The sequence below is a fragment of the Chitinophaga qingshengii genome, assembly GCF_014529935.1.
GTDB classification, from domain to species: Bacteria; Bacteroidota; Bacteroidia; order Chitinophagales; family Chitinophagaceae; genus Chitinophaga; species Chitinophaga qingshengii.
In genome coordinates this window covers 57,672-115,342 of record NZ_JACVFC010000006.1, presented here as the reverse complement: position 1 = coordinate 115,342, position 57,671 = coordinate 57,672, and the positions used below count along the sequence as shown (strand labels likewise).

Below are 57,671 nucleotides of genomic sequence, written 5' to 3'. Positions count from 1 at the left end.
CGCCTTCGAACAATATTTTTTCCGAATCTACAATATATTTCCGAAGAGTTTGCATGATGGCAATCTCTTTTTTCTCACCTTTTTCGATCAGGGCGTCTACTTCCACTTTAAAGTCGGTCAGGGTTTTAGCCACGATACTGTTGAGTACGGTCATGGCAGAAGCACAGTTAGCGGTAGAACCTACAGCGCGGAACTCGAACTTGTTACCGGTGAACGCAAACGGAGAGGTACGGTTACGGTCGGTATTGTCCAGCATCAGCTCAGGAATATGACGGTGGAGGTCCAGTTTGAGGATAGCCTCGTCTTGTTCGTCAAATTTGTTGCTTACGCGGGATTTTACTTCCTGTAATACATCGTAGAGATATTTACCGGAGAAAACGGAGATGATAGCCGGAGGCGCTTCGTTGGCACCCAGACGGAAGTCGTTGCTGGCAGATGCGATCGCAGCTCTCAGCAGGTCGGCGTAGTCGTGTACCGCTTTGATGGTATTCACAAAGAAAGTGAGGAACATCAGGTTGGTCTTCGGCGTTTTACCGGGAGCCAGCAGGTTAACGCCGGTGTCGGTAGCCATGCTCCAGTTGTTGTGTTTACCGGAACCGTTGATGCCGGCGAATGGTTTTTCGTGCAGCAACACTTTCAGTTTGTGGCGTTTGGCCACTTTATTCATGATGTCCATCAGCAGGGAGTTGTGGTCCACCGCGATGTTCACTTCTTCAAAGATAGGAGCGCACTCGAACTGGGAAGGAGCCACCTCATTGTGACGGGTTCTTAAAGGAATACCCAGTTTGTAGGATTCTTCCTCGAAGTCGCGCATGTAAGCATAGATACGCTCAGGAATGGAACCGAAGTAGTGGTCTTCCAGCTGCTGACCTTTGGAAGGTGCGTGACCTACCACGGTACGGCCAGTCATGAGCAGGTCAGGACGGGCATTTGCCAGGTTTTCATCTACCAGGAAGTATTCCTGTTCCCAACCGAGGGTAGGGGTTACTTTGGTAATATTTTTATCGAAGTAGTTACATACGTCTACAGCGGCTTTATCGATCGCTGCCAGTGCTTTCAGCAGCGGCGCTTTGTAATCCAGTGATTCGCCGGTGTAGGAAACGAAGATAGTCGGGATACAGAGGGTTTTACCGTAACCCTGTTCCAGGATAAAGGCAGGAGAGGAAGGGTCCCAGGCGGTGTAACCGCGGGCTTCAAAGGTCGCTCTCAAACCACCATTAGGGAAGCTGGAGGCATCCGGCTCCTGTTGAACCAGCGCGTCGCCGTCGAAAGTTTCCAGCGCAGATCCGTCACCTTTCAGGGTGAAGAAGGAGTCGTGCTTTTCGGCGGTGGTGCCGGTTAATGGCTGAAACCAGTGAGTGTAGTGGGTAACACCTTTTTTCATGGCCCAGGCTTTCATGCCGGAAGCGATTTGCTCCGCCATTTTGCGCTCCAGCTTAGTGCCGTTCTTAATGGAGTTCATCAGGCTTTTATAAGCCTCGTCACTCAGGTATTCCCTTACAATTCTTCCGGTAAAAACATTGCTGCCGAATACTTCAGTGATTTTACCGTTGTGCTCGGGGAGAGTAGTGTCTACGCCAGCTAATCCTTCCAGCGCGGTGAAACGTAACGATTGCATGCTGTAATAATTTTACACAAAAAAACACAAGACTCGTTGTAAATGCAAATAAATTGTTCAGTTTAACTAAAAAATTACATTTCTGGGTTTGTAAAGGCTATTTTTTTAACAAATCAATAAAAAAAAGAGGTTGCTAAGGTATAAAACTGATAAATTAAAAAATTCATAATATGAAATAAACGGACCCGGCCGGAATTGATATGTTCCCATCAGCTCCATATACCTCGTTTTTAAGCCCTTTATCCCCCGCATTCTTGGCATTTGTCCTAAAATCTTGTAGGTTTGCATCTTCTTTTTAATTACTCGTTTTTTTATACTTAAACTACATGCAAACCACCGTAGAAATTGCTGAACAGCTGGGCCTTACTGCTGACGAGTTTGAACGAATTGTGTCTATCTTAGGGCGTACTCCCAACTTTACCGAATTGAGTATGTACTCCGTAATGTGGAGTGAGCATTGCTCTTACAAAAACTCAATCGTTTGGCTGAAATCCTTACCACGTGAAGGGGAACGCCTCCTCGTTAAAGCTGGTGAGGAAAACGCCGGTCTGGTAGATATCGGTGATGGATACGCAGTTGTATTTAAAATAGAATCCCATAACCACCCTTCCGCCATTGAGCCCTTCCAGGGCGCAGCTACCGGCGTAGGTGGCATCCACCGCGATATTTTCACTATGGGCGCCCGCCCTATTGCGGCACTGAACTCTCTGCGCTTCGGTAATATCAATGATAAAAAAACACAGCACCTGGTAAAAGGTATCGTTCACGGTATCGGTCACTATGGTAACTGCTTCGGTGTTCCTACCGTAGGCGGTGAAACTTATTTTGAAGACTGCTACGGTACCAATCCGCTGGTAAACGCCATGAGCGTGGGTATCGTAAAGGTGGGCCAGACTGTTTCCGCTACTTCCCACGGTGAAGGCAACCCTGTTTTCATCGTAGGTTCCGCTACCGGTAAAGACGGTATCGGCGGCGCTTCTTTCGCTTCTGCCAACATCACGGAAGACAGCGCGGAAGATCTGCCTGCTGTACAGGTGGGAGACCCCTTCCAGGAAAAGAAACTGCTGGAAGCCTGCCTCGAAATCATTAAAACCAATGCCATCATCGGTATGCAGGATATGGGCGCTGCCGGTATCACCTGCTCTACTGCTGAAATGAGCGCTAAAGGCGAACATGGCATGAACATCTGGCTCGATAAAGTACCTACCCGCCAGGAAAATATGAAAGGCTGGGAAATGCTGCTGAGCGAAAGCCAGGAACGTATGCTCATCGTAGTGAAAAAAGGCCAGGAAAAACCTATCCTCGATATCTTCGAAAAATGGGACCTGCACTGCGTTCAGATCGGTGAAGTAACTAAAGATACCAACCTGAAGTTCTATATGAACGGTGAACTGGAAGCGGACGTACCTGCTGAAAGCCTCGTGCTGGGCGGCGGCGCTCCTCAATATCACCGCGCTTATACTGAACCTGCCTACTTCCAGAAAATTAAAGCGTTCGATATCCAGAACGTCAACGATACAGAACATCCCCGCTTCGTGGCGGAAAGGCTCATCGCACTGCCCAATATCGCTTCCAAACGCTGGATCTATAACCAGTACGACAGCATGGTGGGTACTGCCAACACCTCTACCAACGCACCAAGCGACGCGCCTATCGTACTGGTAAAAGGTACCAAAAAAGCACTGGCGATGACTACCGACTGTAACAGCCGCTATGTATTTGCCGACCCGCATAAAGGTGGCCAGATCGCAGTAGCTGAAGCTGCCCGTAACATCGTTTGCTCCGGCGGCGAACCACTGGCGATCACCAACTGCCTCAACTTCGGTAACCCTTACGATCCGGAAGTTTATTACCAGTTCGTACATGCTGTACAAGGTATGGGCGAAGCCTGCCGCAAGTTCAATACCCCTGTAACCGGCGGTAACGTGAGCTTCTATAACCAGTCTCCTGATGGCGCAGTATATCCTACGCCAACCATCGGTATGGTGGGACTGCTGGATAACCTGAATCAGCGTATTACGCTCGACTTCAAACAAGCGGGTGACCTGGTTTACCTGATTGGCCGTAGCCGTAATGATATCAACAGCTCCGAATACCTGCACAAAATCATCGGTATCGAATACAGCCCTGCTCCGCACTTCAACCTGGAAGAAGAACTCCAGCTGCAGCAGGCCATCACCAAACTGAACAAAGCCGGCCTGATCCAGTCCGCACACGATGTCAGCGAAGGTGGCCTGTTCATTACCATGATCGAAAGCGCTATGCCAAGAGGTCTGGGCTTTGAACTGCACCTGAACGATAAATTCCGTAAAGACGCCTACCTGTTCGGTGAAAGCCAAAGCCGTGTAGTGGTAACCATTAAACCGGAAGACAAAGAGAAGTTCGAAGCACTGATGCATGGCCTGGTAGACGCAACCGATGTTTCCGTACGTCACGAGAAACTGGGCGTTGTAACCGGCGATCATGTAAAAGTTGGCGGTGAAGACTGGGGTAAAGTACACGACTGGAAGCTGATCTATGATACTTCCGTAGAAGAACACCTGAAATAATCTGACAACAGATAAAATCTATAAAAAGGGAAAGGCGCGAATTTCGCGCCTTTCCCTTTTTTATTTGGAAGAAATATGCGTTAGAAGTTATACCGGAAGCCAAGGTTAAACCTGGCGCCGCTGCCTTTGATATAGGAATCTGTTCTCACTCTTGCCTGCGACATTACCGGGTAATAATCAGCATTCAACAGGTTATCGACACCCAGGCGGATAGAAGTGGCGGTATTGAAGCGGTAGGCAGTATACAGGTTCACCAGCGAGAAATCGCCCACCGGTCCGTTACCCAGGTCGTACTCTTTGGTAGCAGGATTGGGATCAAAGCGTTTACGTACCCCGGAGTAGATGTAATACACGCCCAGGTCCCATTGTTTAAGCGGGGAGTAATTTACATTGACCGTCATTTTATCCGGCGTGATGCGGGTAGTCGGCAACCAGGTTTTTCCGCCATTCACATCCTTTTTACCTTCCACATGTGTGTAAGCTGCACTGGCAGCCAGATTAGGCAGGAACTGATAACCGGCGGTGAGTTCAAAACCCTGCACTCTTTCCGGCGCTCTTTCCGGTACAGCCACGCCGTTGACGTCTTTGAGACTGGTACCCAGGCTGGAGGTGCTGATGAAGTAGGAACCGGCGGCATTAAACTTACCGATGTTGCTATTGAAACCCGCCTCATAGTTGTTGGTAATGATGGCTTTGGTTTCGATGGTATTGATGCTGGTAGCGCCGTTGCCGACAGCTTTGGCCAATCGCAGGGTACGGCCCAGGTCATACAGGGAGAAGCTCTGGGAATAGCTGACAAAAGGGTTGAAGGCAGGGAAACGGGTATAACGCAGCCCTGCATTAAATACCAGCGCTTCGTAAGGCAGGTTGCCGCCTTTGACGAATACCCCGCCGGCATAGTTACCGAATTTGATGGTAGTATAATCAGGGATATCCAGCCGGATGTTTTCGTAACGCAGACCGGCTTTTACCAGGAAGTCTCTGAAAAGGTATGTTTTCAGTTGTGCATAAGGCGCCAGGTTTTTCATATTCATCTCGGGAACAAAAGGACGGCCATCTGTCAGTGGCTGTGCGGTTTTGTCGTTCAGGATATCGATGCCCCAGGTAACATCGCCGTGGAGATTAGGATGAAAATTAAACAGCGTATTGAAATTCACGCGGGCGCCCATTTTTTTGGAGGCGATGGCGGAGTTGCCCGGCGGCGCGTAAAAGTCGGAATATTCAAATACCGTGTAGAAGTCCTGGTAGTAAAGATTTACATTGAGTGAAGTGTTCCGGAAGATATTGCTGCTGGTGAAATTCACATAGGCGTTGTGGTTATAGGGCGTACCTTGTTTATCTCCCGGACTGCTGCCTACTATGCCTATGATAGGCCTTTGTCCGAATTTGCCGCCGGAGTCAACGTAGGTGCTGTTCTGCATAGTACGGTAGTAGTTATACATCACTTCCAGGCGGTTGTGCTGATTGAAGTTATAGCCCAGTTTGGCAAACAGGTTTACGTTGTCGTTCTGGCTGAGTGATTGGAAAGGGGCAATAACCTGGCCTTTAGCATCTTTGTTGACGCCGGTTTGTTCGTAGGTACCGCTCACCACATAATCAAACTGGTTTAGCCGGCCGCTGAACTGTTGCGTGACACGTGCGCCGAGGCTGTTGGCGGTATTGGTCAGGGAGCCACCGGTGCTGATATCGGTACTCCCGCTAAAACGTTTATTGGGATTGGCTTTGATGGTGATAAAGTTGATAATGCCGCCATCGGCGCCGTTGCCATAGATTGCGGTAGATCCTTTGATGACTTCCACTCTTTCAATGACGGAAACATCGATGCTGCGCATGTCTTTGTCGCCGTTACGCAGCGGGGTGGATTGCGGAATACCGTCGATCATGATGAGCATACCGCGGCCGCGCAGGGTTTGGCCTTTATTGGTAGAAGTATTGGTGCCCAGTGTAAGACCGGGTACGTTCATACTCAGGAGTTGATTGATATCGGTGGTGATAGCGCTTTGTTCCCGTAGTTGTTTACCGTTGATAATGGTGATGGAAGAAGGGACGGTACCCAGCGTTTCCTTGTTACGGCTGGCGGTTACAACAATCTCGTTCAGTCCAACGTCCGACGGTTGTATGGTGAGTGCCAGCGTAGTTATGCTATCGGCAATAATAACCGGTTGTTCCAGGGTGGTGTAACCGATACCGGTAGCGATGAGTGTATAGCTGCCGGGTTTTATGTTATTGATACTGAAAGAGCCGTCGGAGCCGGAGAGCGCATGTTTTTGCGTGCCGGCCAGGTAGATACGGAGCATGGGTACCGCTGTTTTTGCCGTATCGCGAATGGTGCCGGTTAGTTTTTGTGCCGTTGTTTGTAGTGTAACCAGTAGTGTGATAGCACACAGTACCAGGTATTGTTTCATTTTCAAAGCTGATGTTTTTTAATAATGTATTTCCGGCGGTACCATATCAGGAAACCGGATATGGAAAGGATGCCGGGAGTAAGGCCCAGGAGGGTATATAGTATTTTAAGCGGAATACCGCCATAGTTGCCATAATGCAGGGGCGCCATGGCAGCATTGAATTTATCGCCCCAGGGGGCATCGGTGAAATTGACCGTTTTTTTCACCTGACCCTTCAGATCGAATTGTACAGAAGAGCTGTAGCGGCCCCAGATAGCCGGTTCGTGGGCATGGCCCAGCACGCGTATGGGATCGCCGGATTTTTTCGGCGGGCGGATACCCATCACTTCAAAGCCCGGGATTTGGGCGGCTGATTTTACCAGCAATGATTCATAGTCAATGCGAATGGGCGCGCCTGCTTCCGGAAAGGGGCCGGTTGTTTTCCGGTTATCCAGCACTTTCAATTGCATCATGAATCCGGTGAAGGCGATGAGCGTGTTGAACAATAAGGCCCATACCCCGATAATGCGGTGCAGGTTGCGCCAGCGGCGGGTACGGCTTTGCCATTCCAGTTTTAGCCGGAACGTGAGCACTTTCGCAATAGCTTTCCGGTATACCCATATACCGGTGAGTAGTGACAGGAATAGCAATACACTGGTGATTAGCATGATCCTGGCGCCTGTTTTCCCGCTTAACAGGGAAAAATGCAGGTATATCAGGAAACCGGAAAAATTGCCGGTGTTGGTATGTTGGTGAATGACTTCTCCGGTATAAGGGTTCAGGAAGATATACAGTTTATAGTCCGGTGCGTATTCTGCCCTGACGATGGTTGGTTCTTCCGGTGTTTGCGGCAGGCGGGAAAAGAAGAGGTAGGGGGTGCCGCCCCGCAGGGATTTACTGGCAGCTTGCAGCAGATCAAACAGCGGTTTGCGTTCGGTACCGGGCGTGATATGCCAGGTTTCGTGGTGCAGGGCTTCGTCTATTTCTTCGCTGAAAACCAGCAGGCTACCGGTGATGCTGGCAAACAGCAGCATGATGCCTACAACGAGGCCGGCTATACGGTGAACCGCAAAAATCTTCTTGTGCCAGTACTGTTTCAAGTTTTTTGTTAATTTTTTAACCTGCTTTGCCGGGTGACCGTTTACCGGGCGGGCACGAAAGTGCTATGTCCCGGCGGTTGATGGTGGTCAGTTATATGTTGTACCAGCTATTGAGCAGTGGTGGCTGCAAAGGTAGTGCTGTATTGCGGGAAGCATTTACGCAATCCGGAAAATTATTGCGCAAGAGACGAAAAAGCGGAAGATTCGGCGATTAGCTGATTTATTGTTGCAGTACAATACTTTAACAAGCTATTAACAAAATCCCACATTGGTGTTACATGATACTGGAAAAACTGCTCTACATTTGAATTGTAACAATGATACAGCGCTAAATCTAAAAAAGATTATTATATAAGATACTTGGAATCACTTGGTTATTCCAAATTCTATGAAGACCATATATTCTACCATGTCCTGATGAAAATTTAGTGAAATTTTACACCTAGTGAAAGAACGATTTGAGTAGGGCTGAGGAAACTCAGCCCTTTTGTTATTTTAGATGATCCTGTTTTTGAAGTAGTTTTGTTAACGAACTCATCAATATCTGTTTTTAACCCGGAAAATGGAGTCCCTATGCAATTTTATGTTCGCTTTACGGTTGTGAAAAGGTATGTACCCCTGGTGGTAAGGGCGTTGTGGCTTTTATTCGCAGTTGGTTTGATTGTTTCTATAACTGCTTTACTTATTGACAGTGTCAGGTTTCTCGGTATCTATGCCGGCGGCTGTTTTATGCTGGCTGCTGTGGTGCAGAATTTTTTCGATCGGTATAAGGAAATAGGAGCGTGTGCGTTGACTGATCAGGAGATTATTGTTGCTTCAGGCGCGGATACAACCAGGTATCAGCTTTCAACGATAACAGATCTCAAACTGTATTTTCGGGGGTATATGTGGATGGAGTTGGAACCAGTTCGCGTGCGTTCGGGGATGAAAGTGCCGGACTATAGTGACGGGGACAAGAGTGAGCTTGTATTCCGATACGAAGGGGAAGAAATCAGGATAGGGCTGATGTTTTATGAGCAACACCTTAGTGCGATGAATACACTTTTTGCGATATGGGAAGAGCAGGGTATATCATATGAGTTGTATGGGAGAAAGAGGATTGATGGAAAGCGGTTTAGCGTATAATCAACGTGATAATAAAAAAGCCTTCCTGCTAGCAGGAAGGCTTTTTATATAAAAAGCTGATAAATAGCTTATACCATTGGAATTTCTGCCACCTGGTAAACTTTCTCGTCGAGCTTGGCTTTGGTTTCGCTGAAAGCTTTCAGGGTCAGTTCGATATCTTCATCTGTGTGAGCAGCAGTTGGAATGAGGCGGTAGATGATCTGGCCTTTCGGGATAACGGGGTATACCACGATAGAGCAGAAGATGTTGTAGTTTTCGCGGAGGTCCAGGCACATAGCGGTGGCTTCCGGAATATCGCCCTGCAGGTAGATAGGCGTAACAGGGGAGTTGGTTTTACCGATGTTAAAACCGCGGGCTTTCAGGCCATTCTGCAGTTTATTCACATTTTCCCACAGTTTCGCTTTCATTTCCGGGTGTTTGCGCATCAGTTCCACTCTTTTCAGGTGGCCGATTACGATAGGCAGCGGAATAGATTTCGCGAAGATCTGGGAGCGCATATTATAACGCAGGTAGTTGATGATGGCTTTTTCGCCGCTGATGAAAGCGCCGATAGAAGCGCCGGATTTAGCGAAAGTATTGAACAGCAGATCGATTTTATCCTGAACACCTTGTTCTTCGCCGGTACCGGCGCCGGTTTTACCCATGGTACCGAAGCCGTGGGCGTCGTCTACCAGCAGGCGGAATTCAAATTTATCTTTCAGTGCAGCAATTTCTTTCAGTTTACCCTGATCGCCGGCCATACCGAATACGCCTTCCGTCACCACGAGGATACCGCCACCTTGTGCGTTAGCCAGTTCTGTTGCGCGTCTCAGTTGTTTTTCACAATCTTCGATATCGTTGTGTTTGAACACATAACGTTTACCGGGGTGGAGGCGTAAGCCGTCCAGGATACTGGCATGGCATTCCGCATCGTATACAATCACGTCCCTGCGGCCGCATATAGCGTCGATGGCGCTCATAATGCCCTGGTAGCCGTAGTTCAGCAAGGTGGTATCTTCTTTACCCATGTAGTCGGACAGTTCTCGCTCGAGCTGTTCGTGATAGTTGGTGTTACCGCTCATCATGCGGGCGCCCATCGGCGCGGCCAGGCCAAAGTCGGCAGCTGCCTTTGCATCGGTAGCCCGTACTTCCGGCAGATTGGCCAGCCCCAGGTAGTTGTTGAGGCTCCAAACTATCTTTTCATTGCCCCGGAATTTCATGCGGGGGCCTATTTCACCTTCCAGTTTAGGAAATGCGAAATAGCCATGGGCTCTGTCTGAATGCTCCCCAATGGGGCCCATGTGTTTCAGCAGTTTCTCGAAAATATCCATACGCTATATTATGTAATAGTTAAATGCTTTTATAAAAAGAGGACACAAAGGTATTAAAATATTGTGTTCCCTAAACTTCGATTACATTTGCCGGCGTCATTTTAATGCTTCTTTTGCTTAACGGGCTCTACCTGCAAAAATATATTTATCTTATAAAAAGTAATAATATCTAATGAAAAGGATTTACCTGCTTGGCTTTGCCCTGTTTATCGCCGCTTCAGGCCTTCAGGCACAAAAGGCCACTTCACCAAAACCATTCAATCATCTGGCGACAGCCAAAAACAGCAAAACAACTGCCAAACCGAAGCTGATCGTAGGTATGGTAGTAGACCAGATGCGCTGGGACTACCTGTACCGCTACAGCAACAGGTATGCTGCCGGAGGCTTTAAAAGACTGTTGCGGGAAGGATTTTCCTGCGAAAATACGCTGATCAACTATACACCCACCATCACCGCCTGTGGCCATACCTGCGTGTATACCGGCTCCGTACCGGCCGTACACGGCATTATCGGCAACACCTGGTACAGTCCTGAGATAGGACGTACCATGTACTGCGCGGAAGATACCACCATGAGCACCGTGGGCAGCAGCTCCGGCGCCGGTAAAATGAGTCCGCGTAATATGCTGGTGACCACCATCGGCGATGAACTGCGCCTGTCCAACCACTTCCAGAGTAAAGTAGTGGGCGTAGCCATCAAAGACCGCGGCGCCATCCTGCCTGCCGGCCATAGCGCCAACGCCGCTTATTGGTACGACGGCAGCACCGGTAACTGGGTAACCAGCTCTTACTATATGAACGAACTGCCAGCCTGGGCACAGCAGTTCAATAACGAAAAATGGCCGCAGCAGTATCTCGCGAAACCGTGGACCACTCTGTATCCGGCCGCGACTTATACCCTCAGTACGGCAGATGAAAAAGCCTATGAAGGAAAGTATAAAAACAGCACTACCGGTACTTCTTTCCCGCATGACCTGAGTGGTATTGCCAACAGCGCTATTTCCGCCTCTCCCTTCGGTAATACCATGACCCTGGAATTTGCCAAAAAGGCCATGGAAGCCTATAATATGGGTAAAGGCGCCGTAACCGACTTCCTCGCCATCAGCCTTTCTTCCACCGACTACGTAGGACACCAGTTTGGACCTAACTCCATCGAAGCAGAAGATACTTACCTGCGCCTGGACCATGACCTGGCTACTTTCTTCCAATACCTCGACGCTCACATCGGCAAAGGGCAGTACCTGTTTTTCATTACTGCGGATCATGGCGTTGCCCACGTGCCGGGCTTCCTGGAAGAAAACAAACTACCGGGCGGCACCTGGAGCGACCAGGCAGCCATGAAAGACCTGAATGATAAAATTGCTGCGAAATTTGGCGTAAAAGACGCCATCAAAGCGGTGGATAACTATCAGTTCTGGATGAACCATGATGCCATTGAAGCTTCCGGCAAAAACTACAACGATATTGAGCGGTTCATGATCACTACGCTGCAGAAATCTCCGGCTATTGCCAAAGTATTCCCGATCCGCGACCTGATGGTGACCGTATTACCGGAACCCATCCGCACTATGATGACCAACGGTTATAACACCAAAAGAAGCGGCGACATCCAGGTAGTGCTGGCTCCTGCCTACATCGATGGTGGCAAAACCGGTACTACACACGGTTTATGGTACCCTTACGACGCGCATATCCCGCTGGTATGGATGGGTTGGGGTGTACAGCCAGGTAAAACCAACCGTACTGTCGGTATGACCGATATTGCCCCTACACTCGCCGCCCTGCTGCAAATCCAGATGCCTAGCGGCAACGTTGGACAAGTGATCCAGGAGATTACTCATTAAAAGTTTATTCCTTATATTGCTTTGGAAAGTACGGATGGTCCTTTTGGCCATCCGTACTGCATAATTCTTTATGGTTATGGAGTTCAACTTGTTGCAATATGAGGTGGCGTCCCGGATCGCCACGATCACCCTGAACCGGCCCGATAAGCGGAATGCGCTGAATGGTCAGCTGGTAGCGGAGCTTAGGCAGGCATTTGTCCGGGCGAACGCAGATACAGCCGTGAAAGTGATTGTTTTGAAAGGCAATGGCGAGGCTTTCTGCGCGGGGGCTGACCTGGAATACCTGCAGCAGTTGCAGCAAAACACCTATGATGAAAACCTGGCTGATTCGCGGGAGCTGATGCTGCTTTTCCGGGAAATTTATCAGCTTGATAAAGTAGTGATAGCCCAGGTAGAAGGTCATGCAGTAGCCGGCGGTTGCGGTCTGGTAACGGTTTGCGACCTGAGTTATGCTGTACCTGAAGCGATGATGGGCTACACCGAAGTGAAAATTGGCTTTATTCCCGCGTTGGTAGCCGTTTTCCTGGTAAGGAAGATAGGAGAGGGAAGAGCCAGGGAGTTATTACTGACCGGCCGGTTGGTGACCGCTGAAAAAGCCGCCCATGATGGCCTGATTACCGCCGTTGTCTCTGCCGCGGAAATTCGCGGGCATGTGGCTAAAGTGGCTGCCAGTCTGTGTAACGACGCTTCCGCCAACTCCCTTAAAGTAACCAAAAAATTGATTGGCACAGTGTTGGACTTACCTATACAAGACGGGCTGGAGCATGCGGCGCAACTGAATGCTGCCACCCGGGGACATGAAGACTGTAAACGCGGGATAGCTGCGTTTCTGCAAAAAGAAAAGCTTGTATGGTAACCTGTACCAGCGATCAACCACTCACCAACACACCACGACTATGTCATACCGGTTGTTTTTAACATATTTTCTGCTGTGGATAACCAGCCCTATACTGGCACAACGCGTCGTTTCCGACGCCAAGATTGTTTATAAGATTGACCTGCCGCCTGAGGAAGCACAAAAAGATGCCATGCAGGAAGGAAGTACGCTGACCCAATATATGCGGGGGCAGTTGAGCAGGATAGATATGGATTTCAACATTGTTAAATATACTTACCTGATTAACAGCAAGGATGAGAGCATGACTACGCTGATAGACCAGCATGGTAACCGTTACCTGATCCGCGCCAGTAAAGAGCAATACGAAAAGGAGCTGAAGCAGTTTGAGAACGTACAGTTCAAAGATCAGGCTGAAACCCGGAAAATAGCTGGTTATAACTGTAAAAAAGCCCTGGGGGTTATGCCGGACGGGGCTACTTTCGAAGTGTATTATACGCCCGACCTGGTGCCCGAAAACAGGCAATATAACCGCCGTTTTGTGAATCTGAAGGGTATGCCCCTTGAATTCGAAATAGTGACGAAAACAGGCTCTAAAATGCGTGTAGTGGCTACCAAGGTAGAGTTGTTCCCCATCCCCGCCTCTTATTTTGACGTACCGAAGACAGGGTATAAGGTGGTGAGCCCGGAGGAAATGAAGCGGATGTAGCGCTAGCCGCCAACCCAAGGTAGCCCTGGCTCTTGGGCTACGACGTTTGTCTCTCGTAAACAATAGGAATCTTGCAAAAAAAGTATGGTGTTTCAAGTCCCCTGGTCTAAGATGGATACAATCCGTTAATAATTGAATTTTGAGTGCGAAGGGGCCTGAATAACATCGTAGCTTAGGGCTTCATGGCTTCAGCCCCGGGGAGAAATAAAAAGGCCTATCAATGCTGATAGGCCCCTATTTGTATTTGAAGAAACGTTAAAGTTATCCTTTCTTAAGCGGCAGAATGATCTGCAGTTTTTGAAAGTTCATGTTGCCTGGTGGCTGCTGTATAGGTTGTACAGTGTAAGGCACTACATAAGTCGTATTACCCTTGGTATAGGACATTACAGACTGAAAGTTGATCACATTGGTATTGGTGAACTTAAAGTTTGAATTGTAGCTGCCTGTAAACCGGTAGCCGGCATCCAGGGCGAGATTGGTTTTGGGCATGGCGGTATTCAACACAAAATGCGTGTTGTCGGTTTTCTTCGCCTTTTCTTTTTCATTATCGGAGGGCAACATGGAATTGTTGGCCAGCGCGCTTATAGCGAACAGAGCCATAGCTCCTGCTAAAAGACAGGACAATGAAAAGGTCTTTGATATGTTGATATGCGTTTTCATTGTAACACAAATATACGAACTTTTCTATCCTTTATATAACAAATTCTTAACGCAATTTACAACAAAATCTTAATAAAATGTTAAAAAAATTATAAACGGTATCTGGCGCTGCAATTTGGCGGATACATAAAAGTCTTATATTTACATTAATGAGTAAAGATTTTTCTTTTTTAAACGAGGATTTTGATGATCTGAGAGACTTGTTGCAGCAGTTTGAAAATCTGAGGGCGGGTAAATCTCACTCTTTTCTGGACGAGGACTCCTTTGAACAGATCATAGACTATTATGACGAGCAGGACGAAATGCCGATTGCATTGCAAGCCGCCGAAATAGCCATAGCGCAGTTCCCATATTCGTCAACCCTACTTCTCAAAAAGGCCAACTTACTGATAGAAACCAAAAAGTACAAAGAAGCCCTTAATTTACTGGATAAAGCCGCTTTACTGGACCGCAACGATATCAATCTGTATATCCTGCAGACCGACGTATACCTGGCACTGAACCAGCATCAGAAGGCCGCGGATGTACTGAATGAACAGATTGACCAGTTTGAAGGGGAGGATAAGACGGAGTTGTTGCTGGAACTGGCAGACGTATACGATGACTGGGAGGAATTCGAGAAAGTGTTCGACTGCCTGAAAATGGCGCTGGAACACGAGCCCAATAATGAGGAAGCGTTGCACAAGATCTGTTTCTGGACGGAGTTTACCGGTAGAAACGAAGAGAGTATCCGTTTGCATACACAGATCATTGATGAACATCCGTTCAACCACCTGGCCTGGTTTAACCTGGGTACGGCCTATCAGGGCCTGAAGCTGTATGAGAAAGCGATTGATGCTTACCAGTATGCCGTAGCCATCGACGAGAAATTTGACTACGCCTATCGTAACATGGGCGATGCCTATATCCGTTTACGTAAGTACGCCGATGCTATTGAGGTGTTGCAGAAACATCTTGAAATTGCCAAGCCGGAAGACGTGATTTATGAGGCGATCGGTCATTGTTATGAACGGCAACGTAAATATACCCAGGCCCGTTATTATTACCGGAAAGCTTCCCATCTGAGCCCCAGCGACGACAAATTGTATTACAAGATAGCCGTTGCCTACATGATGGAGGAAAACTGGGAGAATGCCGCCAAATCATTGCAGAGTGCCTTGAAAATAAACAAACAGAGTGCAGAATACAACATGAGCCTGGGCGAATGTTATCTGCAGCTGAGCCAGGAAAAAGAGGCCCTGCAGCATTTTGTGAATGCCGTCCGTATCCGCCCCAAGAGCGCCCAGCCCTGGCAGGAACTGGTGAAAGGGTTGTATGTGTTTGGTTTTCTGGAAGAAGCGATGGAACAACTGGCTGCCGCCGAAGAAAAAGCAGGCAGAAAACCGGTGTTCCAGTATTACCGTGCCGCTATTTTTATTGCCATGGGTAAAACGAAGGAAGGACTGTTGCACCTGGAAACCGCGCTGCAACAGGCACCCAAAATCCTGAAGAAGCTGGTGGAGCTGGATCCCGCGATTTTACAGCATGTGAGTGTGGTTGACCTGATCGCTCAATACCGCAGGAAACGTTAACCAATGTTATTTACTTTTAAAATAAAGTATAGTCTTCTTATTTTTGCGCCGGCTTTTTAAATTGTCATGGACATAAGCCATTGTATTTCCGGTTATTAAAATTGCAGCTACACTATCCCAACTTGCCAGGTGAGGTAAATAGTATGTGTTTTACTGACCAATAAGAAGATAAAAATATTTCAAATGAATTTTAATCTGACACAAATCCCGGAAAGGACGCAGAAACCCCGCACCCATGGGCTGACCATGGTGATGGACAAGGGGCTTAGTTTGGAAGAAGCAAGAAATTTTTTATCGGCGTCGGGACCTCATGTAGATATCCTGAAACTCGGCTTTGGTACTGCATTTGTCACGCCTAACCTGCGCGCAAAAATTGAGCTTTACCAGTCGGCTAACATTCCGGTATATTTTGGCGGTACTTTGTTTGAAGCATTTCTGATCCGTAATCAGTTTGATGAATATGTGAAACTGGTGAAAGATTTTGGTATTACTTACATGGAGGTGTCTGATGGTTCTATCATCATCCCGCATGCGGAAAAATGCGGTTACATCGAAAAACTGTCCAAAGTCGGACTGGTACTGAGTGAGGTAGGCTCCAAAGATGCGGAACATATTATCCCTCCCTATAAATGGATTGAATTAATGAGAGCGGAACTGTCTGCCGGCGCAACCTATGTGATCGCAGAAGCCCGCGAAAGCGGTAACGTAGGTATCTACCGCGGTACCGGCGAAGTACGCGAAGGCCTGGTACAGGAAATCCTGACCCAGATCCCGGCTGAAAAAATCATCTGGGAAGCACCTCAGAAAGCGCAACAGCTGTACTTCCTGGAACTGGTAGGGTGCAACGCTAACCTGGGTAACCTCGCTCCTAATGAGGTGATCTCCCTGGAAGCAATGCGTGTAGGCCTGAGAGGCGACACCTTCCACCTGTTTCTGGACAAGGAATAATTTCGTTAAAGAATAAGATATGGAGGGACCTGTTATGATAAATAACCAGGTCCCTTTTATTTTCCCTAAAAAACACTGCATGAAAACATACGGCCTTATTGGTTATCCATTGAGCCACTCTTTTTCCAAAGGGTTTTTTACCCGGAAATTTGAGACGGAAAATATTACCGGACATCAATACGAAACCTTCCCGATACCTGCTATCACGGAGTTGCCGGCACTGCTGGCCCAACATCCGGACCTGTGCGGACTGAATGTGACCATTCCGTACAAGGAACAGGTGATCCCTTACCTGGACGAACTCAGTGATGCCGCCGCCCAAATCGGCGCGGTCAACTGCATCCGTTTTAAAGACGGGAAAAAGAAAGGCTTTAATACTGATGTGATCGGGTTTCGGAACTCCCTGCAACCCTTGCTGCAACCGCATCATAACAAAGCCCTGGTACTGGGTACCGGCGGCGCTGCCAAAGCGGTGATGTATGCCCTGCAGGAGATGAATATCGCTTACACGGTTGCCAGCCGTACACCCGGTAATGGCGCCGTGGCCTACAGCTCCCTGGACCAGGCGGTGATGGAAGCACACACACTGATTATCAACACCACGCCGCTGGGGATGTATCCAAACGTGGAATCATGCCCGGAGATACCGTATGCTTTTATCAGTTCCCGTCACCTGTTGTATGACCTGGTGTACAATCCGGCGGAAACACTGTTTCTGCAAAAGGGCGCGGCGCAAGGCGCCGTCATCAAAAACGGGCATGAAATGCTGATCCTGCAAGCGGAAGCATCGTGGGATATATGGAACGCGTAGTGCTCGCAATGCATTCTAAGAGGGCAAAGAGCGCAAAGATTTTTTATGTAATATTTTTAAGAAAGCAAAGGAGCGAAGACCAACATTTGGTTTTCGCTCCTTTGCTTTCTTATATTCGCTTCAATAACCTTTGCGTTCTTTGCCCTCTTATAAATCTTTGCGAGACTACTCCGGTTTGATCATATAATACATACACGTTGTCACGAAATCGCGTACATAAGGAATCGCTGAAATAGCCTTCCATTGCTCGCGGGCGCTGACATTAAATTTGTATTTATAGATCGGGTTGATCAGGTAAAAACGACGTTGGGTAATTTTATAGCCCTGGCGTTTTACAATCCGTTCAAACCGTTCGATAGAAATACCGGTGGATTTCACGTCCATCAGTTCATTTACAATATCGTTTTCTTCGCCGAACATCTTTAATACGCCTTTGTAAATGGGCCTGGGCAACAGGTGGATATAAGGCACCATGCTCAGGAATTTGTTATGGCAAATTTGCTGATGTCCGCCATGCGGCATATACCAGGGCGGAAAACCGAAATATACCTGTCCGCGGGGAGTGAGCAGTTGTTTCAGGTGTCCTACAATTTTTTCCTGGTCGGGAATGTGTTCGATGGCATCTTTGAGGATGATCACGTCGAAAGAGTTCCTGAACTCACCCAGGAAATCAACATCATAAATATTTTTAGCGATCAGTTTCAGTTGTCCTGTCGTTTCATATTTCCCCAGAAAACTTCTCGCCAGTTCAATTCTGTCCGGCGACAGGTCTACGCCTACGCATTGGCAGCCTTTTTCCAGCAACGGGGTTAGTACGCCGCCTTCACCGCAGCCTACTTCCATCACCCGCAGGCCTTCCAGCTGAGGAAACTCCTGCTGGATAAACGTCATCACGTATTCACGCGAGTTGTCTACCTGTTGCTGATAACGGAGCGTTGCATTTTTATGGTGTTCTAATGACATGGTAGCAAAATTGCGTGAATTTATGCAAAAGCTTCAAGCTTTTAGTAGTTATTTGTTATAATATTTTGCTATATAACTCATGGTTATACAGGATATCGTTGGCTAAACGTGATTTAGCTATCTTTGCGAAATGCAAACAACCGACAAGACGCAATACCAGGAAGGAGCTGTAATACTGGTTAATAAACCGCTGACATGGACTTCCTTTGATGTAGTACGCAAAATAAGAAATTTAACCAAAGCCAAAATAGGTCATGCCGGCACTTTGGACCCGCTCGCCACCGGGCTGCTGATTTGCTGCACCGGTAAAATGACCAAAAAAATCAACGAATACCAGGCTCAGGAGAAAGAATATACCGGCACTTTTACCCTGGGAGCCACTACGCCCACTTTCGATAAAGAGTCGGAGCCTGAAAATTTCAAAGACATCAACGGTATCGACGAAGCTACCCTGAAAGCCGCTACGGAAGGCTTTTTAGGCGAGATCATGCAATTACCACCCATTCACTCGGCCATTAAACAAAACGGTAAACCTATTTATCTGCTGGCCAGGAAAGGAGTAGATGTCAAAGTGGAGCCTCGTAAAATCACTATCTCCGAATTTGAAATTACCAAAATAGAGCTGCCGGTAGTACATTTCCGGGTAGTATGCAGCACGGGAACGTATATACGTTCACTAGCCAACGATTATGGTGCTGTCCTGGGTTGCGGCGCTTATCTGAGCAGCTTATGCCGTACCCGCATTGGTGCTTTCAGGCTGGAAGAAGCCATTGACATGGAGACTTTCATTATCGCCAACAGTGCGCCTAAAACGGATAACCAATAGCGATATTCCAGATAATATTGTCTCTTCGCCATTTGCTGTTTTTCAGGTCCCACTCACTGAGATACCAGCCGTTTTTGTTATCGGTGTAATACGGTACTTTCAGCGGGATGCCCCAGTCGAGGCGGATCAGGAAGAAAGAGAAATCCAGCCGGAGGCCAACGCCGGTACCGATAGCCAGATCATGAAAGAGTTGATTGAACTGGAATTCAGAACCGGGCCTGGTAGAATCTTTTTTGATCATCCAGATATTACCCATATCCAGGAAGGTAGCGCCTTTGAGGTTGATTGTTCCGCCAAACATGCGTAGCAGATCGAACCGATATTCCACGTTGCCTTCCAGTTTCATATCTCCCGTTTGATCGGGGAATATTTTGGCACTGGAAGAGGTATCCTTGAAGGAACCCGGTCCCAGCGTGCGCAGGCGGAAAGCCCGGATGCTGTTGGGACCGCCGGAAGTGAATTGTCTTACATAAGGTAATACGGCAGAAGTGCTGTAAGGAATACCTACCCCGGCATATATCCTCGTCGCCAGGCCGCTATGGATACCCAATTTCCAGTAGTGGCGGTAATCGGCTTCCATCTTCACAAAATTTGAGATATTCACCTTTGTCAGCGATTCAATATTATCTTTTTTGCTGGTAGCCATATCCACCAGGCTGTTGATACCATTCAGCCACAGCCCCGATTCCTCAATGTTTGCCCGGAAATAGCTGTAGTGCCGGGGATGTAACAGATCGTTGTTACTATAAATGAAAGTGACATTTTCCCCGCCGATGAGCGCCGGTTCAAAGCTGCGTTTGAGATAAGGGTTGATATCTACGGTGCTGGCCTTAAAATCCGGGTTCAGGTTCACCCCTACATAGTTCAGTGTAAAAGGCTTTACAATCCAGCGTTTATAAATATTCTCGTTCCAGTCGTAGCCGTAGCTCAGATTGATACTGGTAATATCAAATTTGGATATACGGGACAGGTAGTTGGCGCCGAAAGTGAGCCTTGTTTTTACATTGGACCGGGCCGCCTGCCGGATGTTGAAAGGCAATGCAAAACGAGGCCAGGCAAGGCTTACCTCTCCGCCAAATTCCCTCGACTGCAGTATCCATTCCTGGGGAAGTCTCACCAGTTCAATACCGGTATTGAGGCTCATCGACAGCTGGGTGGCGGTTCTGCCCAGGTTGATATGCCGGTAGTTGAGGCTTACACCGGAACCTACCGTATAGTCGGAACTGTTACTCACCTCGAAGTTGACACCCAGTTCCTGCCTGCGGCGGGGTGTCAGGAAAAGATAAGCGTCCAGTGCCTGGGCGGTATCTTTGTTTTCCTTGTATTGCAGGGTGACGAACTGCCATACGCCGAGGTCGTACAGTTTATTTACTGTATTGTTATACTGCTGTATAGAATAAGTTTCTCCGGGCCGGAGCAGGATAGATTTGGATAACAGCTTAGGCCGCAGTATTTCCTGGTGTGAACGGATGGTAATGTATTTGCGTTTGTCTTCCTTCAGGCTGGAATCGTTGGGATTGGCATTGAGCGCAAAATCGGGATACGCGTATATTTTGCCGATATGGTAACGTTGCCAGCGAGCGTCGGTAGAATCTTCCGGATTTTTGATGCGTACTTCCACATCCATGGTGGGTTTTTCGCGGCCTTTGTTTTCGTTGAAGATATTCACAAATCCTTCGAAAGGATTGAGGGAGTTGCGGAACAATGCTTTGTTGAGGGTATCTACTTCAAATTCGATAGCATCGCGGCCAAACTTGTAGTAACCGGCATCGCGGATGACACGGGTGAGTCGTTCCCGTTCAGATGACAGTGTTGCCGATTTGTAGGCGACGCCTTTTTTCAGGAGAGACAGGTCCTGGTGGCTGTTTACCACGGCAAGGATATTGGAATCGGGCACTACGTAGGTAATTTTATCCAGTACGAAGTTGCGGCCGGTATTTACTTTATAGGTAACGCTGGTTTTATGTCTTTTTTCGCTGGCATCGGCTGATACGGTAGCATAGAAGAAGCCCTGGTTATGCAGGTAGCTGGTCATACGGGAGATAGATTCCTTTGTTTTAGCGGAATCGTATACTACCGGTGCTTCCATGTTTCTTTTGGAGAGTACCATATTCCAGAACCAGCTGGATTTTTTCTCATTATATTTTTGATTGTACAGCCAAACCTTGATACGGGTAGCCAGCAGCTTTTTATTGGGCTGCTGCGTCATCAGTGATTTGGATGACAGGGAGCTGCGGATATCCTGTTTTTCAGCGCTGAGGATTTCTCCTTTTACATCTACCGTACTGCTAACGTACAGGGTCTGGTCCTTCTGCAGGTATTTGGTGTTGGAACATGCGCCCAATGCCAGTATTGTAACCAGTAGCAGCAAATATCTCAGCAAGGAAATCTTAGAATTGGGTGGCGGCTGCATCACGGGCGAAAACGTTATGATATTTTAAATAGTAATACTGAACCCTACCTCCAGCAGCCTGTTTCTTGGCTGATTAAAAGAAATCGTGTAGGTTTGGCCCCATGTTGTCAAAGGCGCAAATTAAATATATTCAATCATTACAGCACAAAAAAAACCGTCAAAAATCCAGCCAGTATATTGCGGAGGGAGATAAGATCGTACAGGAACTGCTACAGGCGGGCATGCCCGTGAAAGCCGTCTATGCCACCCCGGCATGGCTGCTGCAGCACGGGGCGCTGCTGGACCGTTTGCCGGCCGATGCTGTAAAAGAAGTGGATCAAGCCGTACTGAAACAACTCTCGTCGCTCACTACGCCCAATAACGCCATGGCGCTGCTGGATATGCCTCCGGCAGATACCAGTTTTCCTCCGGCAGGCTCGGTGGTACTGGCACTGGAAGCCATCCAGGACCCAGGCAATATGGGGACGCTGATTCGTATAGCCGACTGGTTTGGTATCCGTCAGCTGATTGTATCACCGGATTGTGTGGACGTGTATAACCCCAAAACCATCCAGGCCACAATGGGCAGCATTGCCCGGGTACAAGTGAAGGAACTGGAGATCCCGGCATTGTTGCAGGGAAGCCTGCTGCCTTCTTTTGCAGCCACCCTGCATGGAAAGGACATAACCGGTTTTTCCACCATAAGGGAAGGTATTATCCTGATTGGTAACGAAGGCCGGGGACTGACAGATGAAGTGATAGCCCTGGCTACCCACAGGATCACCATCCCGCGCCTGGGAGGCGCAGAATCCCTGAACGCCGCCGTTGCCGCCGGTATTATCTGTGGCAGATTACTGATTTAATTTTATGTGAATGCCCCGCTATCTGTTTTTGTGTTTGTTGATACTATGCTTCGCCTGCCAACGTCCTGCACCGCGCCAGATAACACCCGCCTTTTATTACTGGAAACAGGCCTGGACCGGCAACGCCACCGAAATGCAATACCTGCGCGGACTACCAGCCAAACGCCTCTATCTGAAGATGTTTGATGCCGATGTAGACCCGGTCACCGGTAAGGCAATGCCCATCGCCATATTAAAGGAACAGACACCGCTGCCGGACAGCATAGACATTGTTCCCGTAGTATTTATCGTCAACGAGTTGTGGGAAAAGCCGGATACCGCATTGGCAGCCAACATCAACCGGCTACTGGAACAATTATGCCATCACATCCCCGCCAGCCGTATTCCTGAAATACAAATGGACTGCGACTGGACCCGCAGTTCCCGTGAGGCCTACTTCGCGTTTTTACAGCAGCTGCGGGAACAACCCTTTTTCCGTGGGCGCCAGCTTTCCGCCACCATCCGCATGCACCAGGTGAAGTTTGTGACCAGCAGCGGCGTACCACCGATAGACAAAGGTCTGCTGATGTGCTATAATATGGGCGATCTCCGCAAGCCTGGTGATCATAACTCCATCCTGGATGAAAACACCATGAAATCCTACATCGGAGACGACCGGGTATCGGCTTATCCTGTACCTTTGGATATCGCTTTACCGCTGTTTGATTGGACGGTGTTGTTCAAGGATGGCCGCTATAACGGTATCCTCCGCAGCATTGGCGATGCAGCCCTGCATGATACGGCCATGTTTGCCCCATCAGGCAAATACCTGTATACCGTACGGAAAGATAGCCTGGTAAACGGGTACCCGCTGAAAGCAGGTAATTTGTTACGCCGCGAAACCAGCGACCCTGCCACGCTGGAATCCGTTGCCCGCCTGGTGGCCCGGCAACGACAGGACTATAACCCCGTTGTTATTTTTTATCATTTGGATTCAGTAACGCTTCATAATTATCCGTTGGATGAACTACAAAAAATTTATCGTCTTTTTCATTAGCTTTTGTGCCGTACTGTTTGGCAATGTGATCTATACCCTGTCCTGCGGGCCGGAGGAAGATCCTTATGATTATTACATCTCTTTTTTTAATCCCTATCCCTCTGCACCGGGATATGAACCGTTTTATTATTCGGGACTGTCGCCTTTCTATGACGATGCCGCTTCTTCGGAGTATGATATCAATATCGGCGACTGGCAGCGGTTTACCGGTGATAAAGTAAAAGCAGCCGATATCCGGGAGTATGTTTACACGTACACCAAAGAGGAGATGTCTGCCGTAGCTACGCGTAGTACTGCTTCGCTGCCGGACAGTGTAAGTAAAAACACTTTCGCCCGTTTTCTGCAGGAAGACCGTAACCAGGAAGCCGCCCGTTACCTGCTCTTCGCCAAAACCTGCGAGCCTTTTGTGAGTCAGAGTGACCGATGGTCGGCCCCGGAACGGAATATACCGGCTATGACCGCCCTGGAAAAGGAAGCAGCTGAATTGTATGAGAAAACCAGTAATAAAGATATCCGTGACCGTTATGCTTTCCAGCAGGTGAGGTTGTTGCATTACAGTGGCCGCTATGAAGAGGCTGCTGCTACCTTCGATAAGTTGTTTAAGAAAGCGGGTTCTTCACTGCTGTATTATAAGTCTTTAGCGCTGAAAGCAGGCGCAGTGCAGCATATGGGCGATTCTGTACAGGGAGCCTACCTGTTTTCCCGTGTGTTTGATAAAGCGGTGCCGCTGCGGACCAGCTGTTACATCAGTATGCGATGGGGAAATGCCCCGGAAGAAGCGGTGTACAATCTTTGTAAAGACAATCGCGAAAAGGCTATGGTGGCCGCTATTTATGGCATGAGACCGGACGAACTGAACCTGGAACCACTGAAAAAAGTATATGCATTCGACCCTGCTTCTCCGGCCATGAACGTATTGCTGGGCCGTGAGATCAGTAAACTCGAATCCATGTTCCTCAATAAGGCGGTTTCCACTTCCACCGATTCTGCTTCTATGGCGGCTATTGTAAAGCTGTCGCCCGAACTGGCGTCGATGGTGAATGTTAAAATCCGCCCGATGATTGGCTGGATGAACAGCATCATCGATAAAGGGAAAGTAAAAGACCTGGCCTTCTGGCAGGTGAATTCCGCCTACCTTTCCTATATGTGCCGTGACTATGAGGTAGCACGGGCTATGCTGAATAAGGTTAACAGTAAAGAACCGGACATCCGCAATCAGTGGGAAGTAGTAAATATACTGCTCAATGTTAATGAACAAAAGAGCATCGACGCTGCGCTGGAAACCAAGCTGCTGGCTTCTTTCAAATGGCTGGATGAACAAATGGGCTCCACGCCTCCGCCTGATAAATGGTGGATGTCTGGCCGGGACCGGTTTTTCGCAAAAACCTACCGCAATCTGCTGGGTGCTATACTGGCGCCTAAATATCATCTGCAGGGCGATTATGTAAAAGAATCGTTGATCCGTGGCCGTTGTGACAGCCTGAAGGCCTATGATTATTTCCTTTCCGGCGCCTCTGCCGAAGACCAGATCTATGGCCAGATGAACAGCGCACAGCTATTACAGTTGCATAACTTCATGAAATCTACCGGCAAAACGCCTTATGAGTCTTACCTGGCTGGCTTTTTCCCGAAAGGAATTGATCTGGATGCAACCATTGGAGAAAGTTATGTGCGGGTACATGATTTCAAAAATGCTCAGCCCTGGTTTAAGAAGGCTAACAATCTGGCTGCTTCTTACCTGGTGTTTAAAGAGCTGTACCAGGATTTCGGTCCGGATACTGCGGAACGGGCTTTCTCTAAACCCATCACCCAATTGCAGTATGTAGACCGTATGCTGGCCTTACAGGAGAAGATGAAGGTAACACCTGTAGATGCGAAAGTATATTACGAGTATGCGACAGGGTTATTCAACATTACCTATTACGGCAGGACATGGAATTTTGTGCAGAAATACCGGCCGTCTACCACCTGGTATACTACAGCCTGCGAAAAAGATCCTTTTGAGAAACAATATTTTGGTTGTTATGCCGCAGAGGGTTATTACCTGAAAGCAGCGCAGGCAGCCACTGATCCGGAGTTCAGGGCTAAATGTTTCTTTATGGCCGCGCGTTGTTACCAGAAACATGTTACGCCGATGGAGGACAGTCAGAAATACTATGCGGCGTTGGTACGTAACCGTTACTTCCCTGTATTAAAAAGCAACTATTCCCAGACACGCCTTTACCAGGAGGTGTATGGTCAATGCAGTTATCTGCGTGACTTCGTGAAAAGCGCGAAGTAATAAAGTTATTTGAACTGAATGGCTTTCACCGGCGTGATTTTCCGGATGATAAGCGATGGAATCAGTAGTATCAGCAGGCAAACGACGAATGTGCCGAGATTGATCAGCACAACTTCCTGCCATTTGATGTCGATAGCGGCCACCGTCATGTAGTAGGACTCTTCCGGGAGTTTGAAAATGCCGGTGGCCTTTTGGAAAAATGCCAGTCCCAGCCCGAAGAAATCGCCGATCAGCACGCCCAGGAAGATGATATAACCGGCCTGGAATATAAATACCTTTTGGATTTTCCAGTCACGCATACCGAGGGCTTTGAGGATGCCGACCATATTGGTCCTTTCCAGTATCAATATCAGGATGGCGGTGATCATGTTGATCACAGCTACGATGGTCATGATGACAATGATAATGAGTTCATTCTGGTTTTGTAACTGCAGCCAGTCGAAGATATTGGGATAGATATCGCGGATGGTGCGGGTGAAGAGCTGATCGGGCAGTACGTTGTTATCAATGATACGGGCGATAGTGTCCATCAGGTGATAATCCTGGAGCATGATCTCATAACCGCCTATTTGTGCAGGTTCCCAGTCATTGAGACGGCGTATCAGGTTCAGGTCGCCGATCACATAGGTCTTATCATATTCTTCGATGCCTGTTTTAAAGATACCGGAGACCTGTAATTTCCGGGCGCGGGGTGCTAATCCGCCTCCCTGGATGAAGTAGATAATCACTTTATCATCTACCTTCAGTTGCAGTTCCTGTGCCATGTTGGTGGAAATCATGATTTCCGGGGCATAGCTGGTATCGTTAAAACGAGGGGGGCGGCCGGATTGCATAAAACGTTGCAACTGCGGCCAGTCGTAGCTTTTATCTATTCCTTTGAAAATGATGCCGTTTATTTCCTTTTCAGACTTGATGATGGCCGATTTGGTGGCATAAGGGTTAACAGATTTAACGCCAGGCACTCTTTTAATGCTGTCTATCAGCGTGAGGGTAGAAGTAAAGGGAATTTCTTCCGTCAGCGGGCCCGCATTGGGCTGGTATTGATTAACATGAAGATGTCCCCAGAAGCTGAAAATCTTATCCTGGATCACCTGCTGGAAACCATTGACCAGGGCCGTCGCCAGTATCATTACCGCCACGCTGATAGCAGTAGCTGCCACAGCGATGTTGATGATGAACTTTGAAAAAGAGGAGGCCTTGTTAAAAGCGATCCTTCTGGCAATAAAAGCAGATAATTCCATTGAACTGATTTCAGAAAGGCTGAACGATTAAGGCAAATGTAAATAACTAAATCTCTAAATAAGCAAATAATCGTAACTTAACTATAACCAAATAGCCAGTATGCGTACAGCAGCATTTCTTTTATGGGTAGTCCTGGCAGCAAGTCTGTTTACCGGCAGGGTGATGGCCCAGGTCAATGCCATTACACCGGACCATGTTTACTACAATAACATCAAATCCGTCAAATTTAACCAGCAGGGAGATCCGCTGAGTATGCCCATGTATACGATTGGTACCGGGGAAAAGCTGGAGCTGTCTTTTGATGACATGGACAACGATGTGAAAAACTATTATTATTCCTTCGTGCTTTGTAACGCCGATTGGACGCCGGCCCAGGTAAACCCGTTTGACTATATGCGTGGTTTTTCCGAAACCAGGATACTCAATTACAAGATGTCTGCCGTGGCTTTGCAGCGGTATACCCACTATAGCGTGCAATTGCCGGGTACCAACAGTTATCCGATCAAATCCGGCAACTACCTGCTGAAAGTGTACCTGGACAGTGATACGAGCCAGCTGGCTTTTACGCGCCGGCTATACGTAGTGGAGCAAAAGGCCGGTATTGCAGGCTTTATCCAGCAACCGGTAACGCCTAAACTTTTCCGTACGCACCAGAAAATTAATTTTGAGATCAATACCGGCTCCCTGAATATTCAGAACCCTTTTGATCAGATCAAGGTGGTGATCCTGCAGAACTATCGCTGGGACAATGCCATCACCAATCTGAAGCCGCAGTTTATCAATGGCAATGTGATCAAGTACAATGCGGAAATGGACTGTGTAATTCCTGCCGGCAAAGAGTTCCGCTGGCTGGACCTGCGGAGTTTCCGTTTGCAAACAGAAAGAGTACAACGATCAGAGTACCATGCCAACAGTACCGATGTTTTTGCGGTCACGGATTATGAGCGGGCAGATAAGATCTACCAGTTTATCAAGGATATCAATGGCAAGTATTACCTGGCCACGCTGGATAATTATGATCCTAATTTTGAAGGAGATTATGCCTCCGTACATTTTTCATATGCTGCCCCCGAACCGTATGCAGGTTATGATATGTATATTTTTGGTGAGATGACCGATTACGAATTGAACACCAACAGCCGGATGACCTACAATGCGGCCAGCCGCGCCTATGAAGGAACGTTGTTCCTGAAGCAGGGCTATTACAATTACATTTATGGCCTGGTGGATAAAACGGTACCCAACGGAAAATTCAATACCGACATGACAGAAGGCAACTGGTGGGAAACGGAGAATAACTACACGATCCTGCTGTATTTCCGGCCTTTAGGCGGGAGGGCGGATGAACTGGTGTCCAGTATTACATTGAATTCAATCCTGAACCGGAAGTAGATATTTGTACAATGATTAGTAAGACGTTTATTTTCCTGTTGGGGATTGTATTGGCGATGTTTTCAACTGTCGCTGCCCAAAAAAAAGGGGTGTACCATGCTCAGGGGAAATTTATTTGTGAAAAATGCGCTGTAAAGCAGGTGGCACTCGATAGCGGATACAGAAATTATGCTTTACGTTCATTACCAGACCCATACCAGGAAAACGCTGTGCTGTATGAGTGTCTGTCAAATAAACCCATCCTGGTTGTAAATAATAAAAGTGCTTTGGTGCAGGACGAATTGAGCGCGTTCAAAAAGATACCCTACCATAACACCGACCTGTTTTTTGATGATGTCAAAAAGATGGTAAAAGAGAAAACGCTATTTGATATTTTTCTTGTTAAGGCCATTGGAAGGCCGTCTTCCGTATCGGAAACGTCTGCTGGCCGGGATAAAATCAAGGTATGGGCCTATAGTAAATTGGGATTGACAGTTTACTTTTTAGACGGAGTGGCTATCAGGTACGACCGTCACGCGTAGCTAGTTATATAATGCAAAGAGCTGATGAAAATCTCATCAGCTCTTTTGCATTTTTAACAATAAAACACCTATTATATAACAACAAAACAATTCTAATTATGCGCCCACCGTTTGCCGCAGTTTCACAATGTTGGCGGCGCCTCGTTTGATGATAATACGGGTACCTCTTTCGTAAGTGAAATAGCGGTAGAACCAGTTGATGAATACCACCAGTTTATTCCGGAAACCGAGGAGGCTCATGAGGTGCACGATCATCCAAACGATCCATGCGAAATAGCCGCTGAGGCGCATATTGGCGAATTCTGCCACCGCCCTGTTACGTCCGATGGTGGCCATGCTGCCGAGATCTTTGTAATAGAAACCTTTCAGTGGTTTATTTTCCAGGGTGAGGCGGATGTTATGAGCCAGGTTTTTACCTTGTTGAATAGCTACCTGCGCCACCATGGGATATCCTTTCGGGAAACGCTGGTCGTTGGTCATTTGTGCGATATCTCCAATCGCATATATATTTTCATATCCTTTTACCTGGTTGAATTCATTGACCAGGATACGGCCATTAGGCAACAGAATGTCCTGTGGCAGCCCTTTCACCGGTACGCCTTTTACGCCGGCGGACCACAACAGGGACTGGGACTGGATAGTTTCGCCATTGCTCAGTGTAATAGTATGACCATCATATTCTTTTACGCCGGTATTGACCATCACCCTTACGCCCAGGTCCTGCAAGGCTTTCATGGTGCGCTGGGATGTTTTTTCACTGAAAGAAGCCAGTAGTTTCGGTCCTGCCTCAATCAGGTAAACATTCATCAGGGATTGGGGTAAATCGGGATAGTCTTTAGGCATGATATATTTCCGTAGTTCGGCGAAAGCGCCTGCCAGTTCCACACCGGTAGGACCGCCGCCCACCATCACGAAATTAAGTTTGGGTTTTATCTCTTCCGGATCTTTGATCAGCAGGCTTTCCTCGAATTGTTTCACCACATAATTTCTGATCTGCACCGCTTCTATCAGGGATTTCATGCCGATGGCGTTGTCTTCAATGGCTTTGTTACCGAAGAAGTTGGTATTGCTGCCGGTAGCGAAGACGAGATAGTCGTATCGTATTTCACCGATGCCTGTTTCCAGGATGTTTTCATTGCTTCTGATGCCCGTGACTTCCGCCATCCGGAAGACGAGGTTTTTCTGTTTTCTAAAGATGCCTCTCAGCGGGAAGGCGATGCTGTCTGGTTCCAGGCCGGCAGTAGATACCTGGTAAAGCAGCGGCTGAAAAAGGTGATAATTGTTTCTGTCGAGCAATACTACCTGTACCGGGGCGTGTTTCAGCTGCTTGGCCAGATTAATACCGCCAAATCCTCCTCCTACAATAACTACGCGCGGTTGAGCGGACTCCGGAATGTTAGGCTGGATCATAATTCATCTGTTTATTTATACTGCAATGTGTTGGATATGGCATGTTTCGTTATAACATACTGATACTGCTGCCAGTTCAAACGCTGTACCAGTGTTAATTTTTATCAAAGTTACGAAACTTTCAGAAAAAAATGAAAATAACTGTAATGAACATGATTATTGCTGATTTCGCTGATTAGCGGAGATCGGATGTGATTTTAATTTTGTTTGATAGAATTGGAGGGATATGAGGTGGATGAAAAAGGTACAATGAATGCAATTTTTTTGTAGGCAGGAACGAGTGAAATTGTTTACGGTGGCTGATCGATGGACTATTGTAATTGTTTTTCTGAATATATAAAATGCAAAAAGGATGACCGCTTCGGTCATCCTTTTTTTATGATCAAATATCCATTTCCGCTAATCAGCGAAATCAGCAGTAATCATGGCCATCAGCTGTTTAGGAACTGATTATATATCACCGCTGCCGCAATGGCGCCCGCAATAGGACCGGCGATGGGTACCCAGGCGTAGCCCCAGTCGCTGCCGCCTTTGCCACTGATAGGCAGGATGGCGTGCATAATACGGGGGCCCAGGTCTCTCGCAGGGTTGATGGCGTAGCCGGTGGGGCCGCCGAGGGAAAGGCCGATAGCGAGTACCACGAAGGCTACAGGCAGGGCATCAAGTGAACCGATGCCGGAAGCGGGTTTGGTAATATAAAAGACAGCCAGGATAAAAACGAGCGTGGCCACAAATTCGGTGAGGAAATTATAGCCGGGTGTTCGCAGAGCCGGGATAGTGCAGAATACGCCCAGTTTGCTGGCGGCATCATCGGTGGCGTCGAAATGTTTTTTGTAGCAGAGCCATACCAGGAATGCGCCGAGCATGGCGCCCAGCATCTGGGCGGCGATATAGGCGGGTACCTGTGCCCAGCTGAAAGAGCCTTTTATGGCGAGGGCAATGGTAACGGCAGGGTTGAGGTGGGCGCCGCTGTATTGTCCGGCGCAGAATACGCCTACGAATACGGCCATGGCCCATCCCATGGTAATAACGATCCAGCCGCCCTGGTTGCCTTTGGAGCGGTTGAGTACTACGTTGGCCACTACGCCGTCGCCCAGCGCAATGATAAAAGCAGTTCCGATAATTTCGGCTAAAAATGGTGACATAAGTGGAGTTTTTATGCTTCTTCTGTCCAGGCCTGGGCCGCTCTGATAGCGCGTTTCCAGTCCTTACAAAGTTGTTGGCGTTGTGTTGTTTCCATAGAAGGATCAAAGGTGGCGTCTACTTTCCATTGACGGGCAATGGATTCGATGCTGTCCCAGAACCCTACTGCCAGGCCGGCGAGGTAAGCGGCGCCCAGTGCGGTGGTTTCGGTGATATGCGGACGTACCACGCGAGCCTCCAGGAGGTCCGACTGGAACTGCATCAGCATATTATTGCTGGTAGCGCCGCCATCTACGCGCAATTCGCTGATAGGCATACCGGAGTCGGCTTCCATGGCTTTAAGCACATCCATGGTCTGAAAAGCGATACTATCCAGTGCGGCGCGGGCGATGTGAGCGGCGCTGCTGCCTCTGGTAATACCGACCATGGTGCCACGGGCGTGCTGGTTCCAGTAGGGAGCGCCTAAACCGGCGAAGGCGGGTACAAAATATACGCCGTCACTATGTGGTACGGTAGCGGCCAGTTTTTCCACATCGGCAGAGTGACGGATGATACCGAGGCCGTCGCGCAGCCACTGTACTACCGCGCCGCCGATGAAGATGCTGCCTTCCAGGGCGTAGGTGGTTTCCCCGTTGATTTGCCAGGCAACGGTGGTCAGCAGGTTATTTTGTGACGGAATGGGCTTGCTGCCGGTATTGAGCACCATAAAACAGCCGGTGCCATAAGTGTTTTTGAGCATACCGGGGGTGGTGCACATTTGTCCGAAGAGCGCTGCCTGCTGATCGCCGGCAATACCGGCAATGGGTATACGATAGGGGGTGAGGTTAGCTTCAGAGTAACCGTATACTTCGCTGGAAGGTTTTACTGCCGGTAACAGCGAAGCGGGTATATCGAAGAGGGAGAGCAGTTCTTCATCCCATTTCATATCGTGGATATTAAACAACAACGTGCGGGAAGCATTGCTCACATCGGTGATATGCAGCTGTCCGTTGGAGAAGTTCCAGGTGAGCCAGCTATCTACCGTGCCGAAAGCCAGTTCACCATTTTCTGCCTTTTGTCGTGCCCCCGGAACATTGTCCAGTATCCATTTGATTTTGGTGGCGGAGAAATAGGCATCTATACGCAGCCCTGTTTTGTCTTTGATCATTTGTTCCCGTCCTTCTTTGATAAGGCTGTCGCAGTAGGCTGCCGTGCGGCGATCCTGCCAAACAATAGCATGATGCACGGGTTTACCGGTTTTACGGTCCCAAACGATAGTGGTTTCACGTTGATTGGTAATACCGATAGCGGCGATATTATCACCGGAGATACGGGCTTTGAGCAATACTTCTGCTGCAACGCTGGCCTGTGAGGTCCATATTTCCATGGCATCGTGTTCCACCCATCCGGGTTGGGGGAATATCTGTTTAAATTCTTTTTGTGCAGTGGCTTTAATACTGCCATCATGGTCGAAGATGATGGCGCGGGAGCTGGTAGTGCCCTGGTCCAGGGCCAGAATGTATTTCCCCATCCGGTTACGTGGTTTTAGTGGTGAACTAATTTACAAAAAAAATCCCCGGCGCAAGAACTGCACCGGGGATACACCATCTAAAAAATATCTTGAAAATTACATTTTCTTGGCATCTTCCAGGAACTTGGCGAGACCGATATCCGTTAACGGATGTTTCAGCAGACCAAGAATGGAATCTAACGGGCAGGTACATACGTCGGCACCTACTTCCGCACATTTTACGATGTGGAGGGCGCTACGGATAGAAGCTGCCAGGATCTCCGTTTTGAAGCCCTGCAGGCTGTAGATCTGCGCAATTTGTGCAATCAGTTCTACACCATCCCAGTTGCTGTCATCGATACGACCGATAAAGGGAGATACGTAAGCGGCGCCTGCTTTTGCAGCCAGGATAGCCTGACCGGCAGAGAATACCAGCGTACAGTTGGTACGGATACCGTTTTCAGAAAACCATTTAATGGCTTTCACACCTTCTTTGATCATCGGTACTTTCACCACGATATTAGGGTGAATGGCAGCCAGTTTCTTACCTTCTTCCACGATAGATTTGAAATCGGTAGAGAATACTTCCGCACTCACATCACCATCTACGATTTCACAGATGTCTGCATAATGTTTCAGGATAGCTGCTTCACCTTTGATGCCTTCTTTGGCCATCAGGGACGGGTTAGTGGTTACACCATCCAGCACGCCGAGATCATGAGCTTCTCTTATCTGATCAAGATTAGCTGTATCGATAAAGAATTTCATACTATTAAGAATTAGTTTGTAAAGACTTGTTTTGTTTGCGGAGTGCACTGTCATTAGTGAAGAGGAGAGCAAATAGTAACCAGATGACTATTGACGAGCAACTAATGACCTTTAAAAAAAGAAAAAAGGCAAGTTACTTATATCGCACCGCTTCAACCACCTACCCTTGCTACATTCCTGTCCTGGGGGAGTTCAGCAGGAGCTGGTCGTATAAGACTTGCCGGTTGCAAAGGTAATGCAATCCGCTGAAAATCCAAATTTTGTAAAAGAAATCTAAAAAAAAATGTTGCGTATGCTTTCATAAGCCCCGATTTTCCGGTAAAAAAATCAATCAAATATGTATGTGCTTCCGTTTTTATATCTGATTTTTTTGTATCTTAATATCATCCTATTTCCCCGATAGCGGACTGATATGTGACTGCTGGTATCTTATTCCTTCATCCCAAAAATCACATCTTATGGACAACACCAATAGCGGTGCCATTTTCGCATTCATGCTTCCTTTCCTGTTATTTGGCCTGGCCTGCGCCGTTTTTTCCATTATCTGTATGTGGAAAGTATTCAGGAAGGCCGGTTTTGAAGGCTGGGAGAGCATTGTTCCCATTTACAGCACACTCATCATGCTGAAAATTATCGGTAAACCATGGTGGTGGCTGCTGTTGCTGCTGATTCCTTTTGTGAACATCGTGATCGCCATCATGATGCTGGACCTGCTCAGTAAAAGTTTTGGAAGAAGCACCGGCTTTACCATCGGCCTGATATTCCTCAACTTTATTTTTCTCGCTATCCTTGCATTTGACCGCACCATCGTATACCTGGGCCCGGCAGGCGATCCCAATGCTGCCCGTCCACAGGACGACATCGGTTCTATCGGTAAAAGTCTGCAATAAATCATCTCTATAAAAACAAAGGCCGGAACAGCATTTTGTTCCGGCCTTTGTGTATAAAATGAGCTTGCTTAGTTATCTTTTGTTGTGTAATAGTTGTAGTCGTTCAACACGGTTTCCAGGAAATGCGTATTGGGCAACCCGGATTCTATGTGTAACACTTCTTTGATACGATGGGCCACTTTGGCGGCCAGCACTTCATCGCCGGCTTTCAGTGCTTTGTCCAGCAGCTCTTTCACCTTGTTCATATCCCTGTCAGATAAACGCATAATCTGGGGAAACTGCGGCTGGTAGTCGGAGAGCGACATATCCCTGAAAATGGTTTCTTCAATACTGCCGGTATGTTTGGTACTGATCACAATGGTGCCGGCTACCAGGTCGCCCAGGCGCTGGCTATAAGGACTGCGCGACATCGTTACTATCGGAATAATCACTGGTATCAGGAAAGCCCCAAACAACAAAGGCGATTCTATCATCCTGAATAACCAACGGATCAGGTGTTGGCTTACAGTGGGTTGGTTCCCCGTAAGACTCACCACTTTCATATGCAGCAACTTTTTACCGGGCGTTTGGCCTCCCATCGCTATTTCCGCCACCAGGAAATATACGCTGACCGGTATTACCATCAGCAACATCACCACGATAATGGAAGCCGTATTATCCAGGTGAAGGTTGGAAACAGCTATCAGCACCATCACACAGTAGGCTGCCCTGATCAGAAAATCAATCACCCAGGCCAGAAAACGTCTTAGCACATCTTCTGTCTCAAATTCAAGGTCTATGTTAAAGGAAGTTGGTATTTTTATGTTGCTCATACTCAAATTTACATATTAGTTTATATATTGTTAAACGATTAGTATGTTTGCCCGATACTCCCCCCTAAAACTGTAGGTAGATATCCGGATTTAAAAGGGAATTAGACTCACTATGAGAGAATCGTTGTTTATCAAGAAAAATTTGCCCCGCTGGAAACAAATCCAGGAGGAGCCAACCGACGATCCCGATGAAACGGCGGAGCGGTTTGTGTCATTGCTGGATGATCTCTCCTATGCTAAAACATTTTACAGCTTTAGTAAAGTAACCCGTTATATCAATGGCCTGGCTGCCGGTATTTATCAGCGTATCTATCAGAACCGCAAAGAAGAGATAGGGCGTTTTCAGCTGTTCTTCCGGTACGAATTGCCGTTACTGTTCCGGCAATACCACCGCCTGTTGCTGTTTACACTATGTTTTTTCCTGCTGTTCTGCATTATCGGCGCTTTTTCATCGGCCCATGATCAAACTTTTGTGAGAGGTTTTTTGGGAGATGAATATGTGAATATGACGGAGAGAAATATTGCGAATAACGATCCCTTTGGCGTATATAAACAAGGCAATCCGCTACTGATGTTTTTACAGATCGCCTATAATAACATCCGGGTGGCGCTGACTTGTTTTGTAAGTGGTATTTTCCTGGGTATTGGTTCCCTGTATCTACTGCTGCACAACGGTATTATGCTGGGCGTATTCCAGTATATTTTTTTCTCTCACGGTTTAGGTTTTAAATCTATACTGGTGATATGGATACACGGTACCCTGGAGATCTCCAGCATTGTTATTTCCGGCTGCGCCGGGATCATACTGGGGAAAAGCATCTTGTTCCCGGGAACGCGCAAACGCCTGGACTCCCTGCGTAAAGGTGCAAAAGACGGGGTTAAAATCATGGTGACATTGATCCCCATTTTTCTGGTAGCGGCCTTCCTGGAAGGATTTGTAACCCGCTACACCGCTATGCCCTTGTGGCTGAGCCTTTTGATACTGGGTAGCTCACTGGCGTTTATGATAGGTTATTTCGTAGTATATCCTATCCGCCTGCACCGCAAAGGATATCGTTTAAGCGAAACCGGTAAAGTGTTGATCCCCCGTACCCCTTCAAAGCAGTAATATGATGAAAAGGATTTGCAGAAAATATGGCCAACGTTTGCTGCTGTTATGCCTGTTGTGTATGCCACTGCCGGGTTTCGCGCAAACCGTCATGACCGACGAATATGGCGAGGAAGTAGAGCTGCCGGCATTCGACAAACGTAAGGTACCAGACCATATAATCACTACCCTAAAGGCAGATAAAAGCATGCAATACCGCGACGAAGCGGAGAAAAGAGAAACGGCATCCCATAGAGATGGTTTTTACCGGTTTTTAAACTGGTTGTTTTCGCACCTCGGCGGGCTCGCCAAAATCGTGGTTATTATGCTGGTAGCAGGTATAGGCTACCTGTTGTATCGTTACATGCAACAAAACGGCATTAACATCTTCCGAAAACCAAAACTGATAGATGGCCTGGAAGAAATACAGGAAGAAGAGCTGCACAGTGCGAAAGAATACGAAGCGAAAATCCGTGCGGCGGTTATTGCCGGCGACATCAGGCAGGCTATCCGCTGGTGGTACCTCTATACGCTGTTTCAGTTAGCCAGCCATCAACTGATTACGCCCGGCCGGGAGAAAACCAACAACGATTACCTGCGTAGTATGCGGAGCACGCCTTACTATAAAACATTTTCCACCCTTACCCTGGAGTATGAATATATCTGGTATGGTGGATTTGATATCAGCGAAGACAGTTTCAAGGCCATGGACCGGCAGTTCAGGGATTTTAATAACCAATTAGGCAAAGTTTCGTGAAAAAAAGGACCACCTATATCATCATCGGCATCGTATTATTTGTCCTTGTTATGCTGTCAGCTGTCAGCAAAATGGGCGATCTGAATACAGAAAGGTTGTCCACCAAAATGGAAAACTCATCTTTTTCCAACCAGGATAAAAAGGCTGGTGGCGCCTATGTGGCTTTCAAAACATTGCCGGAACTGTTTGCCAGTCATGCTGTACAGGTGGTGACCAAACCATTTAACGCCACTTTTGAAAAGGAATCAGAACTGCGATTCCCCGGCAATAACTACATCCTGTTAGCGAATGAACTGTTTACTACCGAAAAGGATGTGGAGGCGATGATGGAATGTGTACGCCGCGGTAACTACCTGTTCCTGGCTGTTAACAAAATGGACCCGTTGCTGGCTAAGCAACTGCGTTTCAAAGTAGTGGAAGGCAGCGATTATCAACCAGGCGAACCTACCAAGGTACAACGTTACATCGATCCGCTGGTACCACTGGACACCGCTTACAACTACAGCGGGATGATTGCCGGCAGCTACTTCTCCCGTATAGACACCGCCTATACAACGGTGCTGGGAAATAACTACAAGGAAAAGCCGAATTTTATCCGCATACTTCACGGACGTGGTTGTTTTTTTATATCGCTGAACCCTTACACTTTCACGAACTATTTTCTGCTGGAAAAACAGAACATCGCAGCGCTGGAAACACAACTGTCCTATATGCCGGATGATGCCAGTAATGTATACTGGGATGATTTTTACAGTCACCAGAGCAGTGCGCAGTCCGGCGACTTCAGCGAATGGCAGGTGCTGATGCGTTATCCTGCTATGCGCTGGGCGTTGTGGCTGGCGGTTTTACTGCTATTGTTGTATGTGGTTTTTGAAGGGAAAAGAAGGCAACGTATTATCCCTGATAAACCGGCACTGGTCAACAATTCCCTGGAATTTGTAGATGCCATCGGGCAGTTGTATTATCAACAGCATAACAACTATAACCTGGCGCATAAAATGACACTGCACCTGTTAGAGTATATCCGTAACCGTTATTACCTGAATACGAATCATCTTAACACACAATTTGTAGAAACGTTATCCAAAAAGTCAGCTATGCCGGAGAGTGAAGTCCGCGAGCTGACTGACACCATCCATCGGATACAGCTGGCAGAACAGGTGAGCGATGAACAATTGCAACATTTTTACCAACGCATTCAACATTTTTATTTAAATACGAAATAATGGACATCAATACCTTTCAACCCAGGACTGATTTTACCACCCTGCATGAAGGCGTGGAAGCTATCAGAGCACAGATTGGTCAAGTAATTGTGGGACAGCACCAGATGGTAGATCTGCTGATAGCAGGCCTGCTCACACAGGGGCATGTACTGATTGAAGGGGTGCCGGGCGTGGCCAAAACACTGACCGCCAAATTACTGGCACAGTGTATCGACGCTGATTTCTCCAGGATACAGTTTACCCCCGATCTGATGCCCGCAGATGTACTGGGCACGGCTGTATTTAATCCGCAAACACGCGAATTTGAATACAAAAAAGGACCTATCTTCAGCAACCTGGTGCTGATAGATGAAATCAACCGTGCCCCGGCCAAAACACAGTCGGCGCTTTTTGAGGTGATGGAAGAAAGACAAATCACCAACGACGGTACTACCTATCAGCTGGACCGTCCGTTTATGGTGATCGCTACCCAGAACCCGATAGAACAGGAAGGAACTTACCGGCTGCCCGAAGCACAGCTGGACCGCTTCCTCTTTAAAATAGAAGTGAAATACCCCGACCTGAAAGAGGAGGTAGCCGTACTGCAAAACGTACAACGGTTGAACGGCGCTACAGATATGTCTGCCGTTATATCCAGGGTAGTTACCGCTACGCAGATCATCGAATTTCAGAACCTGGTACGCCAGGTAAGAATAGAAGAAAAACTGTTGCATTATATTGCCTCCATCATCCAGGAAACCCGTGTCAATGCCTCGTTGTACCTGGGTGCTTCACCACGTGCATCCATTGCCGTGATGAACTGCGCCAAAGCAATGGCGGCTATGCGTAACCGTGATTTTGTAGTGCCGGATGATATTGTGGAAATGCTCCCGCATGTGCTGCGTCATCGTATTATGCTCACACCGGAGAAAGAAATGGAAGGTATCCGTACCGACGATGTGATCGCCCAGATTCTCAAGATGATAGAGGTTCCCAGATAAGCAGATGAAATATGGCTTCAATCGTTAAAAAAAATTTGTATCAGCAGCTGTTCTTCAGCAATCGCCTGTACCTGGGACTAGGTATCAACATACTGTTGTTTATCATTGCCTTTTTTGTGCCGGTGCTGTACAATATTGCGCTTATGACTTTCGGCGTGCTGCTGGTACTGGTAGCACTCGATATGATATTGCTGGTATTGCGGCCGGCGAATATCCTGGAAGCGGCGCGTACTGCCAGTCCGCGTTTTAGTAATGGAGACGATAATGAAGTGGTGGTAACCTGTCATAACCGTTACCCTTTTCCGGTGTTTATAACGCTGATAGATGAATTGCCGTTCCAGTTCCAGGACCGCGATTTCTCCCTGAAGGCGAAGGTGGGAGCCGGAGAAACGTACACGTTCCGTTACCAGTTGCGGCCGGTGGAAAGAGGTGTATACGGGTTCGGTTATACGAATGTATTTGTGCAAAGTGCGTTGGGTATTGTGAACCGTCGTTTTGTTTTTAATACGGAGCAATCTATACAGGTGTATCCCAGCTTTCAGCAGCTGCGGCATTTTTCCCTGTATTCGTATATGAACCGGCTCAACGATATTGGGGTACATAAACGCCGGGTAATTGGTCATAGTATGGAGTTTGATCACATTAAACCTTATAGCAAGGGAGATGATGTGCGGATGCTTAACTGGAAAGCAACGGCCCGTTCCGGTGACCTGATGGTCAATAACTTCGTGGAGGAAAAATCACAGCAGGTGTATTGTGTGATTGATAAGGGACGTACCATGAAAATGCCTTTTGAAGGGTTGACCTTATTGGATTATGCTATCAATGCTTCCCTGGTGTTTAGTAATGTTGCGTTGAGCAAGGGCGATAAAGCCGGCCTGGTGGCGTTTAATGAAAGCACGGTGGAAGTATTGGCTGCCAGCAATAAAAAAGTGCAACTCAATAAGATACTGGAATCGTTGTATGCGCAGGAAACACAGTGGAAAGAAAGTGATTTTGAGGCGTTGAGTGTACAGTTGCGCAGCGCGTTATCCCAGCGTTCGCTGCTGATGTTGTTTACCAATTTTGAATCGATGTCCAGTTTGCAGCGGCAGTTACCTTTTATGCGGCGGCTGGCGAAATATCACCTGGTATTGGTCGTATTTTTTGAGAATACGGAGCTGAAGAAAATGACGGAGATGGAAGCGACTGATGTGGAGGAGATCTATAAGCAAACCATCGCGCAGAAGTTTGCTTATGATAAAAAGCTGATCGTGAAGGAGCTGGCTAAATATGGTATTATGTCGTTGCTGAGTACACCGGAGCAACTGACGTTGAATGTTGTCAACAAATACCTGGAGTTGAAAGCGCGAACACTGATTTAGTCTTAGTGGCGCCGGCCCCGGGGCCTGGGTTGTCCCGGTGGGGGCGGCAGTTCCGGGTCGGGCATTATTTTAACCGGTACTTCCGAGCGGATATACAGTTCCGGGTTAGGTTTGTACCATGCCTCTATGATGACTGCCTTTGCGGAGTCATTTTGCTCTACCAATACATCCTGTCCGATAACCGTGCCGGTGGAAGTCCGGAAACGAAGCTGCACGGTATCCAGCGGCAGCACGCGGCCGCTGCTGAATTTCCCTTCTACGTTCATGTAATAGCGAATGTTGCGTTTGATGCTGTCCGCATAGTGATTAAAACGCAAGCCTACCAGTCGGGGTAAGGTAATTGTGGCGGATAGTGGCTCTGTACTTTCTCCACTAACGGTAATGGTTATATGATAATGATCTTTCGCCAGTTGCTGCCGGTTGAAAGAGAGTATCCCATTTTGAATATTGCCATTGGAAGTGCTGACCTGTATTTTATTCCAGCGGATATTGCCCCGCAGCAGCCCGGTTGTTTGACGGGTGCTATTGTCGTTGTATACCAGTTCCACGCCAATGGGAACGCGGTCATACAGCTCCGCTACGGCGGTGCTGTCGTACCAGGCGTTGATACGTGTCACTTTCGCCTGCTGGGCATGTGCCAGCAGGGAAAGCAACAATGATATAGACAGTAGCAGGTGTTTTTTCAAAGTCCGGTTGTTTTATCGTACCGACATTTGTCTGGCTACGTATTTCCCGAGAATGTCAAACTCCAGGTTGACGAGGTGTCCCGGATGCATGAACTGTACGTTGGTAAAAGAAAACGTATATGGTATGATCGCGACTGAAAATTCTTTATCGGTGATATCGAATACGGTGAGGCTGATACCATTCATGCAGATGCTTCCTTTTTCCACGATCAGGCCTGCGTTGGCGGTGGGATAGCTGAAGCGGTATAACCAGCTGCCGTTCTGGTCTTCGCGGGCAACGCAGGTACCGGTGCCATCTACGTGACCTTGCACCAGGTGTCCGTCGATACGGCCGTTGAACACCATGGCTCTTTCCAGGTTAACCTTAGCGCCTGGTATGAGCAGCGACAGGTTTGTTTTCTGCAATGTTTCGGCCACGGCTACGGTTTCGTAGACATCGCCCTGTACGTTGGTAACGGTAAGGCATACACCGTTATGAGAAACACTTTGATCTACTTTCAGTTCACCGGCAATAGACGATTTGATATTGATAATAAGATTACCGGCGTCTTTGCGGGTGGATATAACTTCTCCTGTTGTTTCAATGATTCCTGTAAACATGTAGCGAATTTAAGAAAAAAACTATACCCTTGGTTTCCAGGGGATTTCTTCCACGCCCAGCTTGTGGCCGGTCCAGCGGCCCAATACGAAGAGGTAGTCGCTCAGGCGGTTGATATATTTAAGTACGAGCGGTTCCACGAACATACCATGTTCCTGCATGCCTACGCAGAGTCTTTCCGTGCGGCGGCATACGCAGCGGGCGATGTGGCAGGTAGATACGGCTACATGACCGCCGGGAAGCACAAAAAACTTCATGGGAGGCAGTTCCTCATTCATTTTGTCGATGCTGGTTTCCAGCAGCTGTATATCTGCTTCATGGAGGTCGGGTATCAGCAATTTGGTTTCCTTGTCGGGATCACAGGCCAGTGCGGCGCCGATGGTAAACAGGCGGTCCTGTATTTCCTTCAGCAGGGCTTTGGTATCCGGGTCTGCCATGTAATCGTTCACCAGTCCGATGTAGGAGTTGAGTTCATCGACGGTGCCGTAGGCATCTATGCGGAGGTCGCTTTTGGGTACTTTGGTACCGCCGATCAGGGATGTTTTGCCTTTATCGCCTGTTTTGGTGTATATCTTAAGGGCCATGTTTTTTTCTGCAAAATACGAATTACATGGCCGTCATGATTTGAGCAGGGCTTCTTTTTTCTCGTTGATCCTGTCAGACTCGATGACGCCGTCTCTCAGGCGGATGACTCTTCTGGCGTGATCGGCGATATCTTCCTCGTGTGTAACCAACACCACAGTATTACCGGAAGCATGGATAGCACCGAATATTTCCATGATTTCGACAGATGTTTTGGTATCGAGGTTACCGGTGGGCTCATCGGCGAGGATAAGGGCCGGGTCGTTAACGAGGGCGCGGGCAATGGCTACGCGCTGGCACTGGCCACCGGAGAGTTCGTTGGGTTTGTGTTTATAGCGGTCACCCAGTTTCACCTTTTCGAGCATCATCCGGGCTTTTTCTTCTCTTTCTTTTTTACCGACGCCGGCGTAGATGAGGGGTACCGCCACATTTTCCAGGGCGGTGAGGCGGGGCATGAGGTTGAACTGCTGGAAAACGAACCCGATTTCCTTGCCGCGAACGACGGCGAGGTCATTATCTTCCATTTTGCTCACGTCATGGCCGCTGAGGATGTATTTGCCGCTGGTGGGGGAGTCCAGGCAGCCCAGGATATTCATGAGGGTGGATTTGCCGGAGCCGGAAGGGCCCATCAACGCCACGTACTCATTTTTATAGATGTCCAGGGATACCCCCTTGAGTACCGGCAGCTCATTTTTACCTAAAAAATAGCTTTTTCTGATGTCTTCGAGGTGGATAACGGACTTTTGCATGTGGTTATTTCTTTATGACTTTCGGCACCTCGAAGTATTCCGGGGTAGCCGCAGGTGCGTTTTGAAGGCCTTCTTCCCGGGTGATACCGGTTTTAACGGCGTCTTCCCGGAAAACATTATAGTCGGCGGTAAGGTGCAACAACGGTTTTACATGGGTGGTATCCAGCTCATTCAGTTTCTCCACAAAGGTGATCATCCGCTGCAGGTCGCCACGGATGGCGGTTTTCTCCTGTTCGTTGAATTCCAGTCTGGCGAGATCAGCTAACTGTTGTACCAGGGCGTCGTTCACTTCCATAATCAAATTAAATCAAAAAATAATAAAATATAAACACCAAAAATGATGGTATCTCAAAAATAGGGATAAACGGACAGCTTTCAATTGCCTGCCATCGCCTTTTTCGGGATTTTACCGGATTTTTTTACAGATCGGTGGATAAGGGATTATTAAAAGCTAACAGCTATTCTTTAAATTGCGCCCTGTTATGGCTACAGAAAAAGAAATTGTGGTGAGTGGCATACGCCCCACCGGTTATTTGCATTTAGGCAATTATTTTGGCGCGATCCGTAATTATATCCGGATGCAGGAAGAGTTTAACTGCTACTTTTTTGTGGCAGACTGGCATTCGCTGACAACACATCCCAATCCGAAAGACCTGCAGGCCAATGTAATGCGGGTGCTGGCAGAAAATATCGCCTCCGGCCTGGACCCGGAAAAGGTGACCCTGTATGCACAAAGTCATGTACCGGAAATAGCAGAGTTATATCTGTTGATGAATATGCTCGCCTACAAAGGGGAGCTGGAAAGAGTTCCGACCTTTAAAGACAAGGTAAGATTGCAGCCGGAAAATGTGAATGCCGGTTTGTTGACCTACCCTGTGCTGATGAGCGTAGATATCCTCATTCAGCGTGCGGTGAAAGTGCCGGTAGGCAAGGACCAGGGACAACACCTGGAAATGGCGCGCAACTTCGCGCAGCGTTTTAACGAACGTTATGGAAATCTTTTTCCTGAACCGGAAGCGTTTAACTATGGCGATAACCTGGTGCGTATCCTGAGCCTGGATGGTAAAGGCGGTAAAATGAGCAAGAGCGAAAACGAAATGGCTACCATCTATCTGTCTGACAGCGATGAGCAAATCCGCCAGAAACTGAGGAAGGCTAAAACCGATAGCGGTGGCGTACCGGGTGAACCGATGCCTGAATCCGTGGCTAACCTGATTGAGATCATGAAACTGGTATCTACACCTGATACTGTTCAGTTTTATGTAGATGCCTTTAATGCAGGCAGTATCCGTTATGGTGATATGAAAACCCAGCTGGGTGAAGATATGGTGAAATTTATCAGCCCTATCCGCGAAAAAGCAGCAGCATTGCAGGCCGATCCTACTTATCTGCGTAAGATCATGAAAGAAGGTGCTGAAAAAGCCCGGGTAAATGCGGCACAAACTTTGCAACAGGCCAGAAACCTGATTGGTTTAAACTACTATTGAGAAACCGCTACTGTCAGCAATTTTCAGTATTCACGACCTTACATTTAGCATGGCAAAACAAAATAAAATCAAACATATCGCGATCGCCGGCAATATCGGCGCGGGTAAAACCACCCTCACCGAAATGCTCTGCCGCCACTACAAATGGCATCCGCAATATGAAGATGTTGAGCACAATCCCTATCTGAATGACTTCTATGAAGATATGCCCCGCTGGTCTTTTAACCTGCAGGTGTACTTTCTGAACGGCAGGCTGAAACAACTGCTGGAAATCCAGAACGGAAAAGAAACCGTGATACAGGACCGTACCATCTATGAAGATGCGCACATTTTTGCACCTAACCTGTATGAGATGGGACTGATGACCAAACGGGATTTTGACAACTATTTTAATTTCTTCCAGACGCTGAAAAGCATGGTGAAACCTCCCGATCTGCTGATTTACCTGCAGGCTTCCGTTCCTACGCTGGTAGCGCAAATCCAGAAGAGAGGCAGAGAGTATGAGGAAAATATCCGGCTCGACTATCTCAAACGGCTAAACGAATATTACAATAACTGGATTGAGAAATACGAAGAAGGACCATTGCTGGTGATTGATATCGACAAAAATAAATTTCCGGAGAGCGATGAAGACCTCGGAGAAATTATTTCGAAGATAGACTCCCAGCTGTACGGACTTTTTTAATCCCTTCCGCAATAGCTTATTCAGCCCCGTTTGGCAACAGCCGGACGGGGTTTTGTTTTTTATAGAAAAAATTTTCCCGCGTTAAGAAGTAATTAACATTCTTCATTTTTCCGCGTCGTATGTTTGTGCTGTACGAGAAATGTTTGTTAAAACCCCGCTATGAAACCATTGTTATTGACCATTGTTAGTGTGTCATCCTTTCTGATGACGTATGCCCAGCCTTTATGGATGCCAACCGGGAAAGATCCTGCCAGCGGCAGTTATAGCCGTCGTTTTCAGAACGTGGCTTCCGCGGCCTGGCAACCGGCCGGCTTATCCTGCCTGCATACATTTACGGCAGGTGTTTATGCTGAACAAAGATTTCTGTTAAAGGAAGTTCCGCTCTATCAGTTGATGGCAGCTATTCCTGCTGGTATCGGCGCTTTCGGTCTGCAGCTGGCGCGTATGGGCAGCAGCGCTTATTACCGGCAGGCACTGGGTGCTGCTTATGGTATGCCGCTGGGAAGAAAAATCGGGTTGGGACTGGGAGGAACTTATACCAGTGAGGTGCTGCCGGGGTATCGCAGCGGTTATGGAATGACCATCACGGGCGGATTATTATGGCATGCCGATGAACAATGGCATACCGGTTTCCGCATCTGCCATTCCAGCCCGGGAACTACTGAGTATAGCGCTGGTATTGGTTTTGAAGCCTCTGCTGCTTTTTTGCTCACTGCCGAAACAGGAAAAGCCGCCAATGAAACCGCGTGGGTGAAGGCAACGGCCAGCTACCGGATTGCCCCGTCGCTGGCGTTGCAATGGGGAATTGCCACTTGTGCGCCCTTTCAGCATGCCGGTATCACCATTCGTTGGCATTCGCTGCAGATCATGTTCGCAGCCGGCTTTCACCCGCAATTGGGCATTACCCCTTCAACCACTATCATATGGCAGCGGGATGGTGCAGAATAACCGGTGTGCTGTTACTGCTGTGTGGTAGCTGGGAGAAGGCGGCCGCCAGGCAGGAACCACTATTGCCCGCTGTCCTGGAAAATGCGCTGGAGAACGAAACCGCAGCTACCGACGCCACCTCAGAGGATGATGAAGACTGGCAGCAGCTGGAAGACTTTATGCGGCATAAAATACAGCTTAATACGGCGGATGAAGCCACGTTGCAGTCGTTAGGCGTGCTGACAGACATACAGGTACAGTCGTTCCTTACTTACCGGCGCCTGCTGGGAAACCTGGTTAGTATCTACGAATTACAGGCCGTGCCGGGGTTTGAGCCGGAACTGATACGGCAGCTGCTGCCTTACGTAAAAGTGGGCAATGACCTGATGCCGCATTATAACATGCATGATTACCTGCATAAAGGGGGACACTCGTTACTGTTGCGCTACGGACGGCAACTGGAAAAGGCACGTGGTTACCTGGGCAGCGGTACCGCGCCGCCAGCTTACCAGGGCAGCCCGGATAAACTGTTGTTGCGTTACCGTTACAGTTTTCCGCGGTACATCAGTTGGGGCATTACCATGGAAAAAGACCCTGGTGAGCCATGGGGAGGGTTTCCCAGGCAACATGGGTTTGACTATTACAGCGCGCATGTATTTGTGCACAATATAGGCGCATTGAAAACCATTGCACTGGGTGATTACACGGTGAACCTGGGACAGGGATTGCTACAGTGGCAGGCACAGGCCTACGGAAAAGGAGCGGCACCCATGCTGGTAAAACGGCAAGGTGATATCCTGCGGCCGCATACCTCGGCAGGAGAAAATGATTTTTTTCGTGGCGCGGCCGCCACCTGGGCGCAACGGGCCTGGCAGGCGACGGCGTTTGTATCTTTTCGCCGGCTGGATGGAACCGTGACGGCAGGGGATAGCCTGGAAGATAATACTGCCACGGCTTTGCAGCGTTCCGGATATCATCGTACGGTGGCGGAACTGCTTCGTAAAGGAACGGTGCAGCAGTGGAGCGGTGGTGGCAATGTCCGCTACCAGCGAAGGCGTTGGCAACTGGGCGCCAATATGGTAACGCACCGGTTATCACCGTCGCTGCAAAAGGAACTAAAGCCCTATAATCAGTTTGAGTTTATGGGTACACAGTTAACCGCCGCCAGCATGGACTATGCGGCCTACTGGCAAAATGTACATTTCTTCGGGGAGGCCGCTGCCAGCGATAACGGTAAACCGGCCTTTGTGCAGGGTGCTTTGGCGAGTGTAACACCAGCTGTGGATGTGTCGATGATATACCGCTACTACGACAAAGCTTACCAGTCCTTTTATGCCAAAGGTTTTGGTGATGGCTACCGGACAGTCAATGAACAGGGATGGTATACCGGTATCAGCCTGTTACTCAGTCCCCGCTGGAAGATGGAAGGGTATGCTGATTTTTTTCATTTCCCCTGGTTGAAATATCGTGCAGACGCACCTTCGGAAGGGCACGATTTTTCTTTGCAGGCGATTTATACGCCTAATAAACGGCAGCGGTGGTTAGCACGCGTAAGTAGTGCTACCCACGCGGAGAACAGTAAGTTACCGGGCAATGCGCTGAAAGTTTTAACGGATATAACTTTGATGCATGTACGAATACAGGGGGAAATCGCCTATGGCCGTAGCTGGCAGGTCAAAGGAAGAGCGGAATACAGCAGGTATCAGGCTGCCGCCGGTAATGAAACAGGATGGATGTGCTATGTGGAAACAGCCTGGCGCCCGCAGGGATGGCCGTTGACCCTGGATGTAAGGCTGGCGCGTTTTGGTACCGGAGGATATAATTCACGGATATACGCTTATGAACGCAGCGTGTTATATGACAACGCCGTATCGATGTTTTATGGTAATGGTTGGCAATACTACCTAAACGCGAAATGGAAGGCCGGCCGCCATTTGTCTTGCTGGTTGAGGGTAAACCAAGCTATTTACCCTGGTAAACAGGTACCTGGTACATCCATGGAAACCGTGACAGGTAGTACGAAGACGCGTGTCCAGCTTCAATTGCTGCGAACATGGTAAGATTACATAGTGTCAATGTTATTTTTTATGTTGATAAATTATTGAATATTAACAAATTATGATCTTTGCGTATCATGCTGTTAAAAAAATGTTAAGTACAAAAGGAGACAGAAAGGTTTTTTTTTATAACTTGGGGATGTTCAACCAAAATCTAAATCCTAAAAAATCATCGACCAATGAGCCGCTTTTATCTTTAGAAAAGCTGTGCACTTTAGCAGTGATTGTTGCTAACCTGCTGTCCTAATTTTGTTTGCTTGTGACTTTATTGAAAGTGGTTTTTGCTGTTGCTCTACAAGTTTACTTAATGTCGAACTAAGAATATTGATGCCGATAGTGGTGTATATAGTTATGCTGTATATGCCTGGGTTTAAGACAACGATATAATATGACGGACGGGTGTCCGCTTTCTTTTTCAACCAAAATTTGAATCTTTTTATGAAAAAGGTGTTACTCCTTTTTGCCATGCCCATGGCAATTGTCAGCCTCTCCTACGCCCAGGAACGGCATGTGACAGGTACCGTAAAGGGCAGCGACGGAAGCCCCGTGCTCATGGCTACCATACAAATTAAAGGCACAACTACCGGAACTACTACAGACAAACAGGGAAATTTCAGCCTCACGGTTAAAGACGCCAAAGCGGTATTGGTAGTGAGAAGCGTGGGATTTCTGCCCCGTGAGGTGGTGGTGGGCGATAACACTACTTTAAATATCACCTTGCCGGTAGACACCAAAGCCTTGCAGGAAGTAGTGGTAACTGCATTAGGTATCCGCCAGGATAAAAAAGCAATAGGTTATGCCGCCCAGGATGTAAAGGGCGATGAATTAGTCAGGACAGCTCCTTCCAACCCTCTTAGTTCCCTTTCCGGTAAAGTGGCCGGCGCCAGTATTGTTACTGCTTCGGGTACTCCCGGCGCACCGGTGAGAGTACAGCTCCGCGGTGCTACTACGATCCTCGGTAGCAACCAACCCTTATTCGTTATTGATGGTTTACCGGTAGATAATACGGAGTCCAATACAGAAAGTGATGGCGCAGGTACTGCCGGCGTATTACAGTCTAACAGGATGATTGACATCAACCCGGATGACGTGGAAAATATTACCATTCTGAAAGGTCCTGCAGCCGCGGCTTTATACGGTAGCCAGGCATCCAACGGTGCGGTGATCATCACCACTAAAAAGGGAAAAAGAAATCCCGATGGCCGGTCTTTCAATGTGTCTTACGGCATTACAGTGAACTTCGATAAAGTAAGCCAGTTACCAGAAAGGCAAAACAAATATGCTCAGGGATATGATGAGCTGCTTCATCCCGGTGACCCCGGAGGCCCTAAAGCTTACTCCTTCGGTCCGGCTATCGATACGCTGGTATTTGATGGTAAACCATACTTATGGGACAAAAACGGTATGCTGGTGGGTAGAAGCCAAAATCCAGGCGGTAAACCGGCTATCGCTTATGATCCCTATAAGTTTTTCCAGACAGGCCTTGGTACTCAGCATAATCTGGCTATCAGCGGAGGAACCCCCAACCTGGGGTACCGTGTATCGGCTTCCCTCTATAATCAGAAAGGTATGATCCCGCTGACTGATTTTAAAAAGAACACCATCTCTTTCTCCACAGATTATAAGTTTACTGATAAATTCAGCGTGTTCACCACCATGAACTATGTTAACTCAGGTGGTAAACGCGCTCAGCAAGGTAGTAACCTGAGTGGTATCATGCTGGGCCTCCTGAGAACAACGCCCACCTTTGATAACTCCAACGGCGTGACTGATCCTACCGATCCATCCGCCTATATCCTTGGTGATAATAGCGGCGACCAGCGCAGTTATCGTGGCAGAGGTATCTATGACAACCCTTACTGGACGGTTAACATGAACCCTTACCGTGATAATGTACAACGTTTCTTTGGTACAGTTGGCGGTGTGTATAAACCTTTTGAATGGTTGAGCATCACAGAAAGATTTGGCGGCGATTACTCCCTCGATAACCGTAAACAGGTTTATTCCAAAGGCTCTGGTGGTTTTCCTGATGGCCAATATTTTGAAGATCAGTTGAGCACTATGGTGATCAACAACGACCTGTTTGCTACGTTTACCAAAAAATCGGGTAAGTTCGATTACTCTTTCCTGGTAGGTCAAAACGTTTACGACTATACGACCAAATACATGCACACGCAGGGGGATGGTTTGAGTGGTAATAACTTCCAGGGAGTTACGAACACGGGTGTGTATAATATCAGTATCTCCAACTCCCAACAACGCAGAGTGGCTTTTTATGGCAAAGCCAATGTTGCCTTCAGTAATTATTTGTTTCTTGAGCTGACTGGCCGTTATGAAGGTAACAGTACCTTACCGGTGAAGAACCAATTTTTCTTCTATCCTTCCGCCAGCCTGGGTTATGTATTTACAGAGGGGCTGAATATCAAAAGCAATATACTGTCCTACGGTAAGATCAGGGCCGCCTTTTCCAGCGTGGGCCGCGGTCTCGACGCTTACAGCCTGCTCACTTACTATAACAGAACTGCTCCCGGAGACGGCTGGACAAATGGTATCAAATTTCCTTACAATGGACTGGTAGGATATTCCACGAGTTCAACATTGGGTAATCCCAACCTGACAGCAGAAAAAACCACCCAGTTTGAAACAGGCGCCGAATTACGCTTTTTTGACAACAGGGTTACACTGGATTACACTTATTACACTGGTAAAAGTAAAGATCTCCTGAACCGTGTAAACGTAGCGCCCAGCAGTGGTTACGGCAATGCCTTTCTGAACGCCGCTTCCATGCAAAATCATGGCCATGAGGTGACATTGGGCGTTACCCCGGTCCGCAACAAAAACCTTGAGTGGAACCTTACTTTTAACTACGCACAGAACAGGAACAAAGTACTGGCATTGGCTGAAGGTATTGACCGGTTCGACTTCAACGGTTTCACCGGTATTTTCGTTTCGGCTATCGTAGGCAAACAATATGGTTCCCTGTATGGTACCGGTTATGTGAAAGATGCGCAGGGCCGTCTGGTGATTAATGACGATCCAAACGATCAAACCGGTTATGGTTATCCGATTATTTACGATCCACTGCAATACCTGGGCGATGTAAACCCCAAATGGTCCGGATCTGTTGCCAATTCCTTCAACTACAAAGGCATTATCCTGAGCTTTATGATTGAGACCAAACAAGGTCAGAGTATGTGGAATGGTACCTGGGGCGCCATGACAAACTTTGGTACCAGCGCCAATACATTGGAAAGAGGTACCTCAAAAGTATTTGAAGGTGTGAAAGGCCATATGGACGGTAGCAACAACTTAGTATCCAAAGGTGAAAAAAATGATATCTCCGCCCCGTTGAATGCTGACTACTACTCTGGTGTAGGCAGCGGGTTTGTGGTAAATGAACCCTTCATCCAGGACGGTAGCTGGGTAAGGCTGCGTGAAATATCTGTCGGCTACAGACTCTCCGGCGCCAAAATTTTCAAAAAACAAAAACCCTGGTTTAATGCAGTAACGGTAACGGCTATAGGAAGAAATCTCTGGTTGCATACCAAATACACTGGCGTAGATCCGGAAACCAGTTTGTTTGGTACACAGGAAGCACAAGGGTTTGATTATTTCAACAACCCTGGTTCCAAAACCTATGGTTTTAGTGCAAAATTTGAGTTCTAATTGAAAAATCGTAAAACAGAAGTTATGACTATTCTCAATAAAACACTGGTGAGTGCGGGTTTGGCAGCCCTACTTGCTTTGGGATCCGGCTGTAAAAAATATCTGGATGTTAACGAAAACCGCGATAGTCCCCTGGATGCTCCGCCGGCGGCAATCCTGACAGGCGCACAGGTAACTACCGGCTTTGTTTTGGGAGGTGCTGATGTGGCGTTGACCGCTAGCCTCCTCACCAACCAGGTAGATGGCACCAGCCAACAATTTAAAAACTATCAGCTATACCAGATTGTAGCTGATAACCTGACCAATTGCTGGGGTAGCATCTATCAGGGCGTGCTGAATGACCTGGTGGAGTTGCGCAAAAAGTCAGATGCTCAAAAATGGTATTTCTTTAGCGGCGCCAGTAAAATAATGACCGCCTATGTATTGGGTGCCACCACTGATCTTTGGGGTGATATACCTTATAGCGACGGCTTTAAGGGATTGGATTTTAAATTCCAGGCTAAATATGATAAGCAGGAAGATATCTATAAAGCCATAGATGGCCTGTTAACTGCCGGCATCGCCGATCTGCAGCAGCCGCAACTGGGCCTTATGCCCGGGGATAATGATGTGATGTATAGCGGAAGTACTAAGCTTTGGATCAAATTTGCCAATTCCTACCGGCTGCGTACCCTGATCCATCTTACCAAAAAAGATCCTGCTGGTTACGCGCAGAAAGTGATTGATGCGGCGGGGGCGGCAGGAGGTATCATTACCAAGCCGGAGGAAATAGCACAGATTTATTTCCTCGCCGACCCTACCAGGGCTAATCCCATTCAACAGTTCAATGACCAGCGTCCCGGCTATGTTACTTATGGTGAGTCTGCCATGTTTGAAGCGATGAATGCATTGGGAGATCCGCGGGTAGATCCTTATCTGGGAGGCGCCTACGATTCTAAAAATTCTCCGGTGTACCTGATAACTGACTATGAAGTAAATTTTATCCTGGCAGAAGCCCATGCCCGCCTGGGACACGATGCAGACGCTCAAAAGTATTATGAAGCAGGGGTACTGGGCTCTTTTGCTTCTGTGAAAACTGATCCGGGTGATTATCTGACCAAACCGGAGGTGAAATACAATCCGAATGCCAGTGCGGAAGATAAGCTAAAGCTGATTATGACGCAGAAGTATTACGCCATGTATCTGCAGGCGGAAAACTTCACCGATTGGCGCCGTACAGGGTACCCTGTATTGACCTCCAAGAATCCTGGCAAGGAAATTCCCAGGCGTTATCCTTATCCGCAGTCGGAACTTTCCTATAACAAAAGCAATGTGCCTACCGGTATTTCCCTCACCTCTAAAATGTGGTGGGACCAGTAAAAACACCATTTAACCCCTTTCTATAAAAAAAGAGGGCTCATTTGAGCCCTCTTTTTCTATTTTTGTAGGGCTAAATCATACAGATATGGAAAATCAGCACGAAGAACAGAGTCAGCTTAACATCGAGTTAAATGAAGAGATTGCAGAAGGACAATATGCTAACCTCGCTATCATCACCCATTCGAATGCCGAATTTGTAGTGGATTTTGTTAATGTGATGCCCGGCCTGCCAAAGGCTAAGGTCAAATCCCGCATCATTCTCACTCCCCAGCACGCCAAGCGCTTCATGAAAGCCTTACAGGATAATATCAAGAAGTATGAGTCTGTTCATGGTACTATCCAGGACCAGGAACCGGTTTCCGTACCCATGAATTTTGGTGGTCCCACTGCTCAAGCCTGATTTTACCATGGAACATATTTATTCTTATCATCATCTGACGGAGTTTACCCGGGAAGTTTTTATTCGGATGGGTTGCTCTCACGATCACGCCATGCTTGCCAGCGAAGTGCTGGTAGCAGCTGATTTGCGCGGAATAGACTCTCATGGCGTAGCCCGGTTGTCCGGCTATGTACGTTTGTGGGAAGCCAAAAGAATCAATGCCCGCCCGAATATCCGCATTGTGCATGAAACGCCCAGTACGGCCGTAGTAGACGGCGATGCAGGCTTGGGGCTGGTAGTAGCGCCGTTCGCCATGGAAGTAGCCATGCAGAAAGCCGCTGTTGCGGGTACGGGTTGGGTAAGCGTGAAAAACTCCAATCACTTTGGTATCGCTGGTTATCACGCCATGAAAGCGCTGGACCAGGATATGATCGGGATGGCGATGACCAACGCCAGCCCGCTGGTAGCGCCCACTTTCGCCAAAGAGCGCATGTTGGGTACCAACCCGATTGCAGTGGCTATCCCCGCAAAGGAACAACCGCCTTTCGTGGCTGATTTCGCTACTACAACGGCTGCCAACGGTAAACTGGAAATTTTACAGCGTAAGAACCAGGAAGCCCCTTATGGCTGGATCCAGGATAAAGATGGCAACCCCAGCACCAACCCTCATGAGCTCAAGGATGGCGGGGCATTGCTGCCTTTAGGCGGCGACCGTGACCATGGAAGTCATAAAGGGTATTGTTTGGGAGCAATAGTTGATATATTTTCGGCCGTTCTTTCCGGGGCTAATTATGGACCATGGGCGCCTCCCTTTGTGAGCTTCCTGCCCCTGGCGCCGGATCCGGTAGGAGAGGGACTGGGACATTTCTTCGGAGCCATGCGGGTAGATGCTTTCCGTCCGGCCGATGAGTTTAAGTCCCATATGGACACCTGGATCAATCGCTTCAGGGCTGCCGTGCCGGTAGAAGGAAAACAGGTGCTCATACCCGGTGATCCCGAAAGGGAAATGCAATACCAGCGGCTGCAAAACGGTATCCCCGTATTGGCGCCGGTAGTGAAAGATATGCAGGAGGTAGCTGCTAAATTCAATTTGAATTTTTAAATTTCAATCATTTATATAAACAGCCGGAAAACCCGCCAGTAGGCTATCTTCCGGCATCAGGCAAAAACAATATATTCAGATGAAAGTGTTAAAATTTGGTGGAACCTCCGTGGGAAAACCAGAGCGCATGCATTCAGTAGCGCAACTGATCACTGCAGATAATGATCAGAAAATTGTGGTACTGTCTGCCCTGTCAGGCACCACAAACGCACTCGTGGAAATCAGCCAGTCATTGTCGGAAGGCAAAAAGGCACAGGCGAAGCAGCAGATAGACAAGCTGGAAAGCCACTACAGGACCTTTTGCGATCAGCTGGTGAAGCAGGAGGCTGGCCGTGCCAGCGCGAAAGCCATCATTGATGAACACTTCGAATTTCTGAACATCATCCTGAAGATATCTTTTAACGAAGCCTTGAATAAAGATATCCTCGCACAGGGTGAGTTATTGTCTACACGCCTGTTCTGCGTATCCCTGGAAGAAGCCGGCATTTCCGCCGTATTACTGCCGGCGCTGGATTTCATGAGCATCGACGAATACGAAGAACCGGAAATCCCTAAAATCAAAATCAAACTGGGTAACCTCATCAGCCAGCATAAAGGCGAAAAATTATTCATCACCCAGGGGTATATCTGCCGTAATGCAAGAGGCGAAGTAGATAACCTGAAACGCGGTGGCAGCGATTATTCCGCTTCCCTGATCGGTGCTGCTATCCAGGCCGATGAAATCCAGATCTGGACAGACATCGACGGTATGCACAACAACGATCCGCGGGTGGTGAAAAAAACCTTCCCGATCGAACAATTGTCTTTCGATGAAGCTGCCGAGCTGGCCTACTTTGGTGCTAAAATTCTGCACCCTGCCTCTATCTGGCCTGCCCAGCATTTTAATATCCCGGTAAAGCTGCTCAACACCATGCAGCCTGAAGCCAAAGGCACTATCATCACTGAACTGCCGAATGGTAACGGCGCTAAAGCTATTGCTGCCAAAGATGGTATCATCGCTATCAAGATCAAATCCAGCCGCATGCTGCTGGCCTACGGTTTCCTCCGGAAAATATTTGAAGTGTTTGAAAAATACCGCACCCCGATCGATATGATCACCACTTCCGAAGTGGCGGTATCACTCACGATCGACAGCGAAGCGCACCTGGACCAGATCCTGAAGGAACTGCAGCCGTTCGGTACCGTGGAACTGGATCACCATCAAACCATCGTTTCCATCGTAGGTAATGAGGTGGCTGCTACGCCTTCCATTATCACCAAATTGTTTGATGCCATGGAAGGTATTCCTTTACGGATGATCTCCTACGGCGGCAGCAGGCATAATATTTCCATCCTGGTGAATGGCCAGTTCAAGGAAAAAACACTGCAGGTGCTGAACAAAGGACTGTTCGGTTTAGAGTAGTTATTAACAATCTCTGCATAAAAAAGGGCGATATCCAACCGGTATCGCCCTTTTTATAGGTTATACTTTTCTGAGTCGTTGATCAAATACAAAAGGCTGCGTATCGGAGATGGTAATGCGGGCAGCATCCGGATGCAGGGGATTGATGAGATAGTTGTGTTCTTCCGCAATTACAACGGAAGGAATACGGAGCACGGCATATCGGGCGGTATCTATCCACTCGTCGCCTACGCTTTGCAGGGCGGGAAATGGCGCCAGCGATTGCCAGCCGGAAGGAAGATCTTTTTTAGTCAGCACTTTAACGGCAATATCGTCTGGGATCTGAATGGTAGCAATGCAAAAATCCTGGATGATATTTTTTAGCGGTATGTGTACCAGTACCTCGAGGGCAGAGAGTGCCCTGCTGCCGGCAGTATAAACGATCGCATGACCAGGACTGTTCCACCGGCCGCCGTACAAACGGGCACCGGTGCCGGTGAGGTCATTGATGTAGGCACATTTGCTGATCCTGTAAACATCCATGATAGTTAGGCGAATATTCCGTGTTCGATACGTCCCAATTCATCTTCAATCAGCTGGAAGCCGAAAGTAGTATCTAACAGGGAAATGGGGAGTTGATAGTTAAAGGCAGGAAGCGGGGTGCGCATCCACTCTTTGAAGTTTTCCAGGTTACCGAAAACTTCGGTACCCCGCTGGTATAGCTGGGAGAGGAGAATGGCCCGTTCAGACGTGTCTGCGGAAAGTTTCGCGTCGTCTGCGTACCGTTGCAGGGTTCTTTCTGAAATATGCAGTATCTGCGCTAGTTCAGCCAAAGAAAAAGAAAGCTGACGGCTCAGATTGACCAGGGCTCTTTTCAGTACGCCACTACGCGATAGCTGAATAAAATCAAAATAACCACTGCCCGGAACATAGGCTGCTCCGGGATGTTCGACAATCATCAAGGTATTTTCCTGCACCTGGTACTTTTTTGCATGTTTCATAAACCCGACATTTGACACAAAAATACAACAATTTGTCGTAATTACCGGAATTGTTTGTCTTCAAAATACCCAATCTTCTTCATCTGACTGATTTCCAGGGTGATAAC

At 48.0% G+C, this 57,671-nt stretch carries 50 protein-coding genes and 1 other RNA gene (2 of these 51 cut by a window edge); 29 read left to right on the top strand and 22 right to left on the bottom strand.

Annotation, left to right across the window (positions count from 1 at the left end; translation table 11 throughout):
- Positions 1 to 1,618, bottom strand: the 5' portion of a protein-coding gene (locus ICL07_RS29845) for a glutamine synthetase III family protein (RefSeq protein ID WP_188091733.1). Its footprint begins 572 nt before the window's first position; the window shows 1,618 of its 2,190 coding nt (coding positions 1–1,618); the start codon lies at positions 1,616 to 1,618; its stop codon lies off the left edge, out of view.
- Between the two features lie 326 nt (positions 1,619 to 1,944).
- Here ICL07_RS29845 and purL point away from each other — a divergent pair, with 326 nt between their 5' ends.
- Positions 1,945 to 4,167 carry a phosphoribosylformylglycinamidine synthase subunit PurL gene (gene purL, locus ICL07_RS29840; RefSeq protein WP_188091732.1) on the top strand — a complete coding sequence of 741 codons (2,223 nt, stop codon included), beginning with the start codon at positions 1,945 to 1,947 and terminating at the stop codon, positions 4,165 to 4,167.
- Positions 4,168 to 4,247: 80 nt separating this feature from the next.
- Here the strand turns inward: purL and ICL07_RS29835 are convergent, their stop codons facing one another.
- Positions 4,248 to 6,572: a TonB-dependent receptor gene (locus tag ICL07_RS29835; protein WP_188091731.1), complete on the bottom strand. Its 2,325-nt coding sequence runs from the start codon at positions 6,570 to 6,572 to the stop codon at positions 4,248 to 4,250.
- A gap of 2 nt (positions 6,573 to 6,574) precedes the next feature.
- Entirely contained in the window at positions 6,575 to 7,651 is a 1,077-nt protein-coding gene (locus ICL07_RS29830) for a PepSY-associated TM helix domain-containing protein (protein ID WP_188091730.1), read from the bottom strand.
- A gap of 573 nt (positions 7,652 to 8,224) precedes the next feature.
- Between ICL07_RS29830 and ICL07_RS29825 the strand changes: the two genes are divergently transcribed.
- Positions 8,225 to 8,776: a hypothetical protein gene (locus tag ICL07_RS29825; protein ID WP_188091729.1), complete on the top strand. Its 552-nt coding sequence runs from the start codon at positions 8,225 to 8,227 to the stop codon at positions 8,774 to 8,776.
- Positions 8,777 to 8,844: 68 nt separating this feature from the next.
- Here ICL07_RS29825 and ICL07_RS29820 read toward each other — a convergent pair whose 3' ends face one another.
- On the bottom strand, positions 8,845 to 10,086 hold the full coding sequence (locus ICL07_RS29820; protein ID WP_168871784.1) for an aminotransferase class I/II-fold pyridoxal phosphate-dependent enzyme: 1,242 nt from the start codon (positions 10,084 to 10,086) through the stop codon (positions 8,845 to 8,847).
- A 172-nt stretch (positions 10,087 to 10,258) separates the two neighbouring features.
- Here ICL07_RS29820 and pafA point away from each other — a divergent pair, with 172 nt between their 5' ends.
- The 3 genes from pafA to ICL07_RS29805 all read left to right on the top strand — a co-directional run bounded on the left by pafA (position 10,259) and on the right by ICL07_RS29805 (position 13,473).
- On the top strand, positions 10,259 to 11,929 hold the full coding sequence (gene pafA / locus ICL07_RS29815) for an alkaline phosphatase PafA (RefSeq protein ID WP_188091728.1): 1,671 nt from the start codon (positions 10,259 to 10,261) through the stop codon (positions 11,927 to 11,929).
- A 76-nt stretch (positions 11,930 to 12,005) separates the two neighbouring features.
- Entirely contained in the window at positions 12,006 to 12,785 is a 780-nt protein-coding gene (locus ICL07_RS29810; protein WP_188091727.1) for an enoyl-CoA hydratase/isomerase family protein, read from the top strand.
- Positions 12,786 to 12,825: 40 nt separating this feature from the next.
- The gene (locus tag ICL07_RS29805) at positions 12,826 to 13,473 is read left to right on the top strand and encodes a DUF4412 domain-containing protein (RefSeq protein WP_188091726.1); all 648 of its coding nucleotides are present in this window, start codon (positions 12,826 to 12,828) and stop codon (positions 13,471 to 13,473) included.
- A 261-nt stretch (positions 13,474 to 13,734) separates the two neighbouring features.
- On the opposite strand, the gene ICL07_RS29800 is transcribed toward ICL07_RS29805, so the two are convergent.
- Positions 13,735 to 14,073, bottom strand: a complete 339-nt coding sequence (locus tag ICL07_RS29800) for a hypothetical protein (protein WP_188091725.1) — start codon at positions 14,071 to 14,073, stop codon at positions 13,735 to 13,737.
- A gap of 209 nt (positions 14,074 to 14,282) precedes the next feature.
- Between ICL07_RS29800 and ICL07_RS29795 the strand changes: the two genes are divergently transcribed.
- The 3 genes from ICL07_RS29795 to ICL07_RS29785 all read left to right on the top strand — a co-directional run bounded on the left by ICL07_RS29795 (position 14,283) and on the right by ICL07_RS29785 (position 17,463).
- The gene (locus tag ICL07_RS29795) at positions 14,283 to 15,704 is read left to right on the top strand and encodes a tetratricopeptide repeat protein (RefSeq protein ID WP_188091724.1); all 1,422 of its coding nucleotides are present in this window, start codon (positions 14,283 to 14,285) and stop codon (positions 15,702 to 15,704) included.
- 183 nt (positions 15,705 to 15,887) lie between these two features.
- The gene (locus ICL07_RS29790) at positions 15,888 to 16,652 is read left to right on the top strand and encodes a phosphosulfolactate synthase (protein WP_188091723.1); all 765 of its coding nucleotides are present in this window, start codon (positions 15,888 to 15,890) and stop codon (positions 16,650 to 16,652) included.
- Positions 16,653 to 16,731: 79 nt separating this feature from the next.
- Positions 16,732 to 17,463, top strand: a complete 732-nt coding sequence (locus ICL07_RS29785) for a shikimate dehydrogenase family protein (RefSeq protein WP_188091722.1) — start codon at positions 16,732 to 16,734, stop codon at positions 17,461 to 17,463.
- Positions 17,464 to 17,628: 165 nt separating this feature from the next.
- Here ICL07_RS29785 and ICL07_RS29780 read toward each other — a convergent pair whose 3' ends face one another.
- Positions 17,629 to 18,426, bottom strand: coding sequence for a class I SAM-dependent methyltransferase (locus ICL07_RS29780; RefSeq protein WP_188091721.1), 798 nt, complete (start codon positions 18,424 to 18,426; stop codon positions 17,629 to 17,631).
- A gap of 130 nt (positions 18,427 to 18,556) precedes the next feature.
- Here ICL07_RS29780 and truB point away from each other — a divergent pair, with 130 nt between their 5' ends.
- Positions 18,557 to 19,252 carry a tRNA pseudouridine(55) synthase TruB gene (truB, locus tag ICL07_RS29775; RefSeq protein WP_188091720.1) on the top strand — a complete coding sequence of 232 codons (696 nt, stop codon included), beginning with the start codon at positions 18,557 to 18,559 and terminating at the stop codon, positions 19,250 to 19,252.
- Here the strand turns inward: truB and tamL are convergent.
- Positions 19,233 to 21,635: a translocation and assembly module lipoprotein TamL gene (gene tamL, locus ICL07_RS29770; RefSeq protein WP_188091719.1), complete on the bottom strand. Its 2,403-nt coding sequence runs from the start codon at positions 21,633 to 21,635 to the stop codon at positions 19,233 to 19,235. The genes truB and tamL overlap by 20 nt on opposite strands.
- Positions 21,636 to 21,766: 131 nt before the next feature.
- Here tamL and ICL07_RS29765 point away from each other — a divergent pair, with 131 nt between their 5' ends.
- The 3 genes from ICL07_RS29765 to ICL07_RS29755 are packed head-to-tail and all read left to right on the top strand — an operon-like array spanning position 21,767 to position 25,824.
- Positions 21,767 to 22,507 (top strand): TrmH family RNA methyltransferase, encoded by a 741-nt coding sequence (locus ICL07_RS29765; protein ID WP_188091718.1) that lies wholly within the window; start codon positions 21,767 to 21,769, stop codon positions 22,505 to 22,507.
- 10 nt (positions 22,508 to 22,517) lie between these two features.
- A complete protein-coding gene (locus ICL07_RS29760) occupies positions 22,518 to 23,543 on the top strand; it encodes a hypothetical protein (RefSeq protein WP_188091717.1) in 1,026 nt (341 codons plus the stop codon).
- Positions 23,509 to 25,824, top strand: coding sequence for a hypothetical protein (locus tag ICL07_RS29755; protein WP_188091716.1), 2,316 nt, complete (start codon positions 23,509 to 23,511; stop codon positions 25,822 to 25,824). Before ICL07_RS29760 ends, ICL07_RS29755 begins: the two co-directional genes overlap by 35 nt.
- A 5-nt stretch (positions 25,825 to 25,829) precedes the next feature.
- Here the strand turns inward: ICL07_RS29755 and ICL07_RS29750 are convergent, their stop codons facing one another.
- Positions 25,830 to 27,065 (bottom strand): ABC transporter permease, encoded by a 1,236-nt coding sequence (locus ICL07_RS29750; protein WP_188091715.1) that lies wholly within the window; start codon positions 27,063 to 27,065, stop codon positions 25,830 to 25,832.
- A gap of 100 nt (positions 27,066 to 27,165) precedes the next feature.
- On the opposite strand from ICL07_RS29750, the gene ICL07_RS29745 reads away from it, so the two are divergent.
- Positions 27,166 to 28,458: a type IX secretion system plug protein gene (locus ICL07_RS29745; RefSeq protein ID WP_188091714.1), complete on the top strand. Its 1,293-nt coding sequence runs from the start codon at positions 27,166 to 27,168 to the stop codon at positions 28,456 to 28,458.
- 38 nt (positions 28,459 to 28,496) lie between these two features.
- On the top strand, positions 28,497 to 28,979 hold the full coding sequence (locus tag ICL07_RS29740; protein WP_188091713.1) for a hypothetical protein: 483 nt from the start codon (positions 28,497 to 28,499) through the stop codon (positions 28,977 to 28,979).
- Positions 28,980 to 29,075: 96 nt separating this feature from the next.
- Here the strand turns inward: ICL07_RS29740 and ICL07_RS29735 are convergent, their stop codons facing one another.
- From ICL07_RS29735 to ffs, 5 genes are all read right to left on the bottom strand, one after another.
- A complete protein-coding gene (locus ICL07_RS29735) occupies positions 29,076 to 30,389 on the bottom strand; it encodes an NAD(P)/FAD-dependent oxidoreductase (RefSeq protein WP_188091712.1) in 1,314 nt (437 codons plus the stop codon).
- Between the two features lie 431 nt (positions 30,390 to 30,820).
- Entirely contained in the window at positions 30,821 to 31,534 is a 714-nt protein-coding gene (locus tag ICL07_RS29730; RefSeq protein WP_188091711.1) for an MIP/aquaporin family protein, read from the bottom strand.
- Positions 31,535 to 31,545: 11 nt separating this feature from the next.
- Positions 31,546 to 33,042, bottom strand: coding sequence for a glycerol kinase GlpK (glpK, locus tag ICL07_RS29725; RefSeq protein WP_188091710.1), 1,497 nt, complete (start codon positions 33,040 to 33,042; stop codon positions 31,546 to 31,548).
- Positions 33,043 to 33,138: 96 nt separating this feature from the next.
- A complete protein-coding gene (fsa, locus tag ICL07_RS29720; RefSeq protein WP_078667044.1) occupies positions 33,139 to 33,789 on the bottom strand; it encodes a fructose-6-phosphate aldolase in 651 nt (216 codons plus the stop codon).
- 123 nt (positions 33,790 to 33,912) lie between these two features.
- Positions 33,913 to 34,012, bottom strand: an RNA gene (gene ffs, locus ICL07_RS29715) — signal recognition particle sRNA small type.
- Between the two features lie 235 nt (positions 34,013 to 34,247).
- Here ffs and ICL07_RS29710 point away from each other — a divergent pair.
- Positions 34,248 to 34,679 (top strand): DUF5684 domain-containing protein, encoded by a 432-nt coding sequence (locus ICL07_RS29710; protein WP_188091709.1) that lies wholly within the window; start codon positions 34,248 to 34,250, stop codon positions 34,677 to 34,679.
- 68 nt (positions 34,680 to 34,747) lie between these two features.
- Here the strand turns inward: ICL07_RS29710 and ICL07_RS29705 are convergent, their stop codons facing one another.
- Positions 34,748 to 35,491 (bottom strand): RDD family protein, encoded by a 744-nt coding sequence (locus tag ICL07_RS29705; protein WP_188091708.1) that lies wholly within the window; start codon positions 35,489 to 35,491, stop codon positions 34,748 to 34,750.
- A gap of 112 nt (positions 35,492 to 35,603) precedes the next feature.
- On the opposite strand from ICL07_RS29705, the gene ICL07_RS29700 reads away from it, so the two are divergent.
- From ICL07_RS29700 to ICL07_RS29680, 5 genes are read left to right on the top strand one after another with little or no spacing between them, the layout of a single operon-like run.
- Positions 35,604 to 36,599 (top strand): stage II sporulation protein M, encoded by a 996-nt coding sequence (locus ICL07_RS29700; RefSeq protein ID WP_188091707.1) that lies wholly within the window; start codon positions 35,604 to 35,606, stop codon positions 36,597 to 36,599.
- A 1-nt stretch (position 36,600) separates the two neighbouring features.
- Positions 36,601 to 37,335 carry a hypothetical protein gene (locus tag ICL07_RS29695; protein ID WP_188091706.1) on the top strand — a complete coding sequence of 245 codons (735 nt, stop codon included), beginning with the start codon at positions 36,601 to 36,603 and terminating at the stop codon, positions 37,333 to 37,335.
- A complete protein-coding gene (locus tag ICL07_RS29690) occupies positions 37,332 to 38,561 on the top strand; it encodes a DUF4350 domain-containing protein (protein WP_188091705.1) in 1,230 nt (409 codons plus the stop codon). The genes ICL07_RS29695 and ICL07_RS29690 overlap by 4 nt, the downstream gene beginning before the upstream one ends.
- On the top strand, positions 38,561 to 39,541 hold the full coding sequence (locus ICL07_RS29685) for an AAA family ATPase (RefSeq protein WP_188091704.1): 981 nt from the start codon (positions 38,561 to 38,563) through the stop codon (positions 39,539 to 39,541). The genes ICL07_RS29690 and ICL07_RS29685 overlap by 1 nt, the downstream gene beginning before the upstream one ends.
- An 11-nt stretch (positions 39,542 to 39,552) precedes the next feature.
- On the top strand, positions 39,553 to 40,905 hold the full coding sequence (locus ICL07_RS29680; RefSeq protein WP_188091703.1) for a DUF58 domain-containing protein: 1,353 nt from the start codon (positions 39,553 to 39,555) through the stop codon (positions 40,903 to 40,905).
- Positions 40,906 to 40,907: 2 nt separating this feature from the next.
- Here the strand turns inward: ICL07_RS29680 and ICL07_RS29675 are convergent, their stop codons facing one another.
- From ICL07_RS29675 to gatC, 5 genes are read right to left on the bottom strand one after another with little or no spacing between them, the layout of a single operon-like run.
- The gene (locus ICL07_RS29675; RefSeq protein WP_188091702.1) at positions 40,908 to 41,591 is read right to left on the bottom strand and encodes a hypothetical protein; all 684 of its coding nucleotides are present in this window, start codon (positions 41,589 to 41,591) and stop codon (positions 40,908 to 40,910) included.
- Positions 41,592 to 41,603: 12 nt separating this feature from the next.
- A complete protein-coding gene (locus ICL07_RS29670) occupies positions 41,604 to 42,191 on the bottom strand; it encodes a riboflavin synthase (RefSeq protein ID WP_188091701.1) in 588 nt (195 codons plus the stop codon).
- Positions 42,192 to 42,212: 21 nt separating this feature from the next.
- Positions 42,213 to 42,773: a cob(I)yrinic acid a,c-diamide adenosyltransferase gene (locus ICL07_RS29665; protein ID WP_188091700.1), complete on the bottom strand. Its 561-nt coding sequence runs from the start codon at positions 42,771 to 42,773 to the stop codon at positions 42,213 to 42,215.
- Positions 42,774 to 42,806: 33 nt separating this feature from the next.
- Positions 42,807 to 43,520 carry an ABC transporter ATP-binding protein gene (locus ICL07_RS29660; protein WP_188091699.1) on the bottom strand — a complete coding sequence of 238 codons (714 nt, stop codon included), beginning with the start codon at positions 43,518 to 43,520 and terminating at the stop codon, positions 42,807 to 42,809.
- Between the two features lie 4 nt (positions 43,521 to 43,524).
- The gene (gene gatC, locus ICL07_RS29655) at positions 43,525 to 43,815 is read right to left on the bottom strand and encodes an Asp-tRNA(Asn)/Glu-tRNA(Gln) amidotransferase subunit GatC (RefSeq protein WP_188091698.1); all 291 of its coding nucleotides are present in this window, start codon (positions 43,813 to 43,815) and stop codon (positions 43,525 to 43,527) included.
- A gap of 187 nt (positions 43,816 to 44,002) precedes the next feature.
- On the opposite strand from gatC, the gene trpS reads away from it, so the two are divergent.
- The 9 genes from trpS (at position 44,003) to ICL07_RS29610 (ending at position 56,584) form a co-directional block, all read left to right on the top strand.
- Positions 44,003 to 45,007: a tryptophan--tRNA ligase gene (gene trpS, locus ICL07_RS29650; RefSeq protein WP_188091697.1), complete on the top strand. Its 1,005-nt coding sequence runs from the start codon at positions 44,003 to 44,005 to the stop codon at positions 45,005 to 45,007.
- Between the two features lie 49 nt (positions 45,008 to 45,056).
- A complete protein-coding gene (locus tag ICL07_RS29645; protein ID WP_078667058.1) occupies positions 45,057 to 45,692 on the top strand; it encodes a deoxynucleoside kinase in 636 nt (211 codons plus the stop codon).
- Positions 45,693 to 45,851: 159 nt separating this feature from the next.
- The gene (locus ICL07_RS29640) at positions 45,852 to 46,640 is read left to right on the top strand and encodes a hypothetical protein (RefSeq protein WP_188091696.1); all 789 of its coding nucleotides are present in this window, start codon (positions 45,852 to 45,854) and stop codon (positions 46,638 to 46,640) included.
- A complete protein-coding gene (locus ICL07_RS29635) occupies positions 46,616 to 48,679 on the top strand; it encodes a ComEA family DNA-binding protein (protein WP_188091695.1) in 2,064 nt (687 codons plus the stop codon). Before ICL07_RS29640 ends, ICL07_RS29635 begins: the two co-directional genes overlap by 25 nt.
- 435 nt (positions 48,680 to 49,114) lie before the next feature.
- A complete protein-coding gene (locus tag ICL07_RS29630; RefSeq protein WP_188091694.1) occupies positions 49,115 to 52,342 on the top strand; it encodes a SusC/RagA family TonB-linked outer membrane protein in 3,228 nt (1,075 codons plus the stop codon).
- Between the two features lie 24 nt (positions 52,343 to 52,366).
- Entirely contained in the window at positions 52,367 to 53,701 is a 1,335-nt protein-coding gene (locus ICL07_RS29625; RefSeq protein ID WP_188091693.1) for a SusD/RagB family nutrient-binding outer membrane lipoprotein, read from the top strand.
- Between the two features lie 85 nt (positions 53,702 to 53,786).
- Positions 53,787 to 54,101 (top strand): DUF3467 domain-containing protein, encoded by a 315-nt coding sequence (locus ICL07_RS29620; RefSeq protein ID WP_188091692.1) that lies wholly within the window; start codon positions 53,787 to 53,789, stop codon positions 54,099 to 54,101.
- A 7-nt stretch (positions 54,102 to 54,108) separates the two neighbouring features.
- On the top strand, positions 54,109 to 55,182 hold the full coding sequence (locus ICL07_RS29615) for an Ldh family oxidoreductase (RefSeq protein ID WP_188091691.1): 1,074 nt from the start codon (positions 54,109 to 54,111) through the stop codon (positions 55,180 to 55,182).
- Positions 55,183 to 55,261: 79 nt separating this feature from the next.
- Positions 55,262 to 56,584: an aspartate kinase gene (locus tag ICL07_RS29610; RefSeq protein WP_188091690.1), complete on the top strand. Its 1,323-nt coding sequence runs from the start codon at positions 55,262 to 55,264 to the stop codon at positions 56,582 to 56,584.
- A gap of 60 nt (positions 56,585 to 56,644) precedes the next feature.
- Here ICL07_RS29610 and ICL07_RS29605 read toward each other — a convergent pair whose 3' ends face one another.
- The 3 genes in view from ICL07_RS29605 to ICL07_RS29595 are tightly spaced (at most 41 nt apart) and all read right to left on the bottom strand, a layout consistent with a single transcriptional unit that may run on beyond the window.
- Positions 56,645 to 57,106: an RES family NAD+ phosphorylase gene (locus tag ICL07_RS29605; protein ID WP_188091689.1), complete on the bottom strand. Its 462-nt coding sequence runs from the start codon at positions 57,104 to 57,106 to the stop codon at positions 56,645 to 56,647.
- Positions 57,107 to 57,111: 5 nt separating this feature from the next.
- Entirely contained in the window at positions 57,112 to 57,564 is a 453-nt protein-coding gene (gene parS, locus ICL07_RS29600; protein WP_188091688.1) for a type II RES/Xre toxin-antitoxin system antitoxin, read from the bottom strand.
- Between the two features lie 41 nt (positions 57,565 to 57,605).
- Positions 57,606 to 57,671 carry the final stretch of a DNA polymerase III subunit alpha gene (locus ICL07_RS29595; RefSeq protein ID WP_188091687.1) on the bottom strand. It continues 2,886 nt past the right edge of the window, so 66 of the gene's 2,952 nt are visible here — the last part of the coding sequence; the start codon falls outside the window, past its right edge; the stop codon is at positions 57,606 to 57,608.

Coding starts and splice junctions, on each gene's coding strand:
- ICL07_RS29635 (WP_188091695.1), top strand. CDS start 46,616: ATGGCAGCGGGATGGTGCAGAATAACCGGTGTGCTGTTACTGCTGTGT.
- ICL07_RS29750 (WP_188091715.1), bottom strand. CDS start 27,065: ATGGAATTATCTGCTTTTATTGCCAGAAGGATCGCTTTTAACAAGGCC.
- trpS (WP_188091697.1), top strand. CDS start 44,003: ATGGCTACAGAAAAAGAAATTGTGGTGAGTGGCATACGCCCCACCGGT.
- ICL07_RS29660 (WP_188091699.1), bottom strand. CDS start 43,520: ATGCAAAAGTCCGTTATCCACCTCGAAGACATCAGAAAAAGCTATTTT.
- ICL07_RS29795 (WP_188091724.1), top strand. CDS start 14,283: ATGAGTAAAGATTTTTCTTTTTTAAACGAGGATTTTGATGATCTGAGA.
- fsa (WP_078667044.1), bottom strand. CDS start 33,789: ATGAAATTCTTTATCGATACAGCTAATCTTGATCAGATAAGAGAAGCT.
- ICL07_RS29645 (WP_078667058.1), top strand. CDS start 45,057: ATGGCAAAACAAAATAAAATCAAACATATCGCGATCGCCGGCAATATC.
- ICL07_RS29710 (WP_188091709.1), top strand. CDS start 34,248: ATGGACAACACCAATAGCGGTGCCATTTTCGCATTCATGCTTCCTTTC.
- ICL07_RS29790 (WP_188091723.1), top strand. CDS start 15,888: ATGAATTTTAATCTGACACAAATCCCGGAAAGGACGCAGAAACCCCGC.
- ICL07_RS29705 (WP_188091708.1), bottom strand. CDS start 35,491: ATGAGCAACATAAAAATACCAACTTCCTTTAACATAGACCTTGAATTT.
- ICL07_RS29620 (WP_188091692.1), top strand. CDS start 53,787: ATGGAAAATCAGCACGAAGAACAGAGTCAGCTTAACATCGAGTTAAAT.
- ICL07_RS29685 (WP_188091704.1), top strand. CDS start 38,561: ATGGACATCAATACCTTTCAACCCAGGACTGATTTTACCACCCTGCAT.
- ICL07_RS29835 (WP_188091731.1), bottom strand. CDS start 6,572: ATGAAACAATACCTGGTACTGTGTGCTATCACACTACTGGTTACACTA.
- ICL07_RS29610 (WP_188091690.1), top strand. CDS start 55,262: ATGAAAGTGTTAAAATTTGGTGGAACCTCCGTGGGAAAACCAGAGCGC.
- ICL07_RS29730 (WP_188091711.1), bottom strand. CDS start 31,534: ATGTCACCATTTTTAGCCGAAATTATCGGAACTGCTTTTATCATTGCG.
- ICL07_RS29765 (WP_188091718.1), top strand. CDS start 21,767: ATGTTGTCAAAGGCGCAAATTAAATATATTCAATCATTACAGCACAAA.
- ICL07_RS29755 (WP_188091716.1), top strand. CDS start 23,509: ATGAACTACAAAAAATTTATCGTCTTTTTCATTAGCTTTTGTGCCGTA.
- ICL07_RS29630 (WP_188091694.1), top strand. CDS start 49,115: ATGAAAAAGGTGTTACTCCTTTTTGCCATGCCCATGGCAATTGTCAGC.
- ICL07_RS29805 (WP_188091726.1), top strand. CDS start 12,826: ATGTCATACCGGTTGTTTTTAACATATTTTCTGCTGTGGATAACCAGC.
- ICL07_RS29735 (WP_188091712.1), bottom strand. CDS start 30,389: ATGATCCAGCCTAACATTCCGGAGTCCGCTCAACCGCGCGTAGTTATT.
- ICL07_RS29820 (WP_168871784.1), bottom strand. CDS start 10,086: ATGGATATTTTCGAGAAACTGCTGAAACACATGGGCCCCATTGGGGAG.
- ICL07_RS29825 (WP_188091729.1), top strand. CDS start 8,225: ATGCAATTTTATGTTCGCTTTACGGTTGTGAAAAGGTATGTACCCCTG.
- ICL07_RS29760 (WP_188091717.1), top strand. CDS start 22,518: ATGCCCCGCTATCTGTTTTTGTGTTTGTTGATACTATGCTTCGCCTGC.
- ICL07_RS29810 (WP_188091727.1), top strand. CDS start 12,006: ATGGAGTTCAACTTGTTGCAATATGAGGTGGCGTCCCGGATCGCCACG.
- ICL07_RS29605 (WP_188091689.1), bottom strand. CDS start 57,106: ATGGATGTTTACAGGATCAGCAAATGTGCCTACATCAATGACCTCACC.
- ICL07_RS29800 (WP_188091725.1), bottom strand. CDS start 14,073: ATGGCTCTGTTCGCTATAAGCGCGCTGGCCAACAATTCCATGTTGCCC.
- parS (WP_188091688.1), bottom strand. CDS start 57,564: ATGAAACATGCAAAAAAGTACCAGGTGCAGGAAAATACCTTGATGATT.
- truB (WP_188091720.1), top strand. CDS start 18,557: ATGCAAACAACCGACAAGACGCAATACCAGGAAGGAGCTGTAATACTG.
- ICL07_RS29695 (WP_188091706.1), top strand. CDS start 36,601: ATGATGAAAAGGATTTGCAGAAAATATGGCCAACGTTTGCTGCTGTTA.
- purL (WP_188091732.1), top strand. CDS start 1,945: ATGCAAACCACCGTAGAAATTGCTGAACAGCTGGGCCTTACTGCTGAC.
- ICL07_RS29680 (WP_188091703.1), top strand. CDS start 39,553: ATGGCTTCAATCGTTAAAAAAAATTTGTATCAGCAGCTGTTCTTCAGC.
- pafA (WP_188091728.1), top strand. CDS start 10,259: ATGAAAAGGATTTACCTGCTTGGCTTTGCCCTGTTTATCGCCGCTTCA.
- ICL07_RS29665 (WP_188091700.1), bottom strand. CDS start 42,773: ATGGCCCTTAAGATATACACCAAAACAGGCGATAAAGGCAAAACATCC.
- ICL07_RS29785 (WP_188091722.1), top strand. CDS start 16,732: ATGAAAACATACGGCCTTATTGGTTATCCATTGAGCCACTCTTTTTCC.
- gatC (WP_188091698.1), bottom strand. CDS start 43,815: ATGGAAGTGAACGACGCCCTGGTACAACAGTTAGCTGATCTCGCCAGA.
- ICL07_RS29780 (WP_188091721.1), bottom strand. CDS start 18,426: ATGTCATTAGAACACCATAAAAATGCAACGCTCCGTTATCAGCAACAG.
- ICL07_RS29625 (WP_188091693.1), top strand. CDS start 52,367: ATGACTATTCTCAATAAAACACTGGTGAGTGCGGGTTTGGCAGCCCTA.
- ICL07_RS29615 (WP_188091691.1), top strand. CDS start 54,109: ATGGAACATATTTATTCTTATCATCATCTGACGGAGTTTACCCGGGAA.
- glpK (WP_188091710.1), bottom strand. CDS start 33,042: ATGGGGAAATACATTCTGGCCCTGGACCAGGGCACTACCAGCTCCCGC.
- ICL07_RS29745 (WP_188091714.1), top strand. CDS start 27,166: ATGCGTACAGCAGCATTTCTTTTATGGGTAGTCCTGGCAGCAAGTCTG.
- ICL07_RS29670 (WP_188091701.1), bottom strand. CDS start 42,191: ATGTTTACAGGAATCATTGAAACAACAGGAGAAGTTATATCCACCCGC.
- ICL07_RS29640 (WP_188091696.1), top strand. CDS start 45,852: ATGAAACCATTGTTATTGACCATTGTTAGTGTGTCATCCTTTCTGATG.
- ICL07_RS29700 (WP_188091707.1), top strand. CDS start 35,604: ATGAGAGAATCGTTGTTTATCAAGAAAAATTTGCCCCGCTGGAAACAA.